The 57,671-nt window shown below is 71.5% G+C and carries 42 protein-coding genes (2 of these 42 cut by a window edge); 30 read left to right on the top strand and 12 right to left on the bottom strand.

Going from position 1 to position 57,671, the window contains the following annotated elements; genetic code table 11:
- The 3 genes from ABZT93_RS13315 to ABZT93_RS13305 form a co-directional block, all read left to right on the top strand.
- Nucleotides 1-306: the final stretch of an ABC transporter permease gene (locus ABZT93_RS13315; protein ID WP_356103175.1), read on the top strand. 495 nt of this gene lie to the left of the window's left edge; the window shows 306 of its 801 coding nt (coding positions 496-801); its start codon lies off the left edge, out of view; its stop codon occupies nt 304-306.
- 36 nt (nt 307-342) lie between these two features.
- Nucleotides 343-1,761 carry an FAD-dependent oxidoreductase gene (locus ABZT93_RS13310; protein ID WP_356103172.1) on the top strand — a complete coding sequence of 473 codons (1,419 nt, stop codon included), beginning with the start codon at nt 343-345 and terminating at the stop codon, nt 1,759-1,761.
- Between the two features lie 120 nt (nt 1,762-1,881).
- Nucleotides 1,882-2,337: a hypothetical protein gene (locus ABZT93_RS13305; protein WP_356103169.1), complete on the top strand. Its 456-nt coding sequence runs from the start codon at nt 1,882-1,884 to the stop codon at nt 2,335-2,337.
- Nucleotides 2,338-2,493: 156 nt separating this feature from the next.
- On the opposite strand, the gene ABZT93_RS13300 is transcribed toward ABZT93_RS13305, so the two are convergent.
- Nucleotides 2,494-3,288, bottom strand: a complete 795-nt coding sequence (locus ABZT93_RS13300) for a phosphatase PAP2 family protein (RefSeq protein WP_356103167.1) — start codon at nt 3,286-3,288, stop codon at nt 2,494-2,496.
- A 168-nt stretch (nt 3,289-3,456) separates the two neighbouring features.
- Nucleotides 3,457-4,791 carry a 4-aminobutyrate--2-oxoglutarate transaminase gene (gene gabT / locus ABZT93_RS13295; protein ID WP_356103165.1) on the bottom strand — a complete coding sequence of 445 codons (1,335 nt, stop codon included), beginning with the start codon at nt 4,789-4,791 and terminating at the stop codon, nt 3,457-3,459.
- 252 nt (nt 4,792-5,043) lie between these two features.
- Between gabT and ABZT93_RS13290 the strand changes: the two genes are divergently transcribed.
- The 3 genes from ABZT93_RS13290 to ABZT93_RS13280 all read left to right on the top strand — a co-directional run bounded on the left by ABZT93_RS13290 (nt 5,044) and on the right by ABZT93_RS13280 (nt 10,477).
- Nucleotides 5,044-7,179 (top strand): ATP-binding protein, encoded by a 2,136-nt coding sequence (locus ABZT93_RS13290; RefSeq protein ID WP_356103162.1) that lies wholly within the window; start codon nt 5,044-5,046, stop codon nt 7,177-7,179.
- Between the two features lie 104 nt (nt 7,180-7,283).
- A complete protein-coding gene (locus tag ABZT93_RS13285) occupies nt 7,284-8,942 on the top strand; it encodes a PucR family transcriptional regulator (protein WP_356103159.1) in 1,659 nt (552 codons plus the stop codon).
- Nucleotides 8,943-9,031: 89 nt separating this feature from the next.
- A complete protein-coding gene (locus tag ABZT93_RS13280; RefSeq protein ID WP_356103156.1) occupies nt 9,032-10,477 on the top strand; it encodes an aldehyde dehydrogenase family protein in 1,446 nt (481 codons plus the stop codon).
- A 142-nt stretch (nt 10,478-10,619) separates the two neighbouring features.
- On the opposite strand, the gene ABZT93_RS13275 is transcribed toward ABZT93_RS13280, so the two are convergent.
- On the bottom strand, nt 10,620-13,475 hold the full coding sequence (locus ABZT93_RS13275) for a glycoside hydrolase family 3 C-terminal domain-containing protein (protein WP_356103154.1): 2,856 nt from the start codon (nt 13,473-13,475) through the stop codon (nt 10,620-10,622).
- 326 nt (nt 13,476-13,801) lie between these two features.
- Between ABZT93_RS13275 and ABZT93_RS13270 the strand changes: the two genes are divergently transcribed.
- From ABZT93_RS13270 to ABZT93_RS13235, 8 genes are all read left to right on the top strand, one after another.
- Complete coding sequence (locus ABZT93_RS13270; protein ID WP_356103151.1) at nt 13,802-15,481, top strand: extracellular solute-binding protein; 1,680 nt, start codon at nt 13,802-13,804, stop codon at nt 15,479-15,481.
- Nucleotides 15,481-16,533 (top strand): ABC transporter permease subunit, encoded by a 1,053-nt coding sequence (locus tag ABZT93_RS13265; RefSeq protein WP_356103148.1) that lies wholly within the window; start codon nt 15,481-15,483, stop codon nt 16,531-16,533. Before ABZT93_RS13270 ends, ABZT93_RS13265 begins: the two co-directional genes overlap by 1 nt.
- A complete protein-coding gene (locus ABZT93_RS13260) occupies nt 16,530-17,456 on the top strand; it encodes a carbohydrate ABC transporter permease (protein ID WP_356103146.1) in 927 nt (308 codons plus the stop codon). The genes ABZT93_RS13265 and ABZT93_RS13260 overlap by 4 nt, the downstream gene beginning before the upstream one ends.
- Before the next feature lie 122 nt (nt 17,457-17,578).
- Nucleotides 17,579-19,780, top strand: coding sequence for a 1,4-beta-glucanase (locus ABZT93_RS13255; RefSeq protein ID WP_356103143.1), 2,202 nt, complete (start codon nt 17,579-17,581; stop codon nt 19,778-19,780).
- Complete coding sequence (locus ABZT93_RS13250) at nt 19,777-21,759, top strand: beta-galactosidase (protein WP_356103140.1); 1,983 nt, start codon at nt 19,777-19,779, stop codon at nt 21,757-21,759. The genes ABZT93_RS13255 and ABZT93_RS13250 overlap by 4 nt, the downstream gene beginning before the upstream one ends.
- A complete protein-coding gene (locus tag ABZT93_RS13245; protein ID WP_356103139.1) occupies nt 21,756-23,969 on the top strand; it encodes a glycoside hydrolase N-terminal domain-containing protein in 2,214 nt (737 codons plus the stop codon). The genes ABZT93_RS13250 and ABZT93_RS13245 overlap by 4 nt, the downstream gene beginning before the upstream one ends.
- A gap of 37 nt (nt 23,970-24,006) precedes the next feature.
- Nucleotides 24,007-24,717, top strand: coding sequence for a hypothetical protein (locus tag ABZT93_RS13240; RefSeq protein WP_356103136.1), 711 nt, complete (start codon nt 24,007-24,009; stop codon nt 24,715-24,717).
- 35 nt (nt 24,718-24,752) lie between these two features.
- Nucleotides 24,753-25,373, top strand: coding sequence for a chorismate mutase (locus tag ABZT93_RS13235; protein WP_356103133.1), 621 nt, complete (start codon nt 24,753-24,755; stop codon nt 25,371-25,373).
- A 56-nt stretch (nt 25,374-25,429) separates the two neighbouring features.
- On the opposite strand, the gene ABZT93_RS13230 is transcribed toward ABZT93_RS13235, so the two are convergent.
- Nucleotides 25,430-27,469: a TIM-barrel domain-containing protein gene (locus ABZT93_RS13230; RefSeq protein ID WP_356103130.1), complete on the bottom strand. Its 2,040-nt coding sequence runs from the start codon at nt 27,467-27,469 to the stop codon at nt 25,430-25,432.
- Between the two features lie 84 nt (nt 27,470-27,553).
- Entirely contained in the window at nt 27,554-28,567 is a 1,014-nt protein-coding gene (locus tag ABZT93_RS13225) for a LacI family DNA-binding transcriptional regulator (RefSeq protein ID WP_356022704.1), read from the bottom strand.
- A gap of 463 nt (nt 28,568-29,030) precedes the next feature.
- Here ABZT93_RS13225 and ABZT93_RS13220 point away from each other — a divergent pair, with 463 nt between their 5' ends.
- The 7 genes from ABZT93_RS13220 to ABZT93_RS13190 all read left to right on the top strand — a co-directional run bounded on the left by ABZT93_RS13220 (nt 29,031) and on the right by ABZT93_RS13190 (nt 38,329).
- A complete protein-coding gene (locus tag ABZT93_RS13220) occupies nt 29,031-30,962 on the top strand; it encodes an acyl-CoA dehydrogenase family protein (protein WP_356103127.1) in 1,932 nt (643 codons plus the stop codon).
- 75 nt (nt 30,963-31,037) lie between these two features.
- Complete coding sequence (gene dxr / locus ABZT93_RS13215) at nt 31,038-32,294, top strand: 1-deoxy-D-xylulose-5-phosphate reductoisomerase (RefSeq protein WP_356103125.1); 1,257 nt, start codon at nt 31,038-31,040, stop codon at nt 32,292-32,294.
- A gap of 8 nt (nt 32,295-32,302) precedes the next feature.
- Nucleotides 32,303-33,595 carry a site-2 protease family protein gene (locus ABZT93_RS13210; protein ID WP_356103580.1) on the top strand — a complete coding sequence of 431 codons (1,293 nt, stop codon included), beginning with the start codon at nt 32,303-32,305 and terminating at the stop codon, nt 33,593-33,595.
- Nucleotides 33,596-33,765: 170 nt separating this feature from the next.
- On the top strand, nt 33,766-34,923 hold the full coding sequence (ispG, locus tag ABZT93_RS13205) for a flavodoxin-dependent (E)-4-hydroxy-3-methylbut-2-enyl-diphosphate synthase (protein ID WP_356103122.1): 1,158 nt from the start codon (nt 33,766-33,768) through the stop codon (nt 34,921-34,923).
- A gap of 223 nt (nt 34,924-35,146) precedes the next feature.
- Complete coding sequence (locus ABZT93_RS13200) at nt 35,147-35,995, top strand: GNAT family N-acetyltransferase (RefSeq protein ID WP_356103118.1); 849 nt, start codon at nt 35,147-35,149, stop codon at nt 35,993-35,995.
- Between the two features lie 25 nt (nt 35,996-36,020).
- Nucleotides 36,021-36,551, top strand: coding sequence for a GNAT family N-acetyltransferase (locus tag ABZT93_RS13195; protein WP_356103116.1), 531 nt, complete (start codon nt 36,021-36,023; stop codon nt 36,549-36,551).
- 74 nt (nt 36,552-36,625) lie between these two features.
- Nucleotides 36,626-38,329 (top strand): proline--tRNA ligase, encoded by a 1,704-nt coding sequence (locus tag ABZT93_RS13190; RefSeq protein ID WP_356103113.1) that lies wholly within the window; start codon nt 36,626-36,628, stop codon nt 38,327-38,329.
- 42 nt (nt 38,330-38,371) lie between these two features.
- On the opposite strand, the gene ABZT93_RS13185 is transcribed toward ABZT93_RS13190, so the two are convergent.
- Genes ABZT93_RS13185 through ABZT93_RS13175 form a run of 3 tightly spaced genes read right to left on the bottom strand, consistent with a single transcriptional unit; the run spans nt 38,372 to nt 40,306 of the window.
- Nucleotides 38,372-39,262: an aminoglycoside phosphotransferase family protein gene (locus ABZT93_RS13185; RefSeq protein WP_356103111.1), complete on the bottom strand. Its 891-nt coding sequence runs from the start codon at nt 39,260-39,262 to the stop codon at nt 38,372-38,374.
- A gap of 28 nt (nt 39,263-39,290) precedes the next feature.
- Nucleotides 39,291-39,770 carry a ferritin-like domain-containing protein gene (locus tag ABZT93_RS13180; protein ID WP_356103108.1) on the bottom strand — a complete coding sequence of 160 codons (480 nt, stop codon included), beginning with the start codon at nt 39,768-39,770 and terminating at the stop codon, nt 39,291-39,293.
- The gene (locus ABZT93_RS13175; protein ID WP_356103107.1) at nt 39,767-40,306 is read right to left on the bottom strand and encodes a hypothetical protein; all 540 of its coding nucleotides are present in this window, start codon (nt 40,304-40,306) and stop codon (nt 39,767-39,769) included. The genes ABZT93_RS13180 and ABZT93_RS13175 overlap by 4 nt, the downstream gene beginning before the upstream one ends.
- 175 nt (nt 40,307-40,481) lie before the next feature.
- On the opposite strand from ABZT93_RS13175, the gene rimP reads away from it, so the two are divergent.
- The 9 genes from rimP to ABZT93_RS13130 all read left to right on the top strand — a co-directional run bounded on the left by rimP (nt 40,482) and on the right by ABZT93_RS13130 (nt 52,582).
- Complete coding sequence (gene rimP / locus ABZT93_RS13170) at nt 40,482-41,003, top strand: ribosome maturation factor RimP (protein ID WP_356103104.1); 522 nt, start codon at nt 40,482-40,484, stop codon at nt 41,001-41,003.
- Nucleotides 41,004-41,005: 2 nt separating this feature from the next.
- Entirely contained in the window at nt 41,006-41,992 is a 987-nt protein-coding gene (nusA, locus tag ABZT93_RS13165) for a transcription termination factor NusA (RefSeq protein WP_356103101.1), read from the top strand.
- A 155-nt stretch (nt 41,993-42,147) separates the two neighbouring features.
- Nucleotides 42,148-42,429, top strand: a complete 282-nt coding sequence (locus tag ABZT93_RS13160) for a YlxR family protein (RefSeq protein ID WP_356103098.1) — start codon at nt 42,148-42,150, stop codon at nt 42,427-42,429.
- A 163-nt stretch (nt 42,430-42,592) separates the two neighbouring features.
- Nucleotides 42,593-45,754: a translation initiation factor IF-2 gene (gene infB / locus ABZT93_RS13155; RefSeq protein ID WP_356103095.1), complete on the top strand. Its 3,162-nt coding sequence runs from the start codon at nt 42,593-42,595 to the stop codon at nt 45,752-45,754.
- Between the two features lie 136 nt (nt 45,755-45,890).
- Complete coding sequence (locus tag ABZT93_RS13150) at nt 45,891-46,184, top strand: DUF503 domain-containing protein (protein WP_020122665.1); 294 nt, start codon at nt 45,891-45,893, stop codon at nt 46,182-46,184.
- Nucleotides 46,185-46,216: 32 nt separating this feature from the next.
- Entirely contained in the window at nt 46,217-46,669 is a 453-nt protein-coding gene (gene rbfA, locus ABZT93_RS13145) for a 30S ribosome-binding factor RbfA (protein ID WP_037708684.1), read from the top strand.
- Nucleotides 46,666-47,571 carry a tRNA pseudouridine(55) synthase TruB gene (gene truB / locus ABZT93_RS13140; protein ID WP_356103091.1) on the top strand — a complete coding sequence of 302 codons (906 nt, stop codon included), beginning with the start codon at nt 46,666-46,668 and terminating at the stop codon, nt 47,569-47,571. The genes rbfA and truB overlap by 4 nt, the downstream gene beginning before the upstream one ends.
- A 556-nt stretch (nt 47,572-48,127) precedes the next feature.
- Entirely contained in the window at nt 48,128-51,472 is a 3,345-nt protein-coding gene (locus ABZT93_RS13135; RefSeq protein WP_356103089.1) for a trypsin-like peptidase domain-containing protein, read from the top strand.
- A 159-nt stretch (nt 51,473-51,631) separates the two neighbouring features.
- A complete protein-coding gene (locus tag ABZT93_RS13130; RefSeq protein ID WP_356103087.1) occupies nt 51,632-52,582 on the top strand; it encodes a bifunctional riboflavin kinase/FAD synthetase in 951 nt (316 codons plus the stop codon).
- Between the two features lie 60 nt (nt 52,583-52,642).
- Here ABZT93_RS13130 and ABZT93_RS13125 read toward each other — a convergent pair whose 3' ends face one another.
- From ABZT93_RS13125 to eccE, 4 genes are all read right to left on the bottom strand, one after another.
- On the bottom strand, nt 52,643-55,702 hold the full coding sequence (locus ABZT93_RS13125) for an SCO5717 family growth-regulating ATPase (protein ID WP_356103085.1): 3,060 nt from the start codon (nt 55,700-55,702) through the stop codon (nt 52,643-52,645).
- 322 nt (nt 55,703-56,024) lie between these two features.
- Nucleotides 56,025-56,351, bottom strand: a complete 327-nt coding sequence (locus tag ABZT93_RS13120) for a DUF397 domain-containing protein (protein WP_356103578.1) — start codon at nt 56,349-56,351, stop codon at nt 56,025-56,027.
- 137 nt (nt 56,352-56,488) lie between these two features.
- On the bottom strand, nt 56,489-57,319 hold the full coding sequence (locus ABZT93_RS13115; RefSeq protein ID WP_356103081.1) for a hypothetical protein: 831 nt from the start codon (nt 57,317-57,319) through the stop codon (nt 56,489-56,491).
- On the bottom strand, nt 57,319-57,671 hold the 3' end of the coding sequence (eccE, locus tag ABZT93_RS13110; protein WP_356103575.1) for a type VII secretion protein EccE. Its footprint extends 916 nt past the window's final position; only the last 353 of its 1,269 coding nucleotides appear in the window; its start codon lies beyond the right edge, outside the window; the stop codon is at nt 57,319-57,321. The genes ABZT93_RS13115 and eccE overlap by 1 nt, the downstream gene beginning before the upstream one ends.

The raw sequence follows: 57,671 nt of genomic DNA, 5'->3' as shown, positions 1-57,671 counted from the left end.
GAACAGGCGGCGCAGGACCTGTACGCCGGCCCCTTCCAGACCTTCGTCCGGGTCACCCTGCCGATCGCCGCCCCCGGAATCGCCGCGGGCGCGCTGCTCGCCTTCGCGCTCTCCTTCGACGATTTCATCATCACCAACTTCAACGCGGGCTCGACCGTCACCTTCCCCATGTTCGTCTGGGGTTCGGCACAACGCGGAACGCCCGTGCAGATCAATGTCATCGGCACGACCATGTTCCTCGTCGCCGTCCTTCTGGTGCTGACCTCCATGGTCATCAGCAACCGCCGCAACAGACAAAAGGCATAGGCCTTTTCACCCAACCCTCCGTAGGGAGTTGAAATCATGGCCCCGAGCGCCATGAGCCGCTGGACCAAGGCACTTTCCGAAGCCCAGCCGGTCCCGTACTGGCTGGACGACCCCGGCAGGCCCCACCCCGAGCCCGCCCTCACCGGCGCCGAGACCTGCGACCTGCTGGTCGTCGGCGGTGGCTACAGCGGGCTGTGGACCGCGCTCAACGCGAAAGAGCGCGACCCCGAGCGGGATGTCGTCCTGCTGGAGGGCCGTGAGGTGGGCTGGGCCGCCTCCGGCCGCAACGGCGGCTTCTGCGCCGCCTCCCTCACCCACGGTCTGTCCAACGGGCTGACCCGCTGGCCGGACGAGATCCACCAGCTTCAGGAGCTGGGCGCCCGCAACCTCGACGAGATCGAGAAGGCGGTCGCCCGGCACGACCTCGACTGCGAGTTCGAGCGCACCGGCGAGATCGACGTGGCGACCGAGACGTACCAGGCCAGGGAACTGCGCGACTGGTACGAGGAGCTCCGGGAGAAGGGCCTCGCCGACGGCGTCGAGTTCCTGGACGCCGACGCGGTCCGCGACCAGGTCGCCTCACCGACCTTCGAGGCCGGGCTGTGGGACCGGCGGGGCGTGGCCATGCTCAACCCGGCCAAGCTCGTCTGGGGCCTGAAGCGGGCGTGCCTGAGGCTGGGCGTGCGGGTCTACGAGCACACGCCCGCCCTCACCCTGAAGCAGTACGGTGCCGGCATGGCCGTACGCACGCCGTACGGTTCCGTCCGGGCACGGAAGGTCGCGCTCGGCACGAACATCTTCCCGAACCTGGTCAAGCGGGTGCGGGCGTACACCGTCCCGGTCTACGACTACGCGCTGATGACCGAGCCGCTGAGCGTGGAACAGCTCGCGTCGATCGGCTGGAAGAACCGGCAGGGCCTCGGGGACTCGGCGAACCAGTTCCACTACTTCCGGCTCTCCGCCGACAACCGCGTCCTGTGGGGCGGTTACGACGCGGTCTACCCGTACGGCGGCCGGGTGCGGGCCGAGTACGACGACCGGCCGGAGACGTACGCCAAGCTCGCGGGGCACTTCTTCACCTGCTTCCCGCAGCTGGAGGGCGTCCGCTTCACCCACGCGTGGGGCGGCGCGATCGACACCTGCTCGCGGTTCTCCGCGTTCTACGGCACCGCGCACCAGGGGAAGGTGGCGTACGCGGCGGGTTACACGGGTCTCGGTGTCGGGGCAACGCGCTTCGGCGCGGACGTGATGCTGGACCTGCTGGCGGGAGAGGTGACCGAGCGGACCTCGCTGGAGATGGTCCGCAAGAAGCCGCTGCCCTTCCCGCCGGAGCCCTTCGCCTGGACCGGCATCGCCCTCACCAAGTGGTCGCTGGCCCGGGCCGACGCGCACGGCGGGCGGCGCAATCTGTGGTTGCGGACCATGGACAAGCTCGGTCTGGGATTCGACAGCTGAACGATCGTATGTGGTCTGATTCACTCCAACGAGTGGTCAGAACCCGCGTAATGCTCCCGGGGAGACCTTCCTCTCCCTCGTGACGCGAACAGCGTCGACGAGAGAAAGGGAGGTCTTCTCATGACAGGGGCGAAGACGGCGGTCGAGTGGCTGGCATCCGTCGCACCGGATCCCGAGGCCTGCCGCTGGGAGTGGGAGCGCAACCCCCTGGGGGTCGCGCTGCTTCCGGCGGGCAGGGCCTGGGACGTACTGATCCTGCCGGGTGAGCTCGGCTATCCGACGCTCGACGTCCTCACCCGCATCCTCGACCGGCTCGGCCCGGTGCTCGTCGACTTCGGCGACGCACGCATGGGGTTCTTCGTGCCACCGGGCACCGCGGCCCGCTGGCTCGGCACCGGCATCCGCACGGCCGGCGCCGGCACCTGGATCGTCGTGCCGTACCCGGGCCGGGTGGCCGGGGGAGGCGTGCGCTGGCTGGTCCCGCCGGACGGCTCCGGCATTCTCGTCGACCCGGCGCTGCTGGAACTGGCGATGCACGAGGCGGCGGCGGGCCTGGCGACGCAGGACGACGGCTGACCCGACGGTCTCGCCACGCTCTCGTCGGCCGCCCGTGCGGCCGACGCGGACCGGGCGGGGGTCCTGTGCACAGTGGGAGTGCGGCGCTGCGGGTGTCCCCCGCCGGCAGCGACAACGCCCAGTGTGCCCAGGAGCTCGGTCGCCGGGTCCAGCGGTTCAGCGGCGGCTGTGCCGCGCCAGGAAAAGCCAGAGTCCGCACAGCAGGATCGTGCAGAGGCACCAGCTGGCCACGACGTCCAGGGGCCAGTGATAGCCGCGGCGGACCAGTCCGTAGGAGACGCCGAGGACGAGGAGGCCGTAGAGGAGGACGAGGGAGCGACGGCTGCGGCGGGTGTGGAGGAGGGGGAGCAGGAGCAGGGTCGCGGAACCGTAGGCGACGGCCGCGGTGGCGGTGTGGCCGGAGGGGAAGTATCCGGTACCGGGAGGGACCACGGGGGTGCCGGAACGGTCGGTCCAGATCTTGAGGGGGACGACGAGGGCCGGGACCAGGGCCATGAGGAGGGCCGTCGCGGTGGCCGGCAGCCACCAGCGGTCTGTACCTCTGCGGCGGTGGTGCCAGGTCACGTACGCCAGCGCCACGACCAGGGCCGGTACGGCGACCTGGACACTGCCCAGGTGGGAGAGGCCTCCGCCGATGCGGTCGGGGTGGCGCAGAGCGGCGCTGACCCGCTCGTCCGCACGCAGAAGCGGCCCGTCCTCGACGACCTGCCAGGTGATCAGGGCGAAGAGGAGGGCCGGGATTCCGAGAAGGAGGGTGAGGAAGGCCGGCCGCCCCGGAACAGGGGGGGTGGTTCCGGGGCGGCCGATCAGATCGGTTCGTCGGCCGCCCCGGGGGGTTTGGGGCGGGCGACTGTCCGATCGGTGAGGAGATCCGGAACCAGAGGCTCCAGTTGTGTGCGCGAGGGCACGACCAGGGCGAAGCTGGGGAGGCCCCGTCCTGATGTCACCCACAGTCCCCTGTGGGCGGGGTGTATCTCTCATCTGGGTAGAACCTACGACAGGGTGGCGGCGTACGACAGGCAGAATCGCAACCTCACAACCACCTCGCACACCTTCTTCACACCCTCTGCCGCTCGCCACCGCAGCCCCGGAATCCCGGGGAATGCCGGGCCGGTGACGTCAGATGCGGGTGAAGGCCTGCTCGATGATGTCGAGGCCCTCGTTCAGGAGGTCCTCGCCGATGACGAGCGGGGGCAGGAAGCGCAGGACGTTGCCGTAGGTGCCACAGGTCAGGACCAGCAGGCCCTCCTGGTGGCAGGCCTTGGCGAGCGCGGCGGTCGCCTCCGGGTTCGGCTCCTTGGTCGTACGGTCCTTGACGAGCTCGATGGCGATCATGGCGCCGCGGCCGCGGACGTCCCCGACGATGTCGAACTTCTCGGCCATCGCGGTGAGACGGGCCTTCATCGTGGCCTCGATCGCCTTCGCCCTGGCGTTGAGGTCCAACTCCTTCATCGTCTCGATGGCGCCCAGCGCACCGGCGCAGGCGACCGGGTTGCCGCCGTACGTGCCGCCGAGGCCGCCGACGTGGGCGGCGTCCATGATCTCCGCGCGACCGGTGACGGCGGCGAGCGGAAGACCGCCGGCGATGCCCTTGGCGGTGGTGATCAGGTCCGGGACGATGCCCTCGTCCTCGCAGGCGAACCACTGACCGGTGCGGCAGAAGCCGGATTGGATCTCGTCGGCGACGAAGACGATGCCGTTGTCCTTGGCGAACTGGCTGATCGCGGGCAGGAAGCCCTTCGCCGGCTCGATGAAGCCGCCCTCGCCCAGGACGGGCTCGATGATGATCGCGGCGACGTTCTCCGGGCCGACCTGCTTGGTGATCTGGTCGATGGCCTGGGCGGCGGCCTCGGGGCCGGCGTTCTCGGAGCCGGTGGGCCAGCGGTAGCCGTAGGCGACGGGGACGCGGTAGACCTCGGGGGCGAAGGGCCCGAAGCCGTGCTTGTACGGCATGTTCTTCGCGGTCAGCGCCATGGTGAGGTTGGTGCGGCCGTGGTAGCCGTGGTCGAAGACGACGACGGCCTGCCGCTTGGTGTACGACCGCGCGATCTTGACGGCGTTCTCCACGGCCTCGGCGCCGCTGTTGAACAGGGCCGACTTCTTGGCGTGGTCACCCGGGGTGAGCTCGGCGAGGGCCTCGGCGACCTGCACGTAGCCCTCGTACGGGGTGACCATGAAACAGGTGTGGGTGAAGTCGGCGAGCTGCTGCGTCGCCCGGCGTACGACGGCCTCGGCGGACGCGCCGACGGACGTCACGGCGATGCCCGAACCGAAGTCGATCAGCCGGTTCCCGTCGACGTCCTCGATGATCCCGCCGCCCGCGCGCGCGGTGAACACGGGCAGCACGGACCCCACGCCCTGCGCGACCGCGGCGACCCGGCGGGCCTGCAGCTCCTGCGACTTGGGTCCGGGGATGGCGGTGACGACGCGGCGCTCCTGCGGAAGTGCGGTCATGAGGGGCTCCTGGGGTGTTGCGGGCGGAGATTTCGAGGACTGTGTCCAGTCTTTTCTCGCAGGCTAGGGCGGGGGAGGAAGGGTGGGCATGCTCCATGTGGGCGTTGTCGTGGGGGCGGGTTGTCCGTGGTGGACATAGCCGGTTTCCGGGACGGTGTGACGGCTCGGCCCCGCAATCGGTGAACTCCCTTTGCGGGCGCGTTAGATTGGCCGCTGACGGTGGACGGAACGGCTGGTCAGGGAGCAGGGGCGATGGACAGCGACGGGACGCAGGACGCGCGGGGTACGCATGCGAATCCTGTGCCGCGGGCACGGTCCGTGATGCCACCGAGGCCGTCCCGGGCGCCCGGGGTGCCCCCGCAGCCGGACGGGTCGGCGTTCCTGACGTGGCTGCGGACGCCGCGGCCGGAGACGCCGCCGGGGGTATGGCGGTTCGGACACCGGCCCCGGCCGGAGGCGGAACCGGAGCTCATCCCCGGCCGCCAGCTGATCAGTGGCGCGCTGATCGCGTTCCTCGTCGGCTGGCTCGTCTGGTCGCTGCTCCAGAACGGTTATGTCGGCACCTGGTGGTGGCTTCCGCTTCTTCTGCTGACGCCTGACTCCTGGCGTGGAGGCGACAGTGCCCTCGGCCAGACGGGCACCGCCCTCCTCTACACGAGTTACAGGGTGCTCATCGCGTTGATCATCATGGTCGTCGTGGGAAAGCTCGGCCGCTGGGGCGAGGTCTGGCGCCGCTACGGCCCCTCAGCCTGGCGTCCGAGCGCGCCAGCCCACGAGCCTCCCCCCGCCCCCGAACAGGACCCCGCCGAATGGCCCCAGCTCCGCGCCGCCGGTGCCCCCGACGTCGCCGAGCGGCTTGCTGCCGAGGCCAGGGCCGGGTTGATGCGGGATGTGGACCATGCCCGGATCGAGCGAGCCTGGCAGGGTGTGCGCAGTGGCCGGTTCAGTCTCGCCACGTTCACCGGTGCTGTGCTCCAGGAGGGTGCCGCCGCCTGTCTGCACCCCTCCGGGGAGCGGGACCTGCCCGCACGGATCGCTCGGCATGACCTCCTCACGGGCCAGGTGCGGCTCGGGACCACCGCCGACGACGCCCGTAACCCGTACGCCTATCGGGGGGCCGGGTTGGGGCTCGGGCCCGAGCTGCTGGGGACCTCGCTGCTCGCGGTCGGGCCGGCCGGGTCCGGGAAGACGGGGGCCGTCATCAGGCCGATCGCCGAGTCGTTGTGTCTGCACGCGCTCGCCGGGCGGGCCGCCGTCGTGGTGGTCGGTGCCGCGGGCGCGGGGCTCGGACCGGCCGACGCCTTTGACGTCGTCGTACAGATCGGGAATCCGGAGTCGGTGTACGACCTCGACCTGTACGGGGGGACGACCGATCCGGACGAGGCCGCGGCCGTGCTCGCCGAGGCGCTCGTCGGTGACCTCGCCGAGCCTCATCAGGGGGGCGACACCCGGCGGTCCACCACCGTGCTCGCCCAGCTCCTCGGGCCGTTCCAGGCGGTCCACGGCCGTTTCCCCGCCGTACCGGAGCTGCGGCAGCTGCTCGACGGCGCGCCCGGACCGATGGCCGCGCTGCGGAAGGGCCTCGAGGATCGCGGGCAGGCGTCGCTGCTGCGTGAACTGGACGCGCGGGAGCGGCAGATGGGGAATCCCGGGGATGTGGGGGGCATCCTCGCGGACCGGGTCGCGCTGCTCGACCGGCCCGCCTTCGCCTCGTTCTTCCAGAGCGCGGGCGCCGATACGTCGGGGCAGTCGCGGCCGTTCTCGCTGAAGGCCCTCGACCACCCCGTCCGGGTCCGGATCGACCTGCCCCAGCGGGGGCACGCCGACGCCTCCCGGATTCTGGCGCGGCTGGTGCTCGCGCAGTTCACGGCGAGTGTCGCGGTGCGGGAGGACCGGTCGCTGTTCGCGTGCCTGGTCGTCGACGACGCCACGGGGGTCGTGACGCCCGAAGCGGTCCGGGGCGTGCAGCGGCTGCGGTCCGGCAACGCGGGAGTGGTGCTGACGCTGCGGACGCTGGACGACGTACCGCGACCGCTGCGCGGGCCCCTGCTCGGGGCCATCGGGTGTCGGATGGCGCTGTCCGGGCTCACCCCGTGGGACGGGCAGGACTTCGCCGAGGTGTGGGGCAAGGAGTGGATCGAGGCGCGGGACGTCACCGACCGCCAGATCATCGCCGAGACCCCGGCCGGCAAGGTGCTGCACGCGGTGCGTCAGGTCATCACCGGCAAGGCGCCGACGGCGCGGGCGGTGACCGTACGACAGGTCGAGCGGGAGCGGTGGTCGGCGTCCGAGCTGGCGCACGGGGTGCCGCCCGGGCACGCGGTGCTGTCGCTGACCACGGTGTCGGGTGAGCACGCGCCGCCGCTGCTGGTGGATCTGCGGGGATGACGTGACCCGATGACCGTACGGTGAGGCAGAATCGTCACAGGTCGTTCATACACGGCGGCCAAAAGATCGCAGCGATCACTGCTCCCTGACGCTCTGAAGGCCCCATGCCACCCACCCTCGCCTCGCTCGTCCACCACTCCGCGCTCAAGCTGACCGTGCGCGCGGGCGAGGACCGGCTGGACGTCCCCGTCCGCTGGGCGCACGTCAGCGAGCTCGCCGATCCCGTTCCCTACATGGAGGGCGGGGAGCTGCTGCTGATCACCGCGCTCAAGCTGGACGCGGAGGATCCGGAGGCGATGCGGCGGTATGTGAAGCGGCTGGCCGGGGCCGGGGTGGTGGGGCTCGGGTTCGCCGTCGGGGTCAACTACGACGAGATCCCCGAGGCCCTGGTCGACGCGGCCCGCGACGAGGGGCTCCCGCTGCTCGAAGTGCCGCGCCGCACCCCGTTCCTCGCCATCAGCAAGGCCGTGTCCGCGGCGATCGCGGCCGATCAGTACCGGTCCGTCACGGCGGGCTTCGCCGCCCAGCGCGAACTGACCAGGCAGGCCCTGACCGACAGCCCGGAGGGGCTGCTCGCCGCGCTCGCCTCCCAGGTCGACGGCTGGGCGGCGCTCTACGACGCCTCGGGCGCCGTCGTCGCCGCCGCGCCGGAGTGGGCAGGCCGTCGGGCCGCGCGCATCACCGCCGACGTGGAACGCCTGCGGGAGCGGCCCGCGCCCGCCTCCGCCGTGGTCGGCGGGTCCGGCACTTCCGACAACGACGACCGCGTGGAGCTGCACTCGCTGGGCACCGGGCGCCGGCCCCGGGCCGCACTGGCGGTGGGGACGGCCGCGGCGCTCGGAACGGCGGAGCGGTACGCGGTGCACTCGGCGATCGCGCTGCTGACGCTCACGACCGAGCGCTCCCGTTCCCTGCAGGCGGCCGAACAGCGGATCGGGGTGGCGGTGGTGCGGATGCTGCTCGCGGGCGAGCCGGACCACGCGCGCACGGTCGCGGGCGACCTGTACGGCGGGCTCCTGGACGCGCCCTTCCGGCTGATCGTGGCGGAGACGGTTGCCGTGTCGTCCGTGCGGATCGCCGCCGACACCCCCGCCCGCGTTCCGTCGGCCGCCGCGCTCGCCGCGGCCGCCGACGTGCACGGCGATCCGCTCGGGGCGCTCACCGAGATCGTGGAGTCCGCGGCGGCCCGCTCCGGGGAGACCGTGCTCGTGGTGCCCGAGGGAGGGCGGCTGGTGGTGCTGGCCGCGGACGGCGGGGCCGCCGTCACCGCGTGCGGGGAGTACGCGGTGGCGCTGGAGTCGGCGCGGACGGGCGAGCAGGCGGGCGCCGGGGACGAGGGCGAACTGGTCGTCGGAGTCTCGGCACCCACGGGACCGATCGCCGCAGCGGCCGCCTACAAGCAGGCCGAACAGGCACTCTCGGTCGCCCGGCGGCGGGGACGGGTGTACGTCGAGCATGAACAGCTGGCCGCCGGATCGGTGCTGCCGCTGCTCGCCGACGACGCCGTACGGGCCTTCGCGGACGGGCTGCTGCGACCGCTGTACGAGCACGACGCGACCGGCCGGGGCGACCTGGTCGCCTCACTGCGGGCCTGGCTCTCCCGGCACGGCCAGTGGGACGCGGCCGCCGCCGACCTGGGCGTCCACCGGCACACCCTGCGGTACCGGATGCGCAGGGTCGAGGAGATCCTGGGCCGCTCCCTGGACGATCCGGACGTACGCATGGAGCTGTGGCTGGCGCTGAAGACGACGGCGGCCGAGTAGCGGCGGTTGGCCGGGCTGGAGTGCTGGTCCGCCCCACTGCTACACCCCGGACAAATTCCCTCGTGACCTCACGGCCCTACCGTGGGGGCATGACTTCCACCACCGCCTTCTGGCTCGCCGGCCGCCAGGTCACCGGCGAGGACACCTTCGATGTCACCTCTCCGTGGGACGGCCGGCTGGTCGGCACGGTGAGTGTGCCGAGCGACGCGCAGATCGAGGAGGCCGTGGCCGCCGCGTACGCCGTCCGCGAGGACTTCGCGGCCACTCCCGCCCACGTCCGCGCCGCCGCCCTCGACCACGTCAGCCGCAGGCTCGTCGAGCGCACCGAGGAGATCGCGCGGCTGATCTCCGCCGAGAACGGCAAGCCGGTCAAGTGGGCCCGGGGCGAGGTCGGCCGTGCCGTCTCCGTGTTCCGGTTCGCCGCCGAGGAGGCCCGGCGGTTCAACGGCGGTGAGGCCCAGCGCCTCGACACCGACCTCGGCGGCCAGGGGCGCCTCGCGCTGACCCGGCGTTTCCCGAAGGGGGTCGTGCTCGGGATCGCGCCCTTCAACTTCCCGCTCAACCTCTGCGCCCACAAGATCGCCCCGGCGATCGCGGCCGGCGCTCCGATCATCCTGAAGCCGGCCCCCGCGACCCCGCTCTCCGGGCTCATCATCGGCGACCTCCTCGCCGAGACCGAGCTGCCCGCCGGGGCGTGGAGCATCCTGCCCGTCCCGAACGACCGGATGCCCGCCCTCGTCCAGGACGAGCGGCTGCCCGTGATCTCCTTCACCGGTTCCGAGAAGGTCGGCTACGCGATCATGGACTCGGTGCCGCGCAAGCACTGCACCCTGGAACTCGGCGGCAACGGCGCGGCGGTCGTCCTCGGCGACTACGCGAGCGACGAGGACCTCGACTGGGCGGCGACCCGCATCGCGACCTTCTCCAACTACCAGGGCGGCCAGTCCTGCATCTCCGTGCAGCGGGTGATCGCCGACGCGTCGGTGTACGACCGGCTGCTCCCGCGTATCGTCGCCGCCGTCGAGGCCCAGGTCACCGGCGACCCGAGCGACGACAAGACCGACGTCGGCCCGCTGGTCAGCGAGGACGCGGCGGTGCGCGTCGAGGCGTGGGTGAAGGAGGCCGTGGAGGCGGGCGCCGGCCTGCTCACCGGCGGCGACCGCGACGGCGCCTCCTACGCGCCGACCGTGCTCACCGACGTCCCGGCGGACACGACGATCTCCTGCGAGGAGGTCTTCGGGCCCGTGCTCACCGTGCAGAAGGTTCACGGCGAGGCGGAGGCCTTCGCCGCCGTCAACGCCTCCAAGTACGGCCTCCAGGCAGGTGTGTTCACCCACGACCTGCAGGCCGCCTTCCGTGCCCACCGCGCGCTGGAGGTCGGCGGCGTGGTCGTCGGTGACGTGCCCTCCTACCGCGCCGACCAGATGCCGTACGGCGGCGTCAAGCAGTCCGGTGTGGGCCGCGAGGGCGTGAAGTTCGCGATGGACGACTACACCTACGAGCGGGTGCTGGTGCTGACCGGCCTCGCGCTCTGAGGTCCCCGGCGAGAACCCCTGGCTAATGGGAACCATTTTCATATAGGGTGGGTGCAGCGACGCTGACCCGCCGCCCCGAAGGGGCCCGGCACCGATGCCTTCCGGTGCCGGGCCCCTTCATGTCGTCAGCCGCTCCGGTCCCTCAACCGGAGAAGCCGACATGCGCGAGCCGCAACGGGCCGCGCAGCCTGAGATGCACGTCGTGCACGCCCTCGGCGACGATCCCGGCGCCGAGGCGGGCGTAGTCGTACGGTCCGGCCTCGGACTCCGCCACCTCCCAGGTGGCGAGTACCGCGCCACCGTCCAGGGACAGTTCGACCGAGCCCTCGCCGGAGACCAGGGCCGTCACCTCGGTGACGCCGGCGCCGAAGTCGCAGTCCCGGTAGACCAGTTCGCCGGTGCGACCCTCGGCGGCCGTCACCGCGTCGCCCGCCGCCTTCGTCCGGTCGACGATCTCGACACCGCTCTGCTCGTCGAAGTCCGCGCCCTCCAGGCCCCGCCGGAGCACCGGACGCGGTGCGGCGGGCTCGCCGTCGAGCAGCACGGTGGTCCGCAGCCGGATGTCCTCGCTGGAGGCGCCCGCCAGGAGCTCGTACGGGCCCGGCTCCAGACGCCACCGGCCCTGCGTCACGTCCCAGAACTCGAAGGCGCGCAGCGGGACTTCGAAGGACAGCTCCTCCTCGGCGCCCGGGGCGAGCGTCACCCGCCGGTGGGCCAGCAGCTCGCGGCGCGGGCGGGGGAGCGCCGGGTCGATCGCGCGCGTGTAGAGCTGGGCGACCTCGTCGGCGGTGACGTCACCGGTGTTCGTGATCGTGAACGACACGCGGACCGCGGTGTCGTCGGTCCGCGCCTCCAGGTCCGCGTAGGAGAAGGAGGCGTACGACAGCCCGTGGCCGAACGGGAACAGGGGCGTGCCCTCGAAGTACAGATAGGTCTGGCGGCTGCCGATGATGTCGTAGTCGAGGAGGCCGGGCAGGTCCGCGTCGCTCTCGTACCAGGTCTGCGGGAGGCGGCCCGCCGGGGAGACGTCGCCGGCCAGGACGCGGGCCAGGGCGGTGCCTGCCGCCTGGCCGCCGTGGGCCGTCCACAGCGCCGCGGCCAGGCCTGATGTGTCGACCGCGTACGGGTAGGCCGAGACCAGGGCCAGGACCGTGCGGGGGTTCGCGGCGCGCGCCGCCCGCAGCAGGCGCTCCTGGTGGGCGGGAAGCCGCAGGGAGGCGCGGTCCTCGGTCTCGCGGCCGTTGATGTGCGGATCGTTTCCCGCGACGACCAGGACGACGTCCGCCTCGGATGTGACCCGGGTCACTGCGTCCTCGCCGCGTTCGACGATGATCAGCGTGAAGGTCTCCGGCTTCGCCTCGGGTTCCGGATTCTCGTCGGCAACCTTCACTCCGTCCGCGGCGACAGTGACGTGGCGGCCCGTACCGATGTGCCTGAGGAGGTGACCGCTGCCGTGCTGCTCCAGGTGGAAGGTCTCCTGGACGACCCAGCCTCCGGGCTGGTCGGCCGAGGCGCGCAGGTACCCGTCCTCGGCAACGGAGAGATAGCGGCCGTCGGGGGCCCGGAGCGTGAGGACGCCCTCGCCCCAGTCGATCAGCGCGAACTCGGTGCCCGTCGCGTCGGTCGTCAGCGGGGGCAGGTCCGTGCGGCCCGCGAGCAGCGCCGGGTCCAGGGCACCTTCGGCACCGCGCGCCTCGTCCTCGCCGCTCTCGGCGGACAGGACGTGCAGAAACGTCCCGGCGGAGGTCCTGAGCCGGACCCGGTCCACCCCCTCCGCGAACTCCACCCGCTCGGCGCCGAACCGCTCGTACAGCCCCTCCAGCGGGGTGGAGCGGTGGATGAGCGTGCCGCTGTACCAGTCGAGCTTGCACTCGTCGGCGAGCAGACCGACCACGGCGAGCCGGGTGTCGGGGGCGAGCGGGAGCACCCCGTCGTTCCTGAGCAGCACGATCGCCTGCTCGGCGGCCTCCTGGGCGAGCGCGCGATGCTGCGGGGTGTCGAAGTCCGTGACGTCGGCGTGCGGGTCGTGGTGCGGGTCGAACTCGCCGAGCCGGAAGCGGACCGAGAGCTGCCGGCGGACCGCGGTGTCGATCTCGGCCTCGGTCAACAGGCCCTGGTCGAGGGCCCCCTGGATGCGCGCGACCATCTGCGAGCTGTCCGTGCCGTGGTCGGTGAAGCTGTCGACCCCGGCCCTGAGGGAGGCCGCGGTGGCCTCCTCGTGGGTGTCGAAGTAGTGCTCGTGGTCGACCAGGTTGGAGGGCGCGCCCGCGTCCGAGCAGACCAGCAGCTCCTCGTCCGTCCAGGTGCGCAGGTGCTCCCGCAGATACGGGGAGACGTGGTTGGGGCGGCCGTTGACGAGGTTGTACGCCGGCATCACCCCGGCCACCGCGCCGGCCACGACCGCCTCGCGGAAGGCGCGCAGGTCGTACTCGTGCAGCACGCGTGGTCGCACCGAGCTGGACGAGGTGGCCCGGTCCGTCTCGTTGTTGTGGGCCAGCCAGTGCTTGAGCACCGGGGCCGTGCGCCAGTACGTGGGGTGGTCGCCGCGCAGCCCGTGGGTGTAGGCGGTGGCGATGGCCGAGGTGAGCTTCGGGTCCTCCGAGTAACCCTCCTCGTTACGGCCCCACAGCGGATGGCGGAGCAGATTGACCGTCGGCGCCCAGATGTTGAGGCCGACCCTGTCGTCGCGGGCGCGCATCGCCCGGACCTCCTTGGACACCGCCTCGCCGATCCGCCGTACGAGCTCGGTGTTCCAGGTCGCGCCGAGGCCCACCGCCTGCGGGAAGACCGTCGCCGGGCCCATCCACGCGACGCCGTGCAGCGCCTCCTGGCCGGTGCGGAACGCGGCGATGCCGAGCCGTTCCACGGCGGGCGTGAACTGGTGCAGGAAGCCGATCTTCTCGTCGGGGGTCAGCCGCGACAGCAGATCGTCGATGCGCTTCGCGAACGGCAGGTGCGGATCGCGAAAAGGCGGTGTGTGCGGCGGGTGTGCGGTCACGTGGGGATCCCCTTGTGATGGATCGGTTCGATGCTTTCGAAGCGCTTCGATGCTCATTCGACATCGGGGCGGGTGTCAAGAGATCCACACCGTCACTTCAAGCGGTGCATAAGAAAAGGTCACCTCCCGTACCTCGGAGGAATCTTGGGAACGACCCTTGTGCACCCCTGGGTGTTCACTTAACCTCACAGCAACATCGAAGCGCTTCGACTACGGATTCCGACACACCGTCGAAGCATCGCTTCAGCTCAGCCAGTTCCACTCAAGACACCGCAGCCGACGGCTCCACCGCCGGGTGTCCTGGTGCGCCATGAAGGGTTGACGCAATGACGCCGAACGCCGCTTCCCCCTCCTCCGGGCCCAGCCGGAGAAGTTTCCTCGCCTCGACGGCGGTCGCCACCGCCGCGGTGGCGGGCGGGATGCCGCTCCTTGCCGCCTGTGGGGATTCGGGCGGTGGCGACCGTGAGGGGACCACGTCGGGCAAGGCCGCGGACAAGCTGCTCCCGACATTCGTCGCCAGCACGGTCGCGAACCCGGACCTGCCGTCCAAGAACGGCTCGGCCGCCGGCTACACCGGCAAGGTCGACCTCGCCGCCCTCAAGGCCTCGGTCACGGAGAAGCTCGGCACCGGCGCCCCCTTCAAGATCATGTCCCCGTTCTGGGGCTCCCCGCCGAAGGCCGGCTGCGCCTACTACAAGGCCCTCGACGCCGCCGCGGGCACCAAGATCACCTGGCAGAACCAGGACGGCAACACCTACGGCCAGAAGCTCGGCGCCGTCCTCGCCTCCAGCTCCATCCCCGACATGGTGGTCGTGCCCGGCTGGGAGCTGGTCGGCAAGATCGCCAACGCGGTCACCGCCAAGTTCATGGACCTCGGCCCCTATCTCGCGGGTGACAAGGTCAAGAAGTACCCGAACCTGGCCGCGATCCCCTCGGACGCCTGGCGCATGGGCATCTTCGGCGGTGCTCTGCGCGGCATACCGATGCCGGCGGCCACCGCGAACTGGATCACGCCCTTCTACCGCAAGGACCTCTTCGACAAGAAGGGCTACTCCGTACCCAAGTCGCCTGAGGAGTTCGCCAGTTGGGCCAAGGAGGCCACCAGCTCCAAGGCCAAGGTGTGGGCCTGCGGCGACATGACCTGGAGCGCCTGGAGCATGTTCGGCGTCCGCCCCTCCGGCACCCTCGGCTGGAACATCGGGGACGACGGCAAGCTGACCTACCGCCATGAGGCGCCCGAGTACCTCGAGGCCCTGGAATGGGTGCGCAAGCTGTTCGACGCGGGCGTGGTCCACCCCGACGACAAGGCCCGCTCGGGCGACGCGGGCCAGCGGTTCACCGCCGGGCAGATCCTCGTCTACAACGACAACATCGCCAGCTGGTACGGCAAGACCTCCGAACAGGCCGCGTCCAACCCGGACTTCGAGATCGAGGGAATGGACATCTTCGGCGCCGACGGCGGCAACCCGAAGCTGTGGGCGTCCCAGCCGGCCACCATCTGGTCCATGATCCGCAAGGGCGCCTCCAAGACGACGATCGAGAACGCGCTGGCCGCCGCCGACTTCTCCGCCGCGCCCTACGGCACCAAGGAGCGGATGCTCGTCGACTACGGCGTCGAGGGCACCCACTACACGGTCAAGGACGGCGTCCCGGTCAAGAACGACCTCGGCAACTCCGAGGTGCTCAACGCCTGGGTGATGCTGGCCGCGCCCGCCGCCTACTACGCCCACCCCGACTTCCCCGAGGTCGCCCGCAAGCAGGTCGAGTGGCAGCAGCGGATGGGCGCCTTCATGAAGAAGACGTCCACCTTCGGCATGAACATCGTCGAACCGACCCGCTACGCCAACCTCTCCAGCCAGTTCGAGCAGCTGGAGATCGACTACGTGCGCGGCAACCGCAAGCTGTCGGACGTACAGGCCGCCATCTCGACCTGGAAGTCCTCCGGCGGCGACAAGCTGCGCGACTGGTACAAGCAGCTCATCGACAAGAACGGCAGCGGCAACTGATGTCTCTCACGGCCGGGAGCAGGCCCGACGGGACTCGTCCTCCCGCGGCCGTCGAGGAGCCGACGGTCGCGGTCGCCACCGCGGTGACGCACGAGCGCGTGCCGCACAAGGCGGCCAAGGCGAGCAAGGTCCCCTTCAGGGTCCGGCTGCGGCGCGACCGCGCACTCATCCTGATGACGCTGCCCGTGATCCTCCTGCTCCTGCTCTTCAACTACGTCCCGCTGCTGGGCAACGTCGTCGCCTTCCAGGACTACGACCCGTACATCTCCAGCAACGGCGTCACCGCGATCTTCCACAGCCCCTGGGTCGGGGTGGAGCAGTTCTCGCGGATGGTCGACGACCCGCTGTTCTGGGCCGCCGCGAAGAACACCATCCTGCTGTTCGCGCTCCAACTGGTGCTGTTCTTCCCGATCCCCATCGCCCTCGCGCTGCTCATCAACAGCGTGATCCGGCCCCGGGTCCGGGCCGTGGCGCAGGCGATCATGTACCTGCCCCACTTCTTCTCGTGGGTCCTCGTCGTCACCGTGTTCCAGCAGATCTTCGGCGGCGCGGGCATCATCGCCCAGACCCTGGAGGACCACGGCTGGAGCGGCTTCGACCTGATGACCAACGCGAGCCTGTTCAAGTACCTGGTCACCGCGCAGGCCGTCTGGAAGGACGCCGGCTGGGGGATCATCGTCTTCCTCGCCGCGCTGGCCGCCGTCAGCACCGACCTGTACGAGGCCGCCGCCATGGACGGCGCCGGGCGCTGGCGTCGCATGTGGCACGTGACGCTGCCCGCACTGCGCCCGGTGATCGCTCTGCTGCTGGTCCTTCGGGTGGGTGACGCGCTGAGCGTCGGCTTCGAGCAGTTCCTGCTCCAGCGGGACGCGGTCGGCGTCGGCGCCAGCGAGGTCCTCGACACCTACGTGTGGAACATGGGTATCCAGAACGGCGACTTCAGCTACGCGGCCGCGGTCGGCCTCGTCAAGGGAGCCATCGGAGTGTGCCTCGTCCTTGGTGCGAACAAGTTCGCGCACCTGCTCGGCGAGCAGGGGGTGTACCAGAAGTGAGTCTCAACACGCAGCTCGTCCGCAGCCTCCAGGCTCCTCCCCGGCCCGTGTGGGAGGAGGAGCCCAGCAAGGCGGGACTCACCGCGAAGGGCGGCCTTCTTCTCCTGTGCTGCCTGGGCGTGCTCGGTCCGCTGTGGATCGTGATCGTCACCAGTCTCTCCCCGAAGCCGGTGATCGACCGGGTCGGCGGCCTGGTCGTGATCCCGCAGGGCATCACCTTCGTCAACTACACGGAGTTGCTCAGCGGTGGTCAGGTGAGCCGGGCCATCATGGTCTCGGTCGGGGTCACGCTCGTCGGCACGCTGTTCTCGATGGTGGTGTCGGTGCTGGCGGCCTACGGGCTGTCACGGCCGGGGAGCCTCGGGCACCGGTTCTTCCTGATCACCATGATGGCGACCATGTTCTTCGGGGCAGGCCTGATTCCGACGTACCTGCTGGTGCAGTCGCTCGGTCTCACCGACACGTATCTGTCGCTGATCCTGCCGAGCGCGGTCAGCGTCTTCAACATCCTGGTGCTGCGGGCCTTCTTCATGGGGATCTCACCCGAGCTCACCGAGTCGGCGCGGATCGACGGGGCCAGCGACATGCGGATCCTGCTGACCATCATCATGCCGCTGTCCCGGGCCGTGCTGGCCGTCATCTCGCTGTTCTACGCGGTCGGTTACTGGAGCGCCTGGTTCAACGCGTCGATCTATCTGAGCGACCAGGACATGATGCCGTTGCAGAACGTGCTCATCCAGCTCGTCCAGAAGCACACCGAGGCCCCCACGGGGTTGCAGCAGGCGGTTCGTACGGGGCAGTTGTCGGCGCTGGGGCTGCAGATGGCAGTGATGGTGCTGGCGTTGATCCCGGTCGCGGTGGCTTCTCCGTTCGTTCAGCGGCATTTCAAGAAGGGCATGTTGACGGGCGCGGTGAAGGGGTGACCTGCGCCTCATAAGCGGGGGCTTCAAGTAGTTGGGCGGCTGCGGGTTCGTCGTGGCTTCTCGCGCAGTTCCCCGCGCCCCTGGGTGGGCTCACTCTCCCTTAGTTCAGAGCGAGGTTTGTCATGCTTACGTCCGGGCCTAGCCGTCGTGCTGTTCTTGCCGGGACCGCGGCCGCTGCCGCGATCACCATGGTTCCGTCCTTGCCGGCAGTCGCCGCTACCTCCACCACCCCCTCCTACCGCTGGCGCCAAGCCGTCATCGGCGGCACCGGTTTCGTCACCGGAGTCCTCTTCCACCCCTCCGTCCGCGGCCTCGCCTACGCCCGTACCGACATCGGCGGGGCCTATCGCTGGGACGACCGGAGCGCGCGCTGGATTCCGCTCAACGACGATCTCGGCTGGGACGACTGGAACCTCCTCGGGGTCGAGGCGATCGCCGTCGACCCCGCTCACCCGAACCGGGTGTTTTTGTCCCTCGGTACCTACGCCCAGCCCTGGGCCGGAAACGGGGCGGTCCTGCGGTCCGAGGACCGTGGTGCCACCTGGGCCCGTACTGATCTCACGGTGAAGCTCGGTGGGAACGAGGATGGGCGGGGGGCCGGGGAGCGGCTGCTCGTCGATCCTCGGGACAGTGACACGTTGTGGTTGGGGACCAGACATGACGGGCTGCTCAAGTCCACGGACCGGGGCGCGACCTGGAAGGCCGTGAGCTTCCCGGCCACCCCGAGTGCCACCGGCCAGGGCATCACCCTCCTCGTCGCCGCGGGCCGCAGCGTCTACGCCGGCTGGGGCGACGCGGACGGCACCGCAGCCAACCTGTACCGCACCGCAGACGGGGCCACCTGGGATGCCGTCCCCGCGCAGCCCTCCGGTGCCGCTGCCAAGGTGCCGATCCGGGCGGCCTACGACTGCCACACCCGCGAGCTGTACGTCACCTACGCCAACGCGCCCGGCCCCAACGGACAGTCCGACGGCAGTGTGCACAAGCTGGCCACGGCGAGCGGCAAGTGGACCGACGTCACGCCCGTGAAGCCCGGCGGGACGACGAGCGACGGCTCCTCCGACACCTTCGGGTACGGCGGCGTCGCCGTCGACGCCCGCCGCCCCGGCACCGTCGTCGTCTCCACCAACAACCGCTGGGCTGCCGTGGACACCCTGTACCGGACCACGAACGGCGGCCGTACCTGGACGTCCCTGAAGGACTCCGCGGTCCTCGACGTGTCCGAGACCCCGTTCCTCACCTTCGGTGCCGACGCGCCCAAGTTCGGCTGGTGGATCCAGGCCGTCGCCGTCGACCCGTACGACTCGAAGCACGTCGTCTACGGCACCGGCGCCACCCTCTACGGCACCCGGGACCTCAAGCACTGGGCCCCGCAGATCCGCGGCCTGGAGGAGACCTCCGTACGCCAGCTGATCTCGCCCCCGACCGGGGAGGCGCACCTGCTCAGCGGTCTCGGGGACATCGGTGTGATGTACCACGAGCGGCTTACCGCCTCGCCCTCGCGCGGCATGGCTTCGAACCCCGTGTTCGGGTCGGCGACGGGACTCGCCCAGGCCGCGGCCAAGCCCTCGTACGTCGTCCGCACGGGGTTCGGCGATCACGGCAACGGCGCCTTCTCGAACGACGGCGGCAAGACCTGGGCGCCCTTTGCGGCCCAGCCCGCCCTCGCCAAGGACGCGCCGGGGCCGATCGCCACCAACACCGACGGCAGCGTGCTGCTGTGGACCTTCGTGCACTGGGACGGCACCAAGTACCCCGCCCAGCGCTCCACCGACAACGGAGCGACCTGGTCCGAGGTCTCCACCTACCCCAAGGGCGCCACCCCGCTCGCCGACCCGGCCGACCCGACGCGCTTCTACGCGTACGACACCGACACCGGAACCCTGTTCGCCAGCACGGACGGCGGCCTCACCTTCACCGGGCGCGCGAGCGGTCTGCCCTCCGGCGACAGCCAGTTCCAGCTGACCGCGGCCCCGGGGCGCTCCGGCGACCTGTGGCTGAGCACCAAGACGAACGGCCTGTACCGGTCCACCGACGGCGGAGCGACCTTCACCAAGCTCACCAGCTGCTCGGCCTCGCACACCCTGGCCTTCGGCAAGGCCGCCCGCGGCGCGGACCACCCGGCGATCTACATGGTCGGCTCCACGGAGGCGATCACCGCCGTGTACCGCTCCGACGACGGCGCGAAGACCTGGGTGCGCGTCAACGACGACCGGCACCAGTGGGGCTGGATCGGCGCGACCATCGCCGCCGACCCGCGGGTGTACGGCCGCGTCTACCTCGCCACCAACGGCCGGGGCATCCAGTACGGGGAGCCGGCGTGACACCGGGACTCCAGAACGCCACCCGCGGCCGCATCCTGTTCGGCGGCGACTACAACCCCGAACAGTGGCCCGAGGAGACCTGGCTGGAGGACGTCCGGCTGATGAAGGCCGCCGGCGTCAACTCGGTCACCCTGGGCGTCTTCTCCTGGGCGAAGCTCGAACCGAGCCCGGGAGAGCGGGACTTCGGCTGGCTGGACCGGATGATGGACCTCATGCACGACCACGGCATCGGGGTCGTCCTCGCCACCCCCACCTCCTCGCCGCCGCCGTGGATGGGCCACCTGCACCCCGACACCCTGCCCGTCACCGAGGACGGCCGCACCGAGTACTGGGGCGGACGCCAGCACTTCTCCCACTCCAGCGCCACCTACCGCCGTTACGCCGCCGCCATCACCGAGGACCTCGCCGCCCGCTACGGCGGCCACCCGGCCCTCACCATGTGGCACATCAACAACGAGTACTGCACCTACGACTGGAGCGACGAGGCCGCCGCCCGCTTCCGGACCTGGCTCCGGAGCAGGTACGGCACCCTCTCGGAGCTCAATGAGGCCTGGGGCACCGCCTTCTGGAGCCAGGGCTACGGCGACTGGGCCGAGATCCACACACCGCGCCACGCCCACTACATGAAGAACCCCACCCAGGTGCTGGACTTCAAGCGGTTCACCTCCGACATGCTCCTGGAGTGCTACCTCGCCGAGCGGGACATCGTCCGCCGGGCCACCCCGCACACCCCGGTGACCAGCAACTTCATGCCGCTGTGGGTCGGGCAGGACGCCTGGCGCTGGGCCGAGGAGGAGGACGTCGTCTCCGTCGACCTCTATCCCGACCCGCGGGATCCCCTGGGAGCCCAGCAGGGCGCGCTCGTCCAGGACATGACCCGCTCGCAGGCGCGCGGCCCCTGGATGCTGATGGAGCAGGCCGCGGGTCCGGTCAACTGGCGGGGCGTGAACCACCCCAAACCCCGTGGCCTGAACCGGCTCTGGTCCCTCCAGGCCGTCGCCCGAGGCGCCGACGCCGTCTGCTACTTCCAGTGGCGCCAGTCCCGGCAGGGCGCGGAGAAGTTCCACTCCGGGATGGTCAGCCATGCGGGGGAGCAGGGCCGCACCTACCAGGAGGTCAAGCAGCTCGGCACCGAACTCGCCGCGATCTCTTCGCAGGTGACGGGCGCTCACACCGCCAACGACATCGCCGTACTGCACGACTGGCACGCCTGGTGGGCCGGCGCCCAGGACGGCCGGCTCTCCCACGAGGTCGACTACCCGGACGTGCTCCGGGCCTGGCACCGCGCACTGTGGGAGGCCCACCTCACCACCGACTTCGCCCACCCCGAACACGACCTCACCGCCTACAAGGTGGTCGTCGTCCCCCAGCTCTACGCCCTCACCGACACGGCGATCGACAACCTTCTCGCCTACGTCCACCAGGGCGGCACCCTCGTCTCCGGCTTCCTCACCGGCGTCGCCGACCAGGACGACCGGGTACGTCCCGGCGGCATGGACGCCCGGCTGCGCGAGTTGTTCGGCATCCGCACCCTGCACGAGTGGTGGCCGCTCGACGCGGGGGAGCAGGCGGAATGCGACGGCTCACCGGGCGGATTCCACGGCACCCTGTGGTCGGAGGAGATCGAGAAGACCGAGGACGGGACGACGGAGGCCGCCTACAAGGGCGGTGAGCTCGACGGGCTGCCCGCCGTGCTGCGCCGGGGCCGCGCCTGGTACCTCTCGACGCTTCCCGAGCCCGGCGCCCTGCGAGAGCTCCTCGCCGGGATCGCCGCCGGTGCGGGTGTGCGACCGGTGCTCGACGGACTGCCCGATCAGGTCGAGGCGGTACGCCGCGGCGACCTGCTCTTCCTGCTCAACCACGGCCGCGAGCCGGTGACGGTCGACGTGACCGGCACCCACCGGGACCTGCTGACGGGGGAGTCCCGCACGGACCAGGTCACGCTGGGACGTTACGGAGTGGCGGTGCTCCAGCCATGACCGACGGCCCCGTCCACGGCACCTGGGAACCCGCACCCGCCGCGCGCTGGGAGGACGGCTTCCTCAGCGGCAACGGCCACCACGGCGCCCTCCTGTTCGGCGGCCCGGACGACGAGCGGGTCGTTGTCACCCACCACACCCTGGTCCGCCCCAACGGCTCCGAACACGCCCGCCCGCCCCGCCTCGCCGCCGAACTGCCCGCACTGCAGGACCGGTTGCTCAGCGGGCAGCTCGACGCCGCCGAGCGCTTCACGGACGGCCGCCCGCTGCAGTGGGTGCAGCCCTTCCACCCCGCCTTCCAGATCCGGCTGCGCCGCCCGCGCGCGAGCGCCGCCGACTACCGCCGGTCCGTCGACTTCACCACCGGCGTCCTGCACACGCGGTGCCAGGGGCGGCGCAGCCAGGTCTTCGTCTCCCGCGCGGACGACGTCATCGTCCAGCATGTGGAGGCGGCGGACCTGGTCGTCTCGCTGGACCACCGGCTCCCGGGCGCCCCCGGCACCATGATGGTCGGCCAGAGCATCGTCCGCGTCGCCGACGGGGCCCTGCTCACCCTCCGCGTCCGCTACCCCGACAGCGACCGCCGCTACACCGGCATCACCCTGGTCGTCCCCACGGGCGGCCGCACCGCGCTCATCCCGCCCGGCGCGCAGGTCACCGGCGCCGAGTCCGTCCTCCTGCTGACCCGCGTCGTACGCCACACCGGCGAACTGGACACGACACCCCACATCGAGGCCCTGCGCGACCTGGCCCCCGAGCCCGAATCCGGGTCCGAGCCGGCGTCCGTCACGTACGCCCGACTCCTCGACCGGCACATCCCCCTGCACCGCCCGGCGTACGAGCGAGTGACCCTCGACCTCGCCGCCGACCCCGCCGAACGCGCCCTGCCGGGTTCGGAGTTGCTGGGGAAACCCGAGAGCCCGGCCCTCCTGGAGCGTCTCTTCGCCGCCGGCCGCTACCACCTGCTCTCCTCCAGCGGCCTCTACCCGCCCCGCCTCACCGGCCTGTGGACCGGTGACTGGGACACGGCGTGGTCGGGAGCGTTCACCAACGACGCCAACGTCAACCTCCAGACCGCGTCGGCCGCGTGTGCCGCCCTCCCCGAAGTCACCGCAGCCCTCGCCTCCATGATCGACCGGCAGTTGCCCGACTGGCAGGACAACGCCCGCGAGATCTTCGGCGCCCGGGGTGTCGTGGCCCCGCCGCACTCCGACGGCGAGTCCGGGCTGACGTACCACTTCGAGCGCGAGTACCCGCTGCACCTGTGGACCGCGGGCGCCGACTGGCTGCTCAAGCCCCTCGTCGACCATGACGAGACCCGCGGCGAACAGGACCCGCGCACCGCCCGCGCCCTCGCCGAAGTCGCCCTGTTCTACGAGGACTTCCTCACCCGCACGGACGCTGACGGCCATCTCGTCGTCGTCCCCTCCTACTCGCCCGAGAACCGCCCGGCGAACGCCAGTTGGGGTGCGATCAACGCGGCCATGGACCTCTCGGCGGCCCGGCACGCCCTGCTCACGGCCGCCGCCTACCACCCCGAGAAGGCGGAAGCCTGGCGGGCCCTCGCCGACCGGCTCCCACCGCACCGGATCAACGCCGACGGAGCCCTCGCCGAATGGGCCTGGCCCGGCCTCGACGACACCTACGACCACCGCCACCTCAGCCACCTCTACGGCGTCTGGCCCCTCGACGAGATCACCCCCTACGACACCCCCGACCTCGCCAGGGCCGCCCACCGCGCCCTCGAACTCCGCGGCTCCGAGAACGACTCGGCGCACGGACACCTGCACCACGCCCTCGTCGCGGCCCGGCTGCGGGACGGCGAGCGGGTCGCGCACGCCCTCGGCCAGGTCCTCGAGGGGGACTTCTTCCACGCCTCGCTGATGAGCGCGCACTACCCGAGACAGAACGTCTACAACGCGGACGCCGCCCACACCCTGCCCGGCGTCGTCGTCGAGATGCTCGTGCAGTCGACACCGGACCGGCTGGTGCTGCTCCCGGCGGTTCCCACCATCTGCCCCCGAGGTGAACTACGGGGCGTCCGCACCAGGTTCGGGGCCGAACTCGACCTCACCTGGAGCCCCACCGAAGCGACGGCGGTGCTGCGCCCCACCCGCACCCACCGCGTCGAACTCCGGACTTCCTCCGGCGCCGAGCCCCTCGAACTCGTCGCCGGAGAAGACCACGTCCTCCGTCTGGAGGCGTGGTAACACCCCGCATTTCCCCCCACCCATGGAAAGGGACACCATGGCAAGCGCTCTGCGCAAGGTCACCATGGCCGCACTGGCCCCGGCGATGGCCATCGGCGCAACCGTCGGACTCGCCTCCGCCCCCGCCTCCGCCGCCGTCTGGAGCTCCTGCGACCAGTACGGCAACACCAGCCTCAACGGCTACACGCTCTACAACAACATCTGGGGCTCCGGCGCCGGCAGCCAGTGCATCTGGGCCAACTCCGGCACCAACTGGGGCGTCAACGCCAACCACCCCAACACCGGCGGCATCAAGTCCTACCCGAACTCCAAGAAGGTGGTCAACAAGTCGATCACCTCACTCGGTTCGCTCTCCAGCAACTACAACGTCACGGTCCCCTCGTCCGGCGCGTACAACACGTCGTACGACATCTGGGACACCAACCACGCCTACGAGATCATGCTCTGGGTCAACAAGACCGGAGCCGTCGGCCCGCTCGGCACCTCGCAGGGCAACGTGACGCTCGGCGGTCACACCTGGACCGTCTACAAGGGCAGCAACGGCTCCAACGCGGTGTTCTCGTTCGTCCGCACCTCCAACTCGACCTCCGGCTCGGTCAACGTCCTCCCGATTCTGAAGTGGATCAAGGACACCAAGGGCTGGTTCGGCAACGTGACCATCGGTGACGTGCAGTTCGGCTTCGAGATCACCAGCTCGTCCGGTGGCCTCGACTTCGCCACCAACAACCTGACGGTAAGCAGCAGTTGACCTGATCGTGGGGCGGCGTCGGGTTTGATGGGGGCATGCGTACCACCACCCCCCTCCGACGTGCCCTGACCACCGTGACCGCGACCGCGGCCGTCGTTCTCACCGCGACGGGTTCCGCGGTCGCGGTTCCCGTCTCCGGGACGGCCGCGGCACCCCACGCCACCGCCCGCTCCCTCTCCGCCCTGCATCCGGTCGTCGAACTCGCCGCCGCACGCCTGGCCACGGCCGACCTGGTCGCCGCCGCCAAGTGGGGCACCGACAGCCCCATCGACGACCCGGCCCGCGAACAGCAGGTCCTCGACAACGTGGCCGCCCAGGCCCAGCAGCTCGGCGCCGACCCGGACGAGATCCGGGTGATCTTCCGCGACCAGATCGAGGCCAACAAGACCGTCCAGCGCGGCCTGTTCCAGCGCTGGACCGACCACCCCGACCAGGCGCCGACGACCAAGCCGGACCTGAGCGTCGTACGGCAGGAGATCAACCGTGTGACCAGCGCGCTGGTGGAGGCCCTCGCCGGCACCGCCGACGACCGCGGCGCGGTCGCCTGCCGTCCCGAACTCCTTCTCGCCGCCCTCCAGGTCCATCACGAGGACCACCTCGACGCCCTGCACACCAGGGCCCTGGCCCGCGCCCTGCGCTCGGTCTGCGAAAGCTGACCCCCACACGACGAAGCGGCCGGCCCACCCCCGTGGGACCGGCCGCTTCGGTAGCGCTACTCCGCCACCGGAAGCCGCGCCCCGTCCCTCAGGAACAGCGGGATGCGATCCAGCGGGGCATCGACGGTCACCGTCGTGCCCCCCTCGTACGTCTGGCCGGTCCACGCGTCCGTCCAGGTCGCGCCCGCCGGGAGATAGGTCGTACGGGCCGTCGCGCCCGCCGTGAGAACCGGGGCGACCAGCAGGTCCGCGCCGAAGAGATACGCGTCGTCGACTCCCCACGCCGCCTGGTCCTCCGGAAACTCCAGGAACAGCGGCCGCATCGGAGTCAGCCCCTCCTCATGGGCCTCGCGCATGACCTTCAGCACGTACGGCTTCAGCCGCTCGCGCAGCCGAAGGTACTTCTCCATGATCGTGCCGGCCTCCTCGCCGTACGACCACACCTCGTTCGGGCCGCCGGTCATCTCCGGTCCCAGCGGCATTCCCGGGTCGCGGAAGCCGTGTAGCCGCATCAGCGGGGACAGCGCTCCGAACTGGAACCAGCGGACCATCACCTCGCGGTACGCCGGGTCGTCCGGGTCGCCGCCGTGGAAGCCGCCGATGTCCGTGTTCCACCACGGGATGCCGGACATCGCGGTGTTGAGACCCGCGGCGATCTGCTCGCGCAGGGTCGGGAAGTCGGTGCCGATGTCACCGGACCACAGGGCGGCGCCGTAGCGCTGACTGCCCGCCCAGGCCGAGCGGTTGAGGGTGATGACCTCCTCGCCCGCGGCGCTCAGGCCCTCGTGGAAGGTGCGGGAGTTCTCGGCCGGGTACATGTTGCCGACCTCGAGGCCGGGCCCCGCCCAGTAGCGCAGGTTCTCCTGGAAGCCGGGCTTGAGCTCCGGCTCGCAGGCGTCCAGCCAGAAGGCCGTGATGCCGTAGGGGGCAAGGTAGTTGTCGCGGACCTTCGACCACATGAACTCACGGGCCTCCGGGTTCGTGGCGTCGTAGAAGGCGACCTGGACGGTGGATGCGACCCCCTTGTCCGGCCAGTCGGCGTGCGCCATCGGACCGTACTGGGTGCCGATGAAGTATCCGCGCTGCTCCATCAGGGCGTGGTTCTCGCTGAGCGGCGACACCGACGGCCAGACGCTCACCACCAACTTGATGCCCAGCTCCTCCAGTTCACGGACCATCGCCGCCGGGTCGGGCCACTCGGCCGGGTCGAACTTCCACTCACCGAGGTGCGTCCAGTGGAAGAAGTCGCAGACGATCGCGGAGATGGGCAGCCCCCGGCGCTTGTACTCCCGTGCCACGGAGAGGAGTTCGTCCTGGGTGCGATAGCGCAGCTTGCACTGCCAGAAGCCCGCCGCCCACTCCGGCAGCATCGGCGTACGGCCGGTCACCGCGCTGTAGCGGCGCTGGCCGTCGGCCAGGGGGCCCGCGGTGATCCAGTAGTCGATCTGGCGGGCCGAGTCGGCCACCCAGCGCGTGCCGTTGTGGGCCAGCTCCACGCGGCCGATCGCCGGGTTGTTCCACAGCAGGGTGTAGCCGCGGCTGGAGGCGAGGACCGGGATGCCGACCTCGGCGTTGCGCTGGATCAGGTCGAGGACCAGGCCCTTCTGGTCCAGCTTGCCGTGCTGGTGCTGGCCGAGACCGTACAGCTTCTCGTCGTCGTAGGCGGCGAAGCGCTGTTCCAGCCGGTGGTGGCCGTTGCCGACCGCGGTGTACAGACGCGAGCCGGGCCACCAGAAGTGGGCGCGGGCCTCCGCGAGGAGCTCGGCGGAGTCCTCGGTGCGCAGGAACCGGAGCTGCCCCTCGGCGTCGACGTGGACGGTCAGCGCGCCCACCGTCAGCAGGCCTTCCCCGTCACCGATCTTGACCGTGCTCTCGGTGGCGGGCGGCTCGTCGAGCAGAGCACCCGGCAGTCCCTCCAGGATCGGCCCGCCGAGCCGGGCACGCACCCGGACCGCGTCCGGGCCCCACGGCTCGACACGTACGGTCTCCTGGCGCCCGCTCCACTCCAGCGCGCCGTCCCGCTCCCGGAACGTGCCGACGGTGGGGGACGACTGCGCAAGGCTGACCTTGGGCTGGATTTCGGCAGGCTGATTCACGAGGAGTGCTCCTGAAGGAATGCAGACAGGGGCGTGCCGCACAGGCACGGGACGCGTGGTGTGTGAGGTCTGGTGGGTGAGGTGTCAGGACGCCGAAGGTGCCGGGCCCGTACTCGCCCGGACCGTCAACTCGGGCTCGATCAGGACGAGTTCGTCCTCACCGCGGCCCTCCAGCTTGGCGACCAGCCGCTCCAGGGCGTGCCGGCCCATCTCCTGGGCGGGGATGGCGACCGAGGTGAGCCGCACCGAGGCCTGGACGGCGACCTGTTCGGGGCAGATCGCCACCACCGAGACGTCCTCGGGGATGGCCCGGCCCTGCTGGCGCAGCAGCGCGAGCAGCGGTTCGACGGCCTGCTCGTTCTGCACGACGAAGCCCGTGGTGGACGGACGTTCGTCGAGGATGCGGGCGAGGGTCACCGCCATCGCGTCGTACCCGCCGTCGCACGGCCGGTGCAGCAGCCGTACGCCCAGCTCCTGGGCGCGCGAACGGAGTCCGTCCAGCGTGCGCTCGGCGAATCCGGTGTGCCGTTCGTAGACCGCGGGGGCCTCGCCGATGACAGCGATGTCGCGGTGACCGAGCTTCGCGAGGTGCTCGACGCACAGCGCCCCGGTGGCCCGGAAGTCCAGGTCGACGCAGGTGAGCCCGGAGGTGTCGGCGGGGAGGCCGATGAGCACGCACGGCTGGTCGGTGCCGCGCAGCAACGGCAGCCGCTCGTCGTCGAGTTCGACGTCCATCAGGATCATCGCGTCGGCGAGCCCGCTGCCGGTGACACGTCGTACGGCGTCGGGGCCCTCCTCGCCGGTCAGCAGCAGGACGTCGTACCCGTGCGTCCGCGCGGTGGTGGCCACCGCGATGGCGATCTCCATCATCACCGGCACGTACATGTCGGTGCGGAGCGGGATCATCAGCGCGATGATGTTCGACCTGCTGCTGGCGAGGGCGCGGGCGCCCGCGTTCGGGTGGTAGCCGAGTTCGCGGATGCTCTCCTCGACCCGCTGCCGGGTGCTCGTCGAGATGGACCGCTTGCCACTGAGGACATAGCTCACCGTGCTCGCCGAGACTCCGGCGTGCTGGGCGACCTCGGCGAGGGTGACCATCCAGCTCTCCAAGCTTTGTGAAGCGCTTCGACAGTGCGCAGTGCGAACACGGGCGGGTGGGGGTGGTTCGACAGTAGCTCCCCCGGGAGTGGGTGTCCATAGGTTGTCGAAGCGCTTCGACAAGGACTCGTGGACGTATGCCGCACGGGAGAGGCCCCGACACCGGCGAACCCACTCCGGCCTGGCCGTTCACCGCCTCGGCGGAGCGTGGCTCCCTGCCTACCACGACCGGCCGCGGCGGGCCATGGAGCGGGCGCGCCGTACGTCCGGGGAGGGCGGCATGCGCGGATGCCCGCCGGAGCCGGCGCCGGCCGGCTGGACGCCGCGGCGGATTCCGTCGACATCGGCCGAACGGCCGCGCGAGGGGTGGTGACCTCGCCCCGGATCAGGTACATACGATCGGGTAGCACCCGTCGGTAACCATACGGCCCCCAAGATCCCGATTCACGACGAGGTGAGCCTGATGTCCGCACCGTCCACCAAACCTGTCGTCACCGAGCGCGAGGCCCGCGAGGTGGCGGAGGCCGCCCGCGAGCAGGACTGGCGCAAGCCCAGCTTCGCCAAGGAACTGTTCCTGGGGCGGTTCCGGCTCGACCTCATCCACCCCCACCCGATGCCCCCGCAGGAGGACGCACAGCGCGGCGAGGAGTTCCTGACCAAGCTCCGCGACTTCTGCGAGACCAGGGTCGACGGCGCCCTCATCGAACGCGAGGCCCGCATCCCCGACGACGTCGTGAGCGGGCTCAAGGAGCTCGGCGCCTTCGGCATGAAGATCGACACCAAGTACGGCGGCCTCGGCCTCACCCAGGTGTACTACAACAAGGCGCTGGCCCTCGCCGGCTCCGCGAGCCCCGCCATCGGCGTACTGCTCTCCGCCCATCAGTCGATCGGAGTACCCCAGCCGCTGAAACTGTTCGGCACCCCGGAGCAGAAGGAGAAGTTCCTGCCCCGGTGCGCCCGCACCGACATCAGCGCCTTCCTGCTCACCGAACCGGACGTCGGCTCCGACCCGGCACGCCTCGCCACCACCGCCGTGCCCGACGGGGACGACTACGTCCTCGACGGAGTGAAACTGTGGACCACCAACGGCGTGGTCGCCGACCTCCTCGTCGTCATGGCCCGCGTCCCGAAGTCCGACGGCCACAAGGGCGGCATCACCGCCTTCGTCGTCGAGACCGACTCACCCGGCATCACCGTCGAGAACCGCAACGCCTTCATGGGCCTGCGCGGCATCGAGAACGGCGTCACCCGCTTCCACCAGGTCCGGGTCCCGGCGGCCAACCGCATCGGCCCCGAGGGCGCCGGTCTGAAGATCGCCCTGACCACCCTCAACACCGGCCGCCTCTCACTGCCCGCCTCCTGCGTGGCCGCCGGCAAGTGGTGCCTGAAGATCGCCCGCGAATGGTCCACCGCCCGCGAACAGTGGGGCAAGCCGATCGCCCACCACGAGGCCGTCGGCTCCAAGATCTCCTTCATCGCGGCGACGACCTTCGCCCTGGAGGCCGTACTGGACCTGTCCTCCCAGATGGCCGACGAGAACCGCAACGACATCCGCATCGAAGGCGCCCTCGCCAAGCTCTACGCCTCCGAGATGGGCTGGCTCATCGCCGACGAACTCGTCCAGATCCGCGGCGGCCGGGGCTTCGAGACCGCCGACTCCCTGCGGGCCCGCGGCGAGAAGGCGGTCCCCGCCGAACAGGTCCTGCGCGACCTGCGCATCAACCGCATCTTCGAGGGCTCCACGGAGATCATGCACCTGCTGATCGCCCGCGAGGCCGTCGACGCCCACCTCTCCGTCGCCGGCGACCTCATCGACCCGGAGAAGTCCCTCGGCGACAAGGCGAAGGCCGGCGCGAACGCGGGCGTCTTCTACGCCAAGTGGCTCCCCAAGCTGGTCGCCGGACCGGGCCAACTGCCCAACACCTACGGTGAGTTCAAACGCGAGGTCGACCTCTCGACGCATCTGCGCTACGTCGAACGCACGGCCCGCAAACTCGCCCGCTCCACCTTCTACGCCATGTCCCGCTGGCAGGGCCGCATGGAGACCAAACAGGGCTTCCTCGGAAGGATCGTCGACATCGGCGCCGAACTCTTCGCGATGAGCGCGGCCTGCGTACGAGCCGAACTCCTCTACACCACCGAGCCGCACGGCCGCGAGGCCTACCAGCTCGCCGACACCTTCTGCCGGCAGTCCCGGCTCCGCATCGAGGAACTCTTCGGCCGCCTCTGGAACAACACCGACGACCAGGACCGCAAGGTCGTCAAGGGCGTGCTCTCCGGCACCTACACGTGGCTGGAGGACGGCATCGTCGACCCCTCCGGCGAAGGCGTCTGGATCGCGGACGCCACCCCCGGCCCCTCCGAGAAGGAGAATGTCCACCGCCCCATCCGCTGACCACGCACGACAGCGCGCCCCCCGAGACGGGGACGCGCTGTCCTCCTACACCGTCCTTACGGCCACAATGGAGGGATGAGCGACAGTCCAGCCCCCCTCGCCGACCCGCACCTCGTCTACGACCCCGTGGCGGGCGACGGCCCCAAGGACGTGGTGATCCTCGGCTCCACCGGCTCGATCGGCACCCAGGCCATCGACCTCGTGCTGCGCAACCCCGACCGGTTCCGGGTGACCGGGCTCTCCGCCAACGGCGGGCGGGTGGCGCTCCTCGCCGAGCAGGCGTACCGGCTGAGGGCGCGGACCGTCGCGGTCGCCCGCGAGGACGTCGTACCGCAGCTGCGTGAGGCCCTCAGCGGCCTCTACGGCGCCGGCGAGCCGCTCCCCGAGATCCTCGCGGGACCGGACGCGGCCACGCGGCTCGCCGCCTCCGACGCGCACACCGTCCTCAACGGCATCACCGGCTCCATCGGACTCGCCCCGACCCTCGCCGCCCTGGAGGCGGGCCGCACCCTCGCGCTCGCCAACAAGGAGTCGCTCATCGTGGGCGGCCCGCTGGTGAAGGCCCTCGCCAAGCCCGGGCAGATCATCCCCGTCGACTCCGAGCACGCGGCCCTCTTCCAGGCGCTCGCCTCCGGGACCCGGGCCGACGTCCGCAGGCTGGTCGTCACCGCGTCCGGCGGTCCCTTCCGCGGCCGCACGAAGGCCGACCTCGCCCAGGTGACCGTCGAGGACGCCCTCGCCCACCCCACCTGGGCCATGGGTCCGGTCATCACCATCAACTCCGCGACCCTCGTCAACAAGGGCCTGGAGGTCATCGAGGCGCACCTCCTCTACGACATTCCCTTCGACCGCATTGAGGTGGTCGTGCATCCCCAGTCGTATGTCCACTCGATGGTTGAGTTCACGGACGGATCCACGATCGCCCAGGCGACGCCCCCCGACATGCGCGGGCCGATCGCCATCGGTCTCGGCTGGCCCGAGCGCGTCCCCGACGCGGCGCCCGCCTTCGACTGGAGCAAGGCGTCCACGTGGGAGTTCTTCCCGCTCGACAACGACGCGTTTCCTTCGGTCAACCTTGCGAGACACGTGGGACAGCTCGCGGGCACGGCCCCGGCGGTGTTCAATGCCGCCAACGAGGAGTGCGTCGAGGCCTTCCGGGCCGGCGCACTGCCGTTCAACGGGATCATGGAGACCGTGACCCGGGTGGTGGACGAGCACGGCACCCCGCGCGGGGGAACCTCGCTCACCGTCGCGGACGTCCTCGAAGCGGAGACCTGGGCGCGGACCCGGGCCCGGGAACTGACGGCACAGACGGCGGAGGCCCGTGCATGACGACCCTGATGTTCATCCTCGGCATAGCGCTCTTCGCCCTCGGCCTCCTGGTGTCGATCGCGTGGCACGAGCTGGGGCACCTGTCCTTCGCCAAGCTCTTCGGCATCCGCGTGCCGCAGTACATGGTCGGCTTCGGCCCGACCGTCTTCTCGCGGAAGAAGGGCGAGACGGAGTACGGCATCAAGGCCGTCCCCTTCGGCGGCTACATCCGCATGATCGGCATGTTCCCGCCCGGCGACGACGGCCGTATCAGCGCCCGCTCCACGTCCCCCTGGCGCGGCATGATCGAGGACGCCCGCTCGGCCGCCTTCGAGGAGCTCCAGCCCGGCGACGAGAAACGCCTGTTCTACACCCGTAAGCCCTGGAAACGCGTCATCGTGATGTTCGCGGGCCCCTTCGCGAACCTCATCCTCGCGGTCGCCCTCTTCCTCACGGTCCTCATGGGCTTCGGCATCTCCCAGCAGACCAACACGGTCAGCTCGGTCTCCAAGTGCGTGATCGCCCAGAGCCAGAACCGCGAGAAGTGCAAGGCCTCCGACCCGGCCTCCCCGGCCGCGGCCGCCGGCCTCAAGGCGGGCGACAAGATCATCTCGTTCGACGGCGTGCGGACGGACGACTGGAACAAGCTCTCCGACCTCATCCGGGCCAACCCCGACAAGACGGTCCCGATCGTCGTCGAGCGCGACGGCAAGGACGTCACCCTCACGGCGAAGATCGCCTCCAACCAGGTCGCCAAGAAGGACTCCAGCGGCCAGTACGTCCAGGGCGAGTACGTCACCGCCGGCTTCCTCGGCTTCAGCGCCGCCACCGGCATCGTCAAGCAGGACTTCGGCGACTCCGTGGTCTGGATGGGCGACCGCGTCGGCGACGCCGTCGACTCCCTGGCCGCCCTGCCCGGCAAGATCCCCGCCCTGTGGAACGCGGCCTTCGGCGACGCCCCGCGCGAGCCTGACTCCCCGATGGGCGTGGTCGGCGCGGCGAGGGTCGGCGGCGAGATCTTCACCCTGGACATCCCGCCGACCCAGCAGCTGGCGATGGCGTTGATGCTGGTAGCGGGCTTCAACCTCTCGCTCTTCCTCTTCAACATGCTCCCGCTGCTCCCCCTGGACGGCGGCCACATCGCGGGCGCCCTGTGGGAGTCCCTGCGCCGCAACCTGGCGAAGGTCCTCAAGCGCCCGGACCCGGGCCCGTTCGACGTGGCGAAGCTGATGCCGGTGGCCTATGTGGTGGCGGGGATCTTCATCTGCTTCACCTTGCTCGTCCTGGTTGCCGACGTCGTTAACCCAGTGAAAATCTCTTAGCCGTACGGCGTTGGAGGCGGCCCGGTGTGTTCCATGCCGGGCCGCCTTCCATTGAGTGGGTTTGAAGCCGGTGATGTGCTCGCGCCCCGGTCGGTGCCGTAATCTCGAAGCCTGGAGCCCGCCGCTGACGGGACCGGGACCTTGATCCACGACTTGGGGTTGCACAGCAGATGACTGCGATTTCTCTCGGCATGCCGTCCGTTCCGACCAAGCTCGCCGAGCGCCGGAAGAGCCGGCAGATCCAGGTCGGCACGGTCGCGGTGGGCGGTGACGCCCCGGTCTCGGTCCAGTCGATGACGACGACCCGTACGTCCGACATCGGCGCGACCCTCCAGCAGATCGCCGAGCTCACCGCCTCCGGCTGCCAGATCGTGCGTGTGGCCTGCCCCACGCAGGACGACGCCGACGCCCTCGCGACGATCGCCCGCAAGTCGCAGCTCCCGGTGATCGCGGACATCCACTTCCAGCCCAAGTATGTGTTCGCCGCTATCGAGGCCGGCTGTGCTGCGGTACGCGTCAACCCCGGCAACATCAAGCAGTTCGACGACAAGGTGAAGGAGATCGCGCGGGCCGCGAAGGATCACGGCACCCCGATCCGCATCGGCGTGAACGCGGGCTCTCTGGACCGCCGCCTGCTCCAGAAGTACGGCAAGGCGACGCCCGAGGCGCTCGTCGAGTCGGCCCTGTGGGAGGCGTCCCTCTTCGAGGAGCACGACTTCCGGGACATCAAGATCTCGGTCAAGCACAATGACCCGGTCATCATGATCGAGGCGTACAAGCAGCTGGCCGCGCAGTGCGACTACCCCCTTCACCTCGGCGTCACGGAGGCGGGCCCGGCGTTCCAGGGCACGATCAAGAGTGCGGTGGCGTTCGGCGCCCTCCTCTCGCAGGGCATCGGCGACACCATCCGCGTCTCCCTCTCCGCGCCCCCCGTGGAGGAGGTCAAGGTCGGCAACCAGATCCTGGAGTCCCTGAACCTCAAGCAGCGCGGCCTGGAGATCGTCTCCTGCCCGTCCTGCGGTCGTGCCCAGGTGGACGTCTACAAGCTGGCCGAGGAGGTCACGGCGGGTCTGACCGGCATGGAGGTCCCGCTGCGCGTCGCCGTCATGGGCTGCGTGGTGAACGGTCCGGGCGAGGCCCGTGAGGCCGACCTCGGTGTCGCCTCCGGCAACGGCAAGGGCCAGATCTTCGTCAAGGGCGAGGTCATCAAGACCGTCCCCGAGTCCAAGATCGTGGAGACCCTCATCGAGGAGGCCATGAAGCTGGCCGAGCAGATGGAGGCGGACGGCATCGCGTCGGGCGAGCCGTCGGTGTCGGTGGCGGGCTGAGGCGGCTGGGGCTTCGCGGCGCCGGTCCAGGTCACTCCAGCCCGTCCGGCGTTTGAGGACGAGGCCCTTCGGGCCGATGGGGGTCTGGGGGCGCAGCCCCCAGAGACGGCCACCAGGACACCGGGCGCCTCACAGGCAACCGGCACCTGAACACGGCTCGGCACGGCTCAGCTTCCGCGGGTACAGTGCGGAGATCAGCAGACCCCAGTGTGAGGCCCCGCCCGTGTTGACTCAGACGACCTCCCGGGTCCTCGAACCGAGCGACCTGGACGCCGCGCTCGCCATCCTCGACCGCGATCCGGTCGCGAACGCCTTTGTGACGTCGAGGGTGCAGGTCGCCGGTCTCGACCCGTGGCGGCTCGGCGGCGAGATGTGGGGCTGGTACGAGGACGGCATGCTCACGTCGCTCTGCTACGCCGGCGCCAACCTGGTCCCGATCTGCGCCACCGCCCGAGCCGTCCGCGCCTTCGCCGACCGTGCCCGGCGCGCGGGCCGCCGCTGCTCCTCCATCGTCGGTCCCTCCGAACCCACCTCCCAGCTCTGGCGCCTGCTGGAACCCAGTTGGGGCCCGGCCCGGGAGGTCCGCGCCCACCAGCCCCTCATGGTCACCGACCGCATGCCCACCGACGTCGCCCCGGATCCGTACGTCCGCCGCATCCGCAAGGACGAGATGGAGACGATCATGCCGGCGTGCGTGGCGATGTTCACGGAGGAGGTCGGCGTCTCCCCGCTGGCCGGCGACGGCGGCCTGCTCTACCAGGCCCGCGTCGCCGAACTGGTCGGTTCCGGCCGCTCGTTCGCCCGCCTCGACGAACACGGCAAGGTCGTCTTCAAGGCGGAGATCGGCGCCGCGACGGACCGGGCCTGCCAGATCCAGGGCGTCTGGGTGGCCCCCGAGTACCGGGGCAGAGGAGTGGCCGCCCCCGGGATGGCCGCGGTGCTGCGCTACGCCCTCGCGGATGTGGCCCCGGTCGTCAGCCTGTACGTCAACGACTTCAACACGGCGGCGAGGCGGACGTACACGAGGGTGGGCTTCCGCGAGGTCGGCGCTTTCATGAGCGTCCTCTTCTGATCCCGCCTGCCTGTACGCTCCCCGCATGGACCTCGTCATCGGCCCCCTCGACCTGTCGGCCCACGTGGACGAGGCGCTAGCGGTCCAAGCCGTCGCATTCGGTCTCGGCGCGGACGAAGTGGCGGTCCGCCGCCAGATCGTGCTGCGGCACATGACCTACCCGGGGGCGAGAGCACTCGGCGCGACGGCCGGTGGGCACCTCGTGGGTTTCGTGTACGGCATGCCCAACGACCGCACCCACTGGTGGTCCACCGTCGTGGAGCCCTACCTCCGAGCCCAGCACAACGAGATCTGGCTCGACGACTCCTTCGTGATCACCGAACTGCATGTCCACCCGCACCACCAGAACCGCGGCATCGGCCGCACCCTGATCACCACCATCACCGACAGCGCGACCGAGCCCCGTTCGATCCTCTCCGCGATCGACACCGACAGCCCGGCCCGCGGCCTGTACCACTCCCTCGGCTACCAGGACCTCGCCCGCCAGGTCCTCTTCCCGAGCGCTCCGAAGCCGTACGCCGTGATGGGCGCCCCCCTGCCGCTGCGCCGCCGCTGAACCGATTTCCACCGGCACAGCGTGCCCGGCTAACCTCCTTGCCATCACCCTTTCCCGGCAGGAGTACGAGAACAATGGCGAACGCACCGGTCCAGCGCATGTCCCAGGTGATGGCGAAGACGCTGCGCGACGACCCGGCGGACGCCGAGGTCCTCAGCCACAAGCTGCTCGTGCGCGCCGGGTACGTCCGCCGCACCGCCGCCGGCATCTGGTCCTGGCTGCCGCTCGGCAAGAAGGTGCTGGCCAATGTCGAGCGGATCGTCCGCGAGGAGATGGACGCGATCGGCGCCCAGGAGGTGCTGCTCCCCGCCCTGCTGCCTCGGGAGCCCTACGAGGCCACCGGTCGCTGGGACGAGTACGGCGCCGAACTGTTCCGGCTCCAGGACCGCAGGGGCGGCGACTACCTCCTCGGCCCGACCCACGAGGAGATCTTCACCCTGCTGGTGAAGGACCAGGCGTCCTCCTACAAGGACCTGCCGGTCATCCTCTACCAGATCCAGCACAAGTACCGTGACGAAGCCCGCCCCCGGGCCGGCATCCTGCGCGGGCGCGAGTTCCTGATGAAGGACTCGTACTCGTTCGACACCGAGGACGAGGGCCTGGCCCAGTCCTACGCCCTGCACCGCCAGGCCTACCAGAAGGTCTTCGAGCGCCTGGGCCTCGACTACCGCATCTGCGCCGCCACCGCCGGCGCGATGGGCGGCTCCAAGTCGGAGGAGTTCCTCGCGCCCGCGGAGGCCGGCGAGGACACCTTCGCGGACTGCCCGAACTGCGACTTCGCGGCCAACACCGAGGCGATCACGTACGAATTGAAGCCGGTGGACGGCGCCTCGGTCCCGGCCCTCGAAGAGATCCCCACCCCGGACACCCCCACCATCGAGACCCTCGCCGCCCACCTCGGCGTCGAGGCCTCCGACACCCTCAAGAACCTCCTCGTGAAGGTCGACGGCGAGATCGTGGCCGTCGGTGTTCCCGGCGACCGCGAGGTCGACCTGGGCAAGGTCGAGGCGCACTTCGCGCCCGCCGCCGTGGAGCTGGTGACGGCGGAGGACTTCGTCGGGCGTCCCGATCTCGTCCGCGGCTACGTGGGTCCGCAGGGCCGTCAGGAGAAGCTGAAGTACATCGCCGACCCGCGGGTGGCCCCCGGCACCTCCTGGATCACCGGCGCCAACAAGGAGCACACCCACGCGAAGAACGTCGTCGCGGGCCGTGACTTCGAGGTCGACGAGTACGTCGACGTCGTGGTGGTCCAGGAGGGCGACCCGTGCCCGAAGTGCGGCACCGGCCTCAAGCTGGACCGCGCCATCGAGATCGGCCACATCTTCCAGCTGGGCCGCAAGTACGCCGACGCCCTCAAGCTCGACGTCCTCGGCCAGAACGGCAAGCCGGTCCGCGTGACCATGGGGTCCTACGGCATCGGCGTCTCCCGCGCGGTCGCCGCCCTCGCCGAGCAGACCGCCGACGACAAGGGCCTGTGCTGGCCCGCCGAGGTCGCCCCGGCCGACGTGCACGTCGTCGCCGCCGGCAAGGCCCTGCAGATCGAACTGGCCCTCGACGTCTCCGAGAAACTGCGCGAGGCGGGCCTCAGGGTCCTCGTCGACGACCGCGCCGGGGTCTCCCCGGGCGTGAAGTTCACGGACTCCGAGCTCATCGGCGTACCGAAGATCCTGGTCGCGGGGCGCCGTTCCGCCGAGGGCGTCCTGGAGCTCAAGGACCGCCGCACCGGTGAGCGTGAGGAGCTGACGGTGGACGAGGCGATCGCCCGCCTGACCGCCTAGGGAAGACTGGCACAGGGTGAGGCGGCGTACGCGAGCGCCGCCTCACAGCCACCCGGCGAACTCCAGCAGCAGCTCGGCATCCTTCGGCCGCCCCACCCGCAGTGCCCGGACACCCGACTCCACGGCCCGGAACAGCGTCCAGCCCCGCAACCGCTCCTGATCCACCTCGAGCGACTCCGCGAGCCGTTTGATCCGTCGCCGGGTCGTCGCCGCCCCCGACGGTGAGGCGATCAGGTCCTCCACCCGGTCCCGCACCAGCCGAGCGAGATCGAACGCGCACTCCCCGACGACGGGGTCGGGCCCGACGGCGAGCCAGGGAGAGCGCGTACCCGACAGCACCTTGCTCTGCCGGAACGTCCCGTGCAGCAGCCGTTCCTCCGGCGGCGCGGCCAGCAGCGACTCCCGTGCGTCGAGGGCCGCGCCCACCAGCCCCGCGACCTCCGCGGGAGCACCCCGCATGACCGAGGCCTGTCGCCCGGTCCGCTCGGCCACCGTCTCGAAGACATGGTCACCGGGCGGCTCCACCCACAGCCGCCGCAGGGTCCCGGCCGCCTCCAGCAACGCCTTGGCCTCCGGCAGCGACCGCACGGAGACATCGGGGTGCAGCCGTTCGAGAAGCAGCACGCCCTCGGTGACGAAGGGCTCCAGCAGCTGTACGGCCCCTCGGCCGTCCCAGTGCGCGAGAGCCGCCCGCTCGCTCTCCGGCCGGGCCCGGGGCGGGGCCAGCTTGAGCACGGCCGGTGTCCCGTCGGGCCGCCGTACCAGTACGACGAGGCTGCTGCGTCCTCCGGGCACCTGGACCCGCTCCACGGTCAACTCGCCCAGCGCGACGGCCTGTCCGGCGTTCCCGGGCAGCTTGTCCACCCAGTCGTCGGCGTCCGGCACGCTCTCGGCGAGCGCCCGCACCAGCCGCTGTGGTGGTTCGAAAGCCATGCGCGAGTCGTTCCCTTCCAGTACCGCGTTACGCCGTGGGGCCCGCCTGGGAAAGCGAGGCCGAGGACGAGGGCGACACCGTGGTCGCCCGCTCGGCGAGCCCAGGGAAGGCTACGCTCTCGCCGCGCCAGCGCACCGCACGCACCGCGGCTTCCCGCAGCGCCTCGGCTGCGGTGCTCCGCCGCCCGCCCCCGGTTGCCCGCACCACGTCGGAGTACACCCCGGCCACCCGGTCCTCCAGGTCGGCGGCGAGCCGTACCGCCGCGGCCGGGTCCGGCACCGGGAAGGGCAGCGCGTACGCCGCCGCCGCGGCCACCGGCGTGCCGCCCAGGCCCCGCACCGCACGCACCAGGGCGTCCCGGCGGGCCCGGTGGGCGTCGTAGGCGGCCCTGGCCTCCGCGCGTCGGTCCTCGTGGACGCGGCCGCCCACGACGCCGTAGCCGTAGACGGCGGCGTGCTCGGCGGCCAGCGCCTTCTGGAGGGCCTCCAGCTCCTGCTTCTCACTCATCGGGCGGCCTCCGTCAGCAGATAGGCGTGCGCGGCGCCGGCCGCCGCCACCGAGGCCAGCAGCCGGGCCAGCTCGCCCGGCACGTCCAGCAGTTCCTTGGCCCGCCGGTCGGCGAGCGCCCGCTCGGCGGCGGCCAGCTGGGCGAGGGCGTCCTTCTCGGTCGCGGGCACGGTGACCGAGGGCGACGGCGACGGCGAGGCGCTGCCCGAAGCGCCGGGGGAGGCCGCCGTGGCCGCCGGGACCTTCTCCCCGAACGCCTCAACATGCCGCACGGCTTCCGCCCGCAACGGCCCCACCCGCTCCGAGAGCGTCGGATGGGCGGCCAGGACGGCGTCGTACCGCTCGACGATCCCCCGGCTGTCCCGGGCCGCCCGCGCGCGTGCCCGCGCGACGACGGAGGGACTGCCGGCGGTGCCCTCCTCGCTGCTTCCGGTCCCGTCGGAGCACCCCACGAGAAGGGCGCCCCCGGCGACCGAGGCGAGCAGGGATCTTCTCCGCGGCCCCGAAGGGACGCGCGGCGGAGGCGGGTACGGCACGGCAGACGTCCTCGGGAAGCTCGTACGAACACACGGGCGGGGGGTCAGCCCACTGACGATCACCGTACCCGCGCATCCGATGTCACCTGGACGGCAACACCCTCCGCGACCGGATACCCTTTGACCTGACACGCGACCTACCCACAACAGCACACGCGGCCGAGGAGTCACCCGGATGAGCACCACCCAGAGCGAGAGGCTGCGAGAGCTCCTGGAACCGCTCGTCACCTCCCAGGGCCTGGATCTCGAAGAGATCGCAGTGGACTCCGTAGGACGAAAGCGGGTGCTGCGCGTCGTCGTCGACTCGGACACCGGAGCCGACCTGGACCAGATCGCCGATGTGAGCCGCGCGCTCTCGGCGAAGCTCGACGAGACCGACGCGATGGGCGCGGGGGAGTACACCCTCGAGGTCGGCACCCCGGGCGCCGAGCGCCTCCTCAAGGAGCACCGGCACTATGTGCGGGCCGTGGACCGGCTGGTGAAGTTCCAGCTGACCGAGGGCGGCGGCGAACTGGTCGCCCGGATCCTGAAGGTCGACGACGAAGGCCTCGATCTCGAAGTGCCCGGTGTGAAGGGCCGCAAGGCCACCGCCCGCAGACTCGCCTTCTCCGACTTCGACAAGGCGCGCGTGCAGGTCGAGTTCGGCCGCAAGGACAGCAAGGACCAGCAGGAAAACGAGCAGGAAGAGGAGGCGTAGCCGTGGACATCGACATGAGTGCCCTGCGGGGCTTGGTACGGGAGAAGGAGATCTCCTTCGACCTGTTGGTCGAGGCGATCGAGTCGGCCCTCCTCATCGCCTACCACCGCACCGAGGGAAGCCACCGCCACGCGCGCGTGAAACTCGACCGGGACTCCGGACACGTGGTCGTGTGGGCGAAGGAGGACCCCGAGGAGCTCGAAGAGGGCCAGGAGCCCCGGGAGTTCGACGACACCCCGTCCGACTTCGGCCGTATCGCCGCCACCACCGCCAAGCAGGTCATCCTGCAGCGGCTGCGCGACGCCGAGGACGACGCGACGCTCGGCGAGTACGCGGGGCGCGAGGGCGACATCGTCATGGGCGTGGTCCAGCAGGGCCGCGACCCGAAGAACGTGCTCGTGGACATCGGCAAGCTGGAGGCCATCCTGCCGGTGCAGGAACAGGTCCCCGGCGAGACGTACCCGCACGGCATGCGGCTCCGGTCGTACGTCGTACGGGTGGCGAGGGGCGTGCGCGGTCCGTCCGTCACCCTGTCGCGTACGCACCCCAATCTGGTGAAGAAGCTCTTCGCCCTGGAGGTGCCGGAGATCGCCGACGGGTCCGTCGAGATCGCCGCGATCGCCCGCGAGGCCGGTCACCGCACCAAGATCGCCGTACGGTCCACCCGTTCGGGCCTGAACGCCAAGGGCGCCTGCATCGGCCCCATGGGCGGCCGGGTGCGCAATGTCATGGGCGAGCTGAACGGTGAGAAGATCGACATCGTCGACTGGTCGGACGACCCGGCCGAGATGGTGGCGAACGCCCTCTCGCCGGCCCGTGTCTCCAAGGTCGAGGTCGTGGACATGGCCGCCCGCTCCGCGCGGGTGACCGTCCCGGACTACCAGCTCTCCCTCGCCATCGGCAAGGAAGGGCAGAACGCCCGGCTCGCGGCCCGGCTCACCGGCTGGCGGATCGACATCCGCCCGGACACCGAGCAGGCCGACGAGTAGCGTCGACGGGCAGTGCCGCGAAACAGCCCTGCGTAACGGTGCTGCGTAACGGTGCTGGGGAATAGATCCAAGCCGTTGGTGGCTCAGATCACGACAACAACCGTTCGATCCCTGCCCCGAAGGGGTGAGGTCGGTACGGGGAGGTAGACTTAAGAGTGTCTGGCCGGACGCACGCCCGCGCATGCCCTGAACGCACCTGTGTGGGATGCAGGCAGCGAGCGGCCAAGACCGATCTGCTGCGCATCGTGGCGATCAAGGACGCATGCGTCCCTGATCCTCGCGGTACGCTGCCCGGCCGGGGTGCGTACATCCACCCCGCCCTGGTCTGTCTCGACCAGGCGGTACGCCGCCGGGCGTTCACGCGGGCGCTGCGCGCCCCGGGAGCGCTCGACATAAAGGCGTTGCGCCGACATGTCGAGCAGACAGACAGTTGCTGAGCAGGCAACACCGTAAGAAGCGTCGCGCGGAACCCCCGTGCGGCCCAGGTACCCCGCGAGTTGGAAGTAGGTCGAGATTGCGATGAGCACTCGATGAGCACGCGATGAGTACGCCCATGAAGTAGCGACGGTCCGGACGCAACCCGGACCTAAAAGGAGCGAAGTGGCTAAGGTCCGGGTATACGAACTCGCCAAGGAGTTCGGGGTCGAGAGCAAGGTCGTCATGGCCAAGCTCCAAGAACTCGGTGAATTCGTCCGTTCGGCGTCTTCGACTATCGAAGCGCCCGTCGTCCGTAAGTTGACGGACGCCCTCCAGCAGGGCAACGGAGGCGGCAAGCCCGCCCCCGCCCGCAAGGCTGCCCCGGCACGTCCGGCAGCCCCCTCTCCCGCGCAGGCCGCCCGTCCGGCCGCCCCGCGCCCGCCGGCCCCCAAGCCGGCCGCCGCCGAGACGCCCGCGGCTCCCGCCGCGCCGGCCGCTCCCGGCCCCCGTCCCACCCCGGGCCCGAAGCCCGCGCCGCGGCCCGCCCCGGCGTCCCCGGCTCCGACCACGCCCGAGTTCACGGCACCGCCGTCGGCTCCCGCCGCACCGGCCTCCCAGGGCCAGAACCAGGGCCAGGGCTCCGGCCCGCGTCCGGGCGCCCCGCGTCCGGCCGGTCAGGCCCCGCGTCCGGGCGCCCCGCGTCCGGCCGGCGCTCCCGGCCAGGGTGCTCCCGGCCAGGGTCGCGGTGACCGCGGCGACCGTCCCGGCGCTCCGCGTCCGGGCGGCCAGGGTGCCCGTCCCGGTGCTCGTCCGGCCGGTCCCCGTCCGGGCAACAACCCCTTCACGTCTGGTGGCTCCACCGGCATGGCGCGCCCGCAGGCGCCCCGTCCGGGCGGCGCCCCTCGTCCCGGCGGCCCAGGTGGCCCCGGTGAGCGTCCCGGCGGCGCCCCGCGTCCGCAGGGCCAGGGCCAGGGCGGTCCCCGTCCCCAGGGCGCGGCGGGCGGCCCCCGTCCGCAGGCTCCGGGCGGCGCCCGTCCCAGCCCGGGCGGCATGCCCCGTCCGCAGGGCGGTCCCCGTCCCGGCGGCGGCCCCGGTGGCCCCGGCGGCGCGCGTCCCAACCCCGGCATGATGCCGCAGCGTCCGGCTGCCGGCCCGCGTCCCGGCGGCGGTGGCCCCGGCGGCCGCGGTCCTGGTGGCGGCGGTCGTCCCGGTGGTGGCGGCGGCGGTCGTCCGGGTGGCGGCGGCTTCGCCGGTCGTCCGGCCGGTCCCGGTGGCGGCGGCGGCGGTTTCGCCGGTCGTCCCGGCGGTCCCGGTGGTGGCGGCGGCGGTTTCGCCGGTCGTCCCGGCGGTCCCGGTGGTGGCGGCGGCGGTCGTCCCGGCTTCGGCGGTCGTCCCGGTGGTCCGGGCGGTCGCGGTGGCACGCAGGGCGCCTTCGGTCGTCCCGGCGGTCCCGCGCGTCGCGGTCGCAAGTCGAAGCGTCAGAGGCGCCAGGAGTACGAGGCCATGCAGGCCCCGTCGGTCGGCGGCGTGATGCTGCCTCGCGGCAACGGACAGTCCGTCCGCCTGTCGCGCGGTGCCTCCCTCACCGACTTCGCGGAGAAGATCGGCGCCAACCCGGCGTCGCTCGTCGGCGTGATGATGAACCTCGGCGAGATGGTCACTGCCACGCAGTCCGTCTCCGACGAGACGCTGCGGCTCCTCGCGGACGAGATGAACTTCGTCCTGGAGATCGTCAGCCCCGAGGAGGAGGACCGCGAGCTGCTCGAGTCCTTCGACATCGAGTTCGGCGAGGACGAGGGTGGCGAGGAGTTCCTCGTCGCGCGTCCGCCGGTCGTGACCGTCATGGGTCACGTCGACCACGGCAAGACCCGCCTCCTCGACACCATCCGCAAGACGAACGTCGTCGCGGGCGAGGCCGGCGGTATCACGCAGCACATCGGTGCGTACCAGGTCACGACTCAGGTCAACGACGAAGAGCGCAAGATCACCTTCATCGACACCCCGGGTCACGAGGCGTTCACCGCCATGCGTGCCCGTGGTGCCAAGTCGACCGACATCGCGATCCTCGTGGTGGCGGCCAACGACGGTGTGATGCCCCAGACGATCGAGGCGCTGAACCACGCCAAGGCGGCCGACGTGCCGATCGTGGTCGCGGTCAACAAGATCGACGTCGAGGGCGCCGACCCGACCAAGGTGCGCGGTCAGCTCACCGAGTTCGGTCTGGTGGCCGAGGAGTACGGCGGCGACACCATGTTCGTCGACATCTCCGCCAAGCAGGGCCTCAACATCGAGGCTCTTCTGGAGGCCGTGGTCCTCACCGCGGACGCCTCGCTCGACCTGCGGGCCAACCCCGAGCAGGACGCGCAGGGTATTGCGATCGAGTCCCGTCTCGACCGTGGCCGCGGTGCCGTCGCGACCGTCCTGGTCCAGCGAGGCACCCTGCGGGTCGGCGACACCATGGTGGTCGGCGACGCGTACGGCCGTGTCCGCGCGATGCTCGACGACAAGGGCGACAACCTGGAAGAGGCGGGTCCGTCGACTCCGGTCCTCGTCCTCGGTCTCACCAACGTCCCGGGCGCCGGCGACAACTTCCTCGTCGTCGACGAGGACCGCACGGCCCGCCAGATCGCCGAGAAGCGCGCCGCTCGTGAGCGGAACGCCAACTTCGCCCGCCGGGGTGTCCGGTTCTCCCTGGAGAACCTGGACGAGGCCCTCAAGGCCGGTCTGGTGCAGGAACTCAACCTCATCATCAAGGGCGACGCGTCCGGTTCGGTGGAGGCTCTCGAGTCCTCCCTGCTCCAGCTCGACGTCGGCGAAGAGGTCGACATCCGGATCCTGCACCGTGGTGTCGGTGCGGTCACGGAGTCGGACGTCGACCTGGCGATGGGCTCGGACGCCATCGTGATCGGCTTCAACGTGCGCGCCGCAGGGCGTGCCGCGCAGATGGCCGAGCGCGAAGGTGTGGACGTCCGGTACTACTCGGTCATCTACCAGGCGATCGAGGAGATCGAGGCGGCCCTCAAGGGCATGCTCAAGCCGGAGTACGAAGAGGTCGAGCTCGGCACGGCGGAGATCCGCGAGGTCTTCAAGTCGTCCAAGCTGGGCAACATCGCCGGTGTCCTGGTCCGGTCGGGCGAGGTCAAGCGCAACACCAAGGCGCGCCTCATCCGCGACGGCAAGGTGGTCGCGGAGAGCCTCACCATCTCCGGTCTGCGCCGCTTCAAGGACGATGTCACCGAGATCCGCGAAGGGTTCGAGGGCGGTATCAACCTCGGCAACTTCAACGACATCAAGGTCGACGACGTCATCGCGACGTACGAGATGCGCGAGAAGCCGCGCGGCTGACCGTCGTAGCACGCGATCGGGGCCGGTCGGCGGACGTAATATCCGTCGATCGGCCCCGGCCGTTGCGTGTACGGTTCCCGTATCGGCGTCCGAGCGCGGCGCCCGTACCCCGAACCGGCGGGACATCCGGACACACATGTATGTGGGGACTCTGTCCTTCGACCTGCTCCTCGGTGACGTCCACTCACTGAAGGAGAAACGCTCTCTCGTCCGTCCGATCGTGGCCGAGCTCCAGCGCAAGTACGCGGTGAGCGCGGCGGAGACGGGCAACCAGAACCTCCACCGCAGGGCCGAGATCGGGCTCGCGGTGGTCTCCGGGGACACGGGACACCTCACCGACGTACTGGACCGCTGTGAGCGACTGGTCGCAGGGCGGCCCGAGGTGGAACTGCTCTCGGTTCGACGCAGGCTCCACAGCGACGAAGACTGAAGCAACAAGTAAGTACTTAAGGAGACGGACCAGTGGCCGACAACGCGCGCGCCAAGAGGCTGGCGGACCTCATCCGAGAGGTGGTGGCCCAGAAGCTGCTGCGTGGGATCAAGGACCCGCGGCTCGGCTCGAACGTCACCATCACGGACACCCGGGTCACGGGTGACCTGCGGGAGGCGACCGTCTTCTACACCGTGTACGGGGACGACGAGGAGCGGGCGGCGGCGGCCGCCGGACTGGAGAGCGCCAAGGGCGTGCTCCGGTCCGCCGTGGGGGCGGCGGCGGGTGTGAAGTTCACGCCGACGCTGACCTTCGTCGCGGACGCGCTGCCCGACACCGCCAAGACCATCGACGACCTCCTCGACAAGGCCCGCCAGTCCGACGAGAAGGTGCGTGAGGTGTCCGCGGGCGCCGCGTACGCCGGTGACGCCGACCCGTACCGGAAGCCGGGCGACGAGGACGAGACGGACGACGCCGCCGAATGACGCAGAAGAACCGGACGCCCGACGGCCTTGTCATCGTCGACAAGCCGTCGGGCTTCACTTCGCACGACGTGGTCGCCAAGATGCGCGGGATCGCGAAGACCCGCCGCGTCGGACACGCCGGCACCCTCGACCCCATGGCGACGGGTGTGCTGGTCCTCGGTGTCGAGAAGGCGACCAAGCTCCTCGGGCACCTCGCGTTGACCGAGAAGGAGTACCTGGGCACGGTCCGGCTCGGCCAGACGACCCTGACCGACGACGCCGAGGGCGAGATCACGGGGTCGCACGACGCCTCGAAGGTCACCCGCGACGCCGTCGACGCCGGGATCGCCAAGCTGACCGGCGCCATCATGCAGGTGCCCTCCAAGGTCAGCGCCATCAAGATCGACGGAGTGCGCTCGTACAAGCGGGCACGGGAGGGCGAGGAGTTCGAGATCCCCGCACGCCCGGTCACCGTCTCCTCGTTCGCGGTGTACGACGTCCGGGACGCGGTCGCCGAGGACGGCACGCCCGTGCTGGACCTGGTCGTGTCGGTGGTCTGCTCGTCCGGCACCTACATCCGGGCGCTCGCCCGGGACCTGGGCGCCGACCTGGGCGTGGGCGGCCATCTGACGGCCCTTCGGCGCACCCGCGTGGGCCCGTACAAGTTGGACTCCGCCAGGACCCTCGACCAGCTCCAGCAGGAGCTGACGGTGATGCCGATCGCCGAGGCCGCGGCAGCCGCCTTCCCCCGCTGGGACGTCGACGGCCGCCGGGCCAAGCTGCTCATCAACGGCGTACGGCTCGACATGCCCGACGAGTACGCGGGCGCCGGCACCGTGGCCGTCTTCGACCCCGAGGGCCACTTCCTGGCACTGGTCGAGGAACAGAAGGGCAAGGCCAAGAGCCTGGCCGTCTTCGGCTGACGCGGACCGTGGGGGCACCGAGGCCGTCTGCCCGTGGAGCGGCGATCACGGGGTTGTGCCGCCGCTCCACGGTCCCCCCTCGGTTCCCCCACCCCTAGGGTGTATCCGCCGCTCCCCTTCCATTCACCCGCTCGGGCAGGCGCTCGGAGTGAACCGGGGGTGTGGAAGGGGGCGCGTTCACGACGCGATCTGTCCCGCTGATCACCGCACGCCTACGGTCGAAACAGGAACGTGCGTACGGCGGGGAGGTTCGGCCATGGCGGCAGGGGGTGACTCCGTCGGTGAAACGGTGCCTGTCGCCTCCGGTGCCGTCGGCGCGGCTGATGCCGGTCCGGTCGGTCGGAGGGATGACGTCGGCCAGGCAGGTCCGAGCGGGGGCACCGGCCGAGGTGATGGGTGTGCTCATGCCGACCGAGCGGGTCGCAGCGGTGAGGCCGGTGAGGCCGGTCCGTGTGAAGGGGCCTGGCCGGGGTCGCGGGGCCCGCGTTCCCGGTGGGCTCGGGGGCGGCGTGGAGCTCATGAGCGGGGGACCGAGGCCGGGCGCGACGAGGAGCTCGTGTGGGTTCGGGATCTGGCCGGCCGGCCTCGGGGGACCGGGTTCGTCGCCGATCACCGTGGCACCGTCGTCACCAGTCATGAGGCGGTCGACGGGCTGGCCCGGCTCGTTCTGCACGCCGGTGACCGCAGTTGCGTGGTGACCGCCGACGCCGTGACCCCGCTGCCCGAACTGGATCTGGCGCTCATCCGTACCGAGGGACTCGGCGTGCACCCGCTGCCTGTCTCCGTGCGGGACACCGTCGGGACCGGTACGTACGTCCGGCTCTTCGCCGGCTGCCGGCGCGAGGCCCGTGTGCTGGGTGCGGCCTGCGTGACCTACACGGCCACCGACCGCTGCCACATCCTCGAAGACGTCCTGGAGCTGGCCATCGGCACCGCCGGACGGGACGCGCTGCGGCTGGGCGGCGGGGCCGCCGGAGGGCCCGTGCTCGACGCGGAGACCGGCGCTGTGGTCGCCGTCCTCGGCACCGCCCTGCAGAGCGGCCAGCGCGACAGCGGTTACGCGGTCCCGCTCGGCTCCGTGCGCACCGGCCCCCTCGCCGACCTGCTCGCGGAGAACGCCGCGACGGTCCCGGCGTACGGCGCCGACCTCAACCTCGCCGGTGTGCTGGAGCTGACGGCCACCTCGGTGGGCCAGGACGGCCCGCCCGGCGCACTGGCCGGTCCCATGGGCGGGCAGGACATGACGGCGCCGGTCGAACGGGCCGCTGTCACCAGGGAGTTGGACGCGTTCACCGAGGGCCCGGCCCCCGTGCTCGGCCTCGTGGGACCGCCCGGCAGCGGCCGTACGACACAACTCGCGACCCTCGCCGCCCGCCGCCACCGCGGTCCTGCCCCGGCCCCCACACTCTGGCTGCGCGGCGCCGACCTGGAGGACACCGACGCCTCGGTGGCCGACGCCGCGCGCCGCGCGCTCACCAGGGCGGCCCGCATCGTGGCCACGGACACCGTCGCCGCCGACCTGGGCGACCTCACCCCCGAGCGGCTGGCCCGGCTGTCCCGCACCACCGGCCGCCCCCTGTTGCTCCTCCTCGACGGCCCCGAGGAGATGCCCCCGGTGCCGGCACACCGCCTCGCCGAGTGGACCGAGGGCACGGCGAAGTGGCTGCAGGAGACGGGGGCGCGGCTGGTGGTGGCGTGCCGGGAGGAGTACTGGGAGGAGGCGGGCTTCCATAAGGAGCTGCTGCACGGCCACGCCGACGGACACCTCCCGCCCTGCCTACGCCTCGGCGACCTCACCGACGACGAGGCCCGTCGTGCCCGGGCCCGCTACGCCCTCCCCGAGGGCGTCCTCGCCGCTTCCGACGCCCGTCACCCCCTCACCCTCCGCCTCCTCTCCGAGGTCCGCGCCGCCCTCCCGCAGGCGCCCCACGCCCCCGTGGACCGCGACCAGGTCTTCGAGGCCCACCTCGACCTCATGTGCCTGCGCGTCGCGGTACGGCTGGCCACCGCGAGCGGCCTGCGTGGCGCCGCCGTCCGCCGGCTCGCCGCGAAGGTCGCCGGCCAGGTCCACGAGGCCGCCCGCCGCAGCCTCGGCCCCGGGCGGGGCGAACTCGACCGGGAGTCGTTCGAGGCGGTGTTCCCCTGGGGCACGGCCCCGAAGCGGCTCGGTGGCACCGGCTGGGCGTCCGCCGTGCTCACGGAGGGCCTGCTCGTCCTCGCCGGCAGCGGTTACCGCTTCGCCCACGAGGAGTTCGCCGACTGGATCCAGGGCATGCACCTGGACCTGGACGGGGCCCTGCGCGCCCTGGTCCGCCGTCCCCGTACCGGCCGACCACACCCCCTCCCGGTGCCGCACCACCGCATCGGGCCCGTCGTCCAGGCCCTGCTCCTGGTCGCCCGCCAGCACGGCACCCCGCAACTGGCGTACCGGCTGGAGGAGTTGCTGCACGCCTTCGACGCCGACCCGCACTCGTGGTGGGCGGCCCGGCTGCTCACCGAGACCCTGCTGCGCGTGCCCGACGCGACGCCGTACACCGACGTCCTGCGGCAGCTCGCCGACCGCCTGGTGGCCGGGCGCCACCGAGAGGAACCGGTCCCGCCCGCGTTCGGCCCCGCCTTCTGGACCGCCCTGCGGCTCTCGCCGGGCACCCGCTTCGACCTGCTCCGCCGTCTCGTCCTCGCCGACGGGCCGCCGCACGAACCCGGACCCCGATTCCTGGACGCCGTCGCGGAGCTGCTCGCCGCCGACCCCACCGCCGTACAGCCGCAGCTCACCCGCTGGTTCGACGACGAACGGCCCCTGCCCGCGACCCCGCACGCGACCGTGGCGAAGGCCGCGCAGGCGCTGCTGCACACCCACCGGACCCGGGCCCTGGACGACCTCGCGGAGGTCCTCGTCGGCTGTGCGCACCGGCGGGCCGACGAACTGCTGGCCGTACTGGCCGAGGAGGAGCCGTCGGCGGTGTGCCGGGCCGTGGACCGGTGGGCGCACGACGAGCGGCCGGCGCGACGGGTGGCGGCGCTGGCGTACGGCCTGCGCGCCGCGCCGCATGTGCGCACCGAGGCCGACCGCGAGCTCCTGCGCTACGCGGCCCTCGCCCTGCTGGCCCGCCCCGAGGACTGCACCCTGCACGGCGGCGCGCTCGCCCTGCTGGTCCGCGATCCCCACACGCGTGCCCGTCATCTCCCGCAGGCGCTCGGGCACTTCGCGGCCGGCGACCCGCAGTTCCCGCCGAGCGCGCTGGTTCCCGCGCTCGCCACCGACCCCGATCCGGTCCTGGACGCCTTCCGGGAGCGGCTGCGCAGGCCGGGTGCCGGGGAGGTGCTGCGCACGCTCGCCGACGTCACCACGCCCGCGCTCGCCCGCCGGGTGGCCGTGCTGGTGCGGGAGGTGGTGGAGCGGCGCCCGGAGACCGCCGGGGACGTGGCCGCGTATGTCGACCGGCGCCTCGATCAGGGGCCCGCCGCCCGGGCCGTGCTCCTTCCACTGGTCACCGGTCTGCTGGACGGCGGCCCGGAAGGAGTGCGGGCCGCGCTGGCGGCCGTACTCGCCGGGCCGGGCGTTCCCGTCTCGCGCCCGCTGCGGCAGGAACTCCTCGACCTTCTCCTGGCCCGGGAACGGGAGCCGGCGGTCCTGGTCGCCCTGCTGCCCGCGGCGGCCGCCCGCGCGGACACCGACATCCGCGACCTCGTCCACCGCATCGGCCTCCTCCTCGTGCGCACCCCGGACGGCGCGACCCGCTTCGACGTCGGTCTCGTCGACCTGGGCCGGCATGTCCCCGGGTTCGCCACGCTGGTGGCCGACTGGCTCGCGGAGTGCCCCCAGGAGTGGGCGGCGGTCGTCGGCCCCGGCACCCGGCGGATGATCGAGAACCTGGCCGGGGTGCGGGTTCCCGCCTGAGTCCGCCGAGTCCGGCGGGTGTGCGGAGGCTCCCGGCCCGCGTGCGTCGGGTCACAGCCCCCATGCCGATGCGAGCGACGGGCACGCGGCATGGCACCCTTAGACCTGCGTAAGTCGCAAGAGTCAATACGGACACGGGTTCGACGAGGAGCGGTCACAGTGCAGCGCTGGCGTGGCTTGGAGGACATCCCCGAGGACTGGGGGCGCAGCGTCGTCACCATCGGTTCCTACGACGGGGTCCACCGCGGGCACCAGCTGATCATCCGGCATGCCGTGGACCGCGCGCGCGAGCTGGGTGTTCCCTCGGTCGTCGTCACCTTCGACCCGCACCCCAGCGAGGTCGTCCGCCCCGGCAGCCACCCGCCGCTGCTCGCCCCGCACCACCGCCGCGCCGAACTCATGGCCGAGCTGGGCGTGGACGCGCTGCTGATCCTCCCCTTCACCACGGAGTTCTCGAAGCTCTCGCCCGCCGAGTTCGTCGTCAAGGTCCTCGTCGACAAGCTGCACGCCAGGGCGGTCGTCGAGGGCCCCAACTTCCGCTTCGGCCACAAGGCCGCGGGCAACGTCGACTTCCTCGTCGAGCAGGGCAAGACGTACGACTTCGAGGTCGAGGTCGTCGACCTGTACGTGACCGGCGCGGCGGGCGGTGGCGAGCCCTTCTCCTCCACCCTGACCCGGCGCCTGGTCGCCGAGGGGGACGTGGAGGGCGCCGGGGAGATCCTGGGGCGCCCGCACCGGGTGGAGGGCGTGGTGGTCCGGGGCGCCCAGCGCGGCCGTGAACTCGGCTTCCCGACCGCCAACGTCGAGACCCTCCCGCACACCGCCATCCCCGCCGACGGCGTCTACGCCGGCTGGCTGCACACGCAGGGCGAGGCGATGCCGGCCGCGATCTCCGTCGGCACCAACCCGCAGTTCGACGGCACCGAGCGCACGGTGGAGGCGTACGCCATCGACCGCGTCGGGCTCGACCTGTACGGGCTGCACGTGGCGGTGGACTTCCTCGCCTATGTGCGCGGCCAGCAGAAGTTCGAGTCGCTGGACGCGCTGCTCAAGGCGATGGCCGTGGACGTGCAGCGGTGCCGTGAGCTGATCGAGGCCGCCGGCGGCTGAAGGCCGTAGGGACAAAGCAAGAGGGCCGGCACCTTCAAGGTGCCGGCCCTCTTCCTTCGGCTACTGCTGCGGCGGCCGATCCGCGTTCGGGTCGTACGGCGGCTGCGGGAATCCGGGCTGCGGCTGACCGGGCTGGCCGGTCTGCCACGGCTGGCCGGGCTGGGCGCCGGGGAAGCCCTGGAACGGCGGCTGCGCGGCCGGCGGCTGGGCCTGCTGGCCCGGCATCGGGGGAGCCATGGTCGGCGGCTGGTGACCGCCCTGCCCCGTCCACAGGCCCTGCTCCTGCTGGGCCCGCACGAAGTCCTCGGCCACCATCGCGGCGAGGTCGAAGTACGCCTCCCGGACCTTCGGCCGCATCATGTCGAGGTCGACCTCGGCACCGGCCGCCAGGTGCTCGTCGAACGGTACGACGATGACGCCACGGCAACGCTGCTCGAAGTGCGTGACGATGTCCTCGACCTTGATCATCTTGCCGGTCTCGCGCACTCCTGAGATCACGGTGATGGACCGCGAGACCAGGGACGCGTACCCGTGCGCCGACAGCCAGTCGAGCGTCGTGCTGGCACTGCTCGCGCCGTCCACCGACGGCGTCGAGATGATGATCAGCTGGTCGGCGAGGTCCAGGACCCCGCGCATGGCGCTGTAGAGCAGGCCGGTGCCCGAGTCGGTGAGGATGATCGGGTACTGGCGGCCCAGCACGTCTATCGCGCGCCGGTAGTCCTCGTCGTTGAACGTCGTGGACACGGCCGGGTCGACGTCGTTGGCGATGATCTCGAGGCCCGAGGCCGCCTGGGACGTGAACCGGCGGATGTCCATGTACGAGTTGAGGTACGGGATCGCCTGGACCAGGTCACGGATGGTCGCGCCGGTCTCACGCCGCACCCGGCGGCCGAGCGTGCCGGCGTCCGGGTTGGCGTCGATGGCGAGGATCTTGTCCTGCCGCTCGGTGGCGAGGGTGGAGCCGAGGGCGGTCGTCGTGGTCGTCTTGCCCACGCCGCCCTTGAGGCTGATCACCGCGATCCGGTAGCAGGACAGCACCGGGGTGCGGATGAGGTCGAGCTTGCGCTGCCTCTCCTGCTCCTCCTTCTTGCCGCCGAGCTTGAACTTCGAGCCGCCGGGAGTGGGACGGCTGCTCTTGGCCTTCTGCTTCTTGCTGTTGACCAGCCGGTCCGAGGTCAGCTCCACCGCGGCGTTGTAGCCGAGTGGCGCACCGGCGCCCGCGACCTGCTGCCGCTGGTCGTGCTGGACGGCGGCGGGCCAGCCGGCACCGGTACGGGGGTCCACGCCCGGCTGGCCGGGAGCGCCCGCGTAGGGATTGGGGCCGGGTGCCTGCGGCGGCTGCTGTCCCGGGAACTGCTGCTGTCCCGGCCGGCCCTGAGGCTGGGCGGGAGGCGGCGGCACGGGCTGACCCGGCTGACCCTGCTGGCCGGGCTGCGCGGGGGCCTGCTGCTGGGGGTAGCCGTACCCGCCCTGGTGGGGCTGCGGCGCGGGAGGCTGCGGGAAGCCGTAACCACCCTGCGGGTTCGGGGGCGCGGGCGGCTGGGGGTAGCCGTAGCCGCCCTGGCCGGGCTGCGGAGCCGGAGGCTGGGGCTGGGGCTGGGGAAAGCCGTAGCCGCTCTGCGGGTTCTGGGGCGCGGGGGGCTGCGGGAAGCCGTAACCACCCTGGGGCGCCTGGCCGTCGGGCTGCGGCGGGGTGGCCGGCCAGCCCGAGGGGGCGGGCTGCGGTGCCTGGGGCTGTGCCGCCGCGGCCGCCGGCTGGGTGGGCGGAAGCGGGGCGCCGGACTGCGACGGCGGCTGCGGCTGACCACCCGTCGTCCACTCCGGGGCCGCGGACGGCGCCGCACCGGGGGCCGCCTGCGCGAACTGCGGAGGGAGCGGCGGTACGGCGCCCTGCGGGGCCGGCGGGGGACGCCAGCCTTCCTGCTGCTGGGCGTCGGGCTGCTCCGGCACGGGGGGCTGTGCGGCCTCGGGCTGCCCGGGCTGCTCGGGCGCGGGGCTCGGGGCGGACGGGGGCTCCGGTACGGCGGTCTGCGCGGCCAGGGACTCAGGTGCGGCGGCCTGCGGCTCCGCGGCGGTCCCGGCGTCATCGCTCGGGGCGGCGGCCGGCGGTGCCGTGGCTTCTGCTTCCGGCGCCTGGGCACTGGCCGGAGCCTCGGGGGCGTCCGCGCCCTCGCCGGAGGGGCCGGGCTCGCCGTCGGAGCCGGGTGCGGAGGCGGATGCCGTCTCGCTCGGGGTCGGTGCGGCCGGTGCGGTGTCATCCGCGTCCGCCTCCGCCTCCGCGGAAGCCCGCGGAGGCTCGGCGGGGGCCGGCGGTTCGGGTGCGGTGGGAGCGTCCGCCGACGGGGCCGCGGGGGGCTGCGCCGCGCTCGTCGTCGTGGCGGGGGCGGAAGGCGGGTCTATACGGCCTTCCGCGTCACCGCCGGTGGAGGCCGGGACGTCCGCACCGGAGGGGCCGGGGGCCGCCGGGGGCGTGGGGGCCACGGGCGCCGTGGGAGGCGCGGGGGCCACAGGAGCCGTAGGAGGTGCCGGGGCTACCGGGGGTGCGGGGGGCGTCGTGGCCGTGGGGGGCTGGGGGTAGCCGTAGCCGCTCTGGGGGTGCGGGGGCGCGGGAGGCGTCGGAGCGGCAGGGGGTGCCGTGGCCGCCGGCGGCTGGGGGTAGCCGTAGCCGCTCTGCGGGTTCGGGGGCGCCGGCGGCTGCGGATAGCCATAACCGCTCTGCGGGTTCGGAGGTGCGGGGGGCTGCGGATAGCCGTAGCCGCTCTGGGGGTTCGGGGGCGCCGGCGGCTGGGGGGCCGCGGGGTTTCCCGCCCACGGCGGCGGAGGCGGAGGCGGCGGCGTCGCGCCGGCCGGACCCGCGGCCGGGTCGAAGTGCTGGCCGGGAACGGGAGTCGACGGTACGGAACCGGACGTATCGGGGTAACCGGGGTGCGGTGCAGGCGCGGTGGGGGCAGGGGAGGGTGCGGGAGGCTCGGCCTCGGGCGCCGCGCTCTGCGTGTACCAGGCAGGGGCGGCGTAGTCAATGGTGAACTCGCCCGTCATCTCGGTGGCGGACTCCGCGTCGGACTGGTCGTCGCTGGGCGTGGTCCAGCCCGCGCGCAGCCCGTCCCGATCGCTCTGCACAATTCCTCCTGGTTGGTCGAGCACCCTCGTGCCGTGTGGGCACTCATGTGCCGGGCTGGGGGCGACCGTTCCTGTGGTCCGATCCGACTGAAGTCCCCTGAACGCGAACAACCCACCCGTGGGTTCCTGCGCCGCACCCGCATCAAGCGTAAACGCCACACGCGTCGGCGGGGCAGGCCCGTCCGCTGTGCTCTCGCGCGCAACGGAGCGGTGCCTGCCGCGATGTCGGCCTTGTGACGGTTGTCTGTCTCTGGAAGCCCGGGGCGGCCGGCTCCGCCCCGGCCCGGGGTCCGGCCGACGCGCCTGCTCCTCCTGCTCCCGCCTACTCCGCCTGCTCGGCGGTCGGTCCGCCGTCGTGCGGTGCGGGCTCCAGGTCGAACTCGCCGTCGCGCGCGCCCAGTACGAACGCCCGCCACTCCGCCTCCGTGTACCGCAGCACGGTGTCCGGGTCCAGGGAGGACCGCATGGCCACCGCCCCCTCGGGGAGATAGGCGATCTCGACGCGCTCCTCGTGTTCCTCGGTGCCGGGCGCGCTGTGCCACTCGACGCCGGAGATGTCCAGGCCGTACAGCTCGTCCCGTTCCCTCGCCTTTCGCGCCTTGACGTCCTCGTCCGGTGTCTTTGCGGCGATGTCGTCCGCGTCGGTCATGGTCGGCGGGCCCTTTCTCATGAGCGAACCTCGTGCACGAGCACCCTACTTGGCCTGGGCCCCCTCACACGGCGCAACGGTTCGGTCACGAACTCGTGTGTAGGGCCGACACCTTGGCCCGCACCGGAGGCCGCCCGTCAGTCCATCCGGCGGGGCGCCCCGAGCAGACCGGTCTCCGCGTCGGTGGGCTGGGTCATGACGTACTGCCGGCTCTTCTGCGTGCACCACAGGGCCACGTTGTCGGCGAGGGACGGCAGGGAGGCCGCGTCACCCTGCGGCAACCGCATGGATTTGCCGACCACTTGGGACTCCTGCGGGGAGATCCGCTGTACGCCGACCACGTCCGCGTTGGCCAGCAGCCGGGGCGCCGTGGGGCCGAGGTAGGGGAGCAGGGTCAGCACCGACTGCCAGGGAGCCGTGGTCAGACGGCTGCGCGGCGGGCGGATGCCCAGGTCGCGGATGATCAGCACGGGGCTGGCCGGGGACGGGCCCTGCGGGGCGATCCGGCCCACCTGGTGCACCGTCACACACTGCTGGCCACCACCGGCCGCCTGCGCCATCGGCGCCCACAGTTGGGGACGTGCCGTCTCGACGGCCACGCGCGCGCCGATCGCCGCCGCCCGCAGGGCGATGACCTGGGCCATCCAGGTGCCGCCCACCAGCACCATGTCGAGGCGCGTGGGACGGCACAGGCCCAGCACGGCGGGCTGGTTGTCCTGGTCGATGCCGAGGATCAGACCGTCGTCGCCGACCGGCAGGGCCAGCTGCGACAGCACGTCGGCGTCGACGAGGTGACGCTCACGCCGGGGACCGAGCAGACCGAAGGCCGCGCGCAGGCGTCGCTCGGGGCCGAGCCGGGCGGGCTCGGGGGAGCGGGGCAGATGCCCGGGCCGCTGCCCGGGGAAGCCGGGCGTGGACGACGATCCGAAGCCGGAGCGGCCGGAGGGACGCATGGTGGGAGTGGACATCAGCGGGTACCTCCCAGCGGCAGGGTGGCCAGAACTCCGGGCAGTTGCTCACGGTCGAGCCGTACGAGACCGACCTTGAACGCGGACGCGGCCCGCTCCAAGTGCTGGGCGGCCTCGCCCAGTTCGTTCTCACCGCGGCCGGTCAGGCGCACGTGCCCGGACAGGGCCAGGACCTTGCCGCGCTGCCTGGAGAGGGTGAGCGAGAAGGTGCTCGCGAGCGTGGGTGCGGAGGTCAGCGCGCCGACCAGTCGGGGGAACGCCGGTCCGGCGCCGCCGAACTGCGGCCACTTGGAGATCCAGTACGTGGTGTGCAGCCGGTCGTCGCAGCGCCAGGTACGGGTGGTCTCGGCCG

The sequence above is a fragment of the Streptomyces sp. NPDC005303 genome (genome assembly GCF_040607335.1).
GTDB lineage: Bacteria > Actinomycetota > Actinomycetes > Streptomycetales > Streptomycetaceae > Streptomyces.
This window is presented reverse-complemented; position numbering and strand designations above follow the sequence as displayed.

What these genes read in the sequence shown, in the direction of transcription:
- ABZT93_RS13310 (WP_356103172.1), top strand. Translation starts at nt 343, where the DNA reads ATGGCCCCGAGCGCCATGAGCCGCTGGACCAAGGCACTTTCCGAAGCC.
- ABZT93_RS13305 (WP_356103169.1), top strand. Translation starts at nt 1,882, where the DNA reads ATGACAGGGGCGAAGACGGCGGTCGAGTGGCTGGCATCCGTCGCACCG.
- gabT (WP_356103165.1), bottom strand. Translation starts at nt 4,791, where the DNA reads ATGACCGCACTTCCGCAGGAGCGCCGCGTCGTCACCGCCATCCCCGGA.
- ABZT93_RS13290 (WP_356103162.1), top strand. Translation starts at nt 5,044, where the DNA reads ATGGACAGCGACGGGACGCAGGACGCGCGGGGTACGCATGCGAATCCT.
- ABZT93_RS13285 (WP_356103159.1), top strand. Translation starts at nt 7,284, where the DNA reads ATGCCACCCACCCTCGCCTCGCTCGTCCACCACTCCGCGCTCAAGCTG.
- ABZT93_RS13280 (WP_356103156.1), top strand. Translation starts at nt 9,032, where the DNA reads ATGACTTCCACCACCGCCTTCTGGCTCGCCGGCCGCCAGGTCACCGGC.
- ABZT93_RS13270 (WP_356103151.1), top strand. Translation starts at nt 13,802, where the DNA reads ATGACGCCGAACGCCGCTTCCCCCTCCTCCGGGCCCAGCCGGAGAAGT.
- ABZT93_RS13265 (WP_356103148.1), top strand. Translation starts at nt 15,481, where the DNA reads ATGTCTCTCACGGCCGGGAGCAGGCCCGACGGGACTCGTCCTCCCGCG.
- ABZT93_RS13255 (WP_356103143.1), top strand. Translation starts at nt 17,579, where the DNA reads ATGCTTACGTCCGGGCCTAGCCGTCGTGCTGTTCTTGCCGGGACCGCG.
- ABZT93_RS13245 (WP_356103139.1), top strand. Translation starts at nt 21,756, where the DNA reads ATGACCGACGGCCCCGTCCACGGCACCTGGGAACCCGCACCCGCCGCG.
- ABZT93_RS13240 (WP_356103136.1), top strand. Translation starts at nt 24,007, where the DNA reads ATGGCAAGCGCTCTGCGCAAGGTCACCATGGCCGCACTGGCCCCGGCG.
- ABZT93_RS13235 (WP_356103133.1), top strand. Translation starts at nt 24,753, where the DNA reads ATGCGTACCACCACCCCCCTCCGACGTGCCCTGACCACCGTGACCGCG.
- ABZT93_RS13225 (WP_356022704.1), bottom strand. Translation starts at nt 28,567, where the DNA reads ATGGTCACCCTCGCCGAGGTCGCCCAGCACGCCGGAGTCTCGGCGAGC.
- ABZT93_RS13220 (WP_356103127.1), top strand. Translation starts at nt 29,031, where the DNA reads ATGTCCGCACCGTCCACCAAACCTGTCGTCACCGAGCGCGAGGCCCGC.
- dxr (WP_356103125.1), top strand. Translation starts at nt 31,038, where the DNA reads ATGAGCGACAGTCCAGCCCCCCTCGCCGACCCGCACCTCGTCTACGAC.
- ABZT93_RS13210 (WP_356103580.1), top strand. Translation starts at nt 32,303, where the DNA reads ATGTTCATCCTCGGCATAGCGCTCTTCGCCCTCGGCCTCCTGGTGTCG.
- ispG (WP_356103122.1), top strand. Translation starts at nt 33,766, where the DNA reads ATGACTGCGATTTCTCTCGGCATGCCGTCCGTTCCGACCAAGCTCGCC.
- ABZT93_RS13195 (WP_356103116.1), top strand. Translation starts at nt 36,021, where the DNA reads ATGGACCTCGTCATCGGCCCCCTCGACCTGTCGGCCCACGTGGACGAG.
- ABZT93_RS13190 (WP_356103113.1), top strand. Translation starts at nt 36,626, where the DNA reads ATGGCGAACGCACCGGTCCAGCGCATGTCCCAGGTGATGGCGAAGACG.
- ABZT93_RS13185 (WP_356103111.1), bottom strand. Translation starts at nt 39,262, where the DNA reads ATGGCTTTCGAACCACCACAGCGGCTGGTGCGGGCGCTCGCCGAGAGC.
- ABZT93_RS13180 (WP_356103108.1), bottom strand. Translation starts at nt 39,770, where the DNA reads ATGAGTGAGAAGCAGGAGCTGGAGGCCCTCCAGAAGGCGCTGGCCGCC.
- rimP (WP_356103104.1), top strand. Translation starts at nt 40,482, where the DNA reads ATGAGCACCACCCAGAGCGAGAGGCTGCGAGAGCTCCTGGAACCGCTC.
- ABZT93_RS13150 (WP_020122665.1), top strand. Translation starts at nt 45,891, where the DNA reads ATGTATGTGGGGACTCTGTCCTTCGACCTGCTCCTCGGTGACGTCCAC.
- truB (WP_356103091.1), top strand. Translation starts at nt 46,666, where the DNA reads ATGACGCAGAAGAACCGGACGCCCGACGGCCTTGTCATCGTCGACAAG.
- ABZT93_RS13120 (WP_356103578.1), bottom strand. Translation starts at nt 56,351, where the DNA reads ATGACCGACGCGGACGACATCGCCGCAAAGACACCGGACGAGGACGTC.
- ABZT93_RS13115 (WP_356103081.1), bottom strand. Translation starts at nt 57,319, where the DNA reads ATGTCCACTCCCACCATGCGTCCCTCCGGCCGCTCCGGCTTCGGATCG.